The organism is Streptomyces sp. NPDC007983 (assembly GCF_042958345.1).
GTDB lineage: Bacteria > Actinomycetota > Actinomycetes > Streptomycetales > Streptomycetaceae > Streptomyces.
Window position 1 is genome coordinate 718467 of sequence record NZ_JBIBJI010000001.1, and the last position, 57671, is coordinate 776137.

Sequence of the window (57671 nt, forward strand, 5' to 3'; positions counted from 1 at the left end):
ACGCACACCCCGATCACGATGGTGCACGCCACGCTGGCGCCGGGCGCCGGGATAACCCTGCCCTGGCGTGAGGACTTCAACGGCCTCGCGTACGTGCTCGCGGGCCGCGGCACGGTCGGTGCCGAGCGCCGCCCGATACACCTCGGCCAGACCGCGGTGTTCGGCGCCGGCTCCTCGCTGACCGTGCGCGCGGACGAGAAGCAGGACTCCCACACGCCGGACCTGGAGGTCGTCCTCCTCGGCGGCCGGCCGATCCGTGAGCCCATGGCGCACTACGGCCCCTTCGTGATGAACACCCGCGCGGAGCTGCAGCAGGCGTTCGAGGACTTCCAGAAGGGCCGGCTCGGCACGATCCCGGCGGTGCACGGGATGTCCGAGGGCGGGATATAAGGCTCGTCGGGACCAGCCGCGAACGAGCCCCGTCCGGGTACGGACGGGGCTCGTCGGCGCTTACGGGCGGATCACCCGTCTTTCCGTGGTGTCTCAGTGCTGCCCGGCGCGACGCTTCCGGGTCACGAATGCGGCTGCCGCGCCCGCACCGGCCAGCAGGGCACTGAGGGAGATGATCTTCAGCAGGCCGGACGTGCCTGTGTTGGCCAGCGACCCACCGCCTCCACCACTGCCCGATCCTCCACCGGTCCCCGATTCGCCGCCGGTCCCCGAGCCTCCACCGGTCCCCGATCCTCCGCCGGACTGGGGGCCCGGATGGTTGGGCGGCTCGGACGCGGGCGGCTCATGGGACGGCGGCTCGGACGACGACGGGGTGGGCGTCGGCGTCGGAGTCGGCGGTTTCGCCTTGTGGATGTATACACCGGCGTCGATGGTGTGATCGACCTCTCCCGGCTTGTCCGGCGCCGTGACAGGTGCCTGTCCGTCGCACAGCCGCCCGGTCTTCGGCGGGGTCACATTCGAGTCATGAGCCCGGTTGTCACCGGCCCGCGGGAGCGTGAACCGCAGCTTGGTGGCCGCCGGCTGAGTCGGCACCTCGCTGGTGTCCGCGGTACACACATCGAACTGCACCGTGTACTTCGCACCCGGCTTGAGCTCGTAGGCGGCGCCGACGCCACCGAAGTAGTACTCGCCGGCGGCATCGGTCGTGGTCGTGGCGACCTGCTTGCCGTCGGCGTCGAGCAGGTTGATCGTCGCGTCCGGCAGCGGCACCTCGTTGCGCCCCTCGGGGTCCTGGATCCCATTGTGGTCGCCGTCGAACCAGACCCGGTTGCCGATCTGGATCGGCGCGTTCGCCGCCTCATAGGCGATATCGCCGAGCCCACCGGCCTTGCCGAACCCGCTCTGTTCCCGACTGACGAACTGGTACGCGTTGGCGGCCGGAGCGTTGCCCGGGCCCTGACCGGTCGTGACGTTGTGGTAACCGGTCCCGGAGGTCGCGACGTTGACGGTCGGGTCGAACTCCGTGCTGACGACCCACTGCTGCTGCGGAATGTAGGCCACGGACCCCAGCGCGGTCTCTGCGTGAACTCCGTTGCCGAAGAAGTCGCCCGGGAAGTACTCGGCGACACTTGCGTCCTGGCCGCCACCGGTGGCGGGGGTGGCGTGGTTCGGGCAGTTCCCGGTGCCTTCCCACTCGTATTCACCGGTGGGAGTGGCACAGGCCATGTTGATGTCACCGCCGGCCATGCCGTTTTCCGGGGCGTCGTTGTCCGGCCTCGGGTCCAGTCCACCCCAGCTCACGACGTCCATGAACCGGTCGCGGAAACCGAGGACCATCGAACCGTCGCGGGTGAAGGCGAGGGAGGCGAGCTCCGGCTGCGGATCGATGAAGACGTTGCCCACCTTCCGCTCGTCCCAGGTGGCCAGGGAGGTGTTCCACGGGTTCCAGTGGGTGGCCTGCTCGACGTCGTTGGAACCGAAGACGGAGCCGCGCTTGGCGGTGAGCGGCTGGGTCAGCACGGTGTCGAACCGCTCGCCGTCGTAGGCGTAGACGACGGCTTTCAGGTCTTCGCGCTGCTGTGTGCTCTCTGCGCTGCACACGCCACCGACGTAGAGCTTGTTGTCGTGGACCTGAAGACCGAACGGCCGCCAGTCGCCGGGGTTCGCGCAGCCCGGGTCCGGGATGCGCACCGTCGCTTTCGGCGCGGACGCGGTGGCCCCGGTCGCGTCGAAGCTGACCAGGCGCCGGGTCAGCAGGTTCACCGCGTACAGCGTCGAGCCGTCCTCGGAGAGGGCCATGCCGCCGATGCTCTCCTTGCCCGGTGCGTTGGTGAACCCGGCGTCCTTGATCATGTTGGTGGCGTCGTGCGGCGTCACCGTGGCGCCCGGCACCTTCGCGAAGAGGGTCGGCGCGCTCCCGCCGTCGGTCGGCGTGGTGTAGATCGCGTCACCGCCCTCCGGCCCGTACGGGGTGTACCGCCGGGCGAACGCGCCCTGGAACACCCGCTTCTGGTACTTGTCGTAGGCCAGCGCGAACGTCGTGCCCACCTGGTCCTGGGTGTTGAGCGCGGTCGGGCACGCCGCGTCGCCAGGACACGTACCGCGTTTGTCCGTCCCGAACGCCACCAGTGCCCGGGTGTCCTTCCCGTCGGCAGTGTTCTGGATCGGTACGAAATACCGCGAGTCCGGCAGCGCGTAATCGGCCGGATTCCAGACCCCGGTGATGACCGAGTCGTCCTTGCCATCCGACACGTCCACGAATGTCGTGAAGCTGTCGAAGTGGTTTTTTCCCGTCGCCGCCGGTGCCGCCCGCAGATGCTTGTTGTACGGCGCCGGGATGGTGACGTCGACGCGGTACTGGCCGCCGGTCAGTTCGGTCGACGGCGGCACCAGCACCTTTCCGGTGGCGTCCGTGGTGCCGGTGACCTTGTGTCCGGCCGGGTCGGTCACCTGGACCTTCATGCCCCGCTGCGGCACATCCATGGTCGTGTTGATCAGGCCGGTGCCGAAGAAGTCCCGCAGCACCTCGACGGTCAGTGTGCCGTCGCCGGTCGAAGCGGCGGCCGTCCCGACCGTCGCGGCCGTCGCGCCCATGGCGCTGCCCAGCAGCGCGAGAACGCATAAGCCCGCTCGCGCCGGGATTAGTCTCGTACGCACTCTTCTCGCATCCATCTCGCTCCCCTCATGTGAATCGAACACTCGTTTCCAGCCGCGCATCCGCTTTCCGGTCCCGGGGGCGCGCGGCCATGAAAAAGCGCCCACCGCTGTTTCAGTGGGCTCGGCCGCTCTCGGCCGTCTTGGCGAATGTGGAGAATTCGGGGAGGTGATATGCCCCCCGAAACGATTACGGTCAACGTTTCATGAAAATAGCGCAAGAGTCCGAATAGTCATCCCGAAATACCCCACCAGGCACGATACTGTAGCGGGTGGGCATCAAGATCGGGGGGAATCAGGGGATGAATAGGCGGAACGGGTTAGCGCTGCGCCGCGTGGGGAGCGTGGGACTCAAGGGAATTCTCTCGCGGCGCGCGGGCGGCCGTCGCCGGTGGCCGCGGCCGCTCTGGGTGGCGGTCGTCCTCGGCGGTGCGGCTGTCGCGGTGGCCGCGTTCCTGGTCGCCGACAGGGACTCCGCCCCCACCGGCCCCCGGGCATTGACCTCGGATCAGGCGAACCTTCTGGCGGTCACGCGGTTCCGCAACTACCAGGAGGGCGGGCGTGCCGTGACGATCGATGTCCCGGGCACCGCTGGTGGGCTCGTCGTCACCGGATCCATCGACTTCCGTGGCAAGACCGGTTACGGCGTGGTGCGCGGCACGGGGCGCGACGCGTCCAGCGATGGGCTGATCCAGTGGACGGCCACCAGCGTGCTCGTCCACCCGATGGCGAACGCCCCGGCGAAGGCACCGGCACGGCCGCCGGGGTCGGGCTGGTACAGCCGCCCGCTGCGAACGTCCGGCAGTTCGCTGGACAGTTCGCTGGCCATCGCGCTGAAGCTCGGCAGCGACCGGCCGGACAATGCCGAACTACTGCCCCAGAACGGTGCCGCCTGGGTGGGACGGGAGCGGCTGGACGGCCATCAGGTGGACATCATGACCGGGCCGGGCACCCGTGCCAGGTCCGGTACGGCGGGCACCGTGCGCTACTGGATCGGCTCGGACGGCACCATGTACCGGGTGCGCGTCGGCGTGGCTTCCGCGTCGCGGCCGGTGGTCATCGATTTCGACACCCACAAGTACGTTCCTGTCCGGCCGGTGCCCGGAGTCACCCCGACGCGGTAGCCGCCGCAGCGACGCGCCTCAGGGCGTCTTCACCCGCGCGTGCGCGGCGAGCAGCGACGCCGACGGCAGCCGGATGCCCGCCGTGTCCGGGAGCGCCGGAACGGCCGGAACAGCGGTGGCGCCCGTGGTGGTTGCCTTCGGGAACCGCGGCTGTGGTGCGGGCGCCGCCACCTCGGTGAACGGGATACCGCCGGGTGCGGCAGGCTTCGTCCAGGTGCCGGACGGTGAGGGCGACCGGGCGGGACGCGGGCAGGACGCGGTGGTCGCGAGCCGGGCGGGCACCGTCGTTCGCAGATCGTTGCCGCGCAGGCAGTTGCCCCGTCCCTTGGTGGCGGTGGGGAACGTCCAGCCGACGTCAAGGCTGTTGGCGACGAAGGTGTTGTCCAGGATCCGGTTGCCGTCCGGCCGCAGATCAGCGGTCGCGGTGATCACCAGCCCGGCGTTGCTGTTGCCGGTGATGCGGTTGCGGACGAACCGGTTGCCGCTGCCGCCGTCGACGCCGATGCCGATGCCCCACCCGCCGTCGGCCTGTTCGGGGGTCGCCGCCTGCTGGTTGGCCGCGATCAGGTTGCCCGCGATGACGGCGTCCTTCTGCGGGAGCAACTTCTCCTGGTGGTCGGAGTTGGTGGTGAGCCCGACCCGGTTACCGGCGAAGCGGTTGCCGACCACGTACATCTCGCCGCCGGCGTTGGTGCCTTCGTAACCGACCGCGTTGAGTTCGGCGACGTTGTCCCGGACGGCGATGTGACAGGGCCTGCACTGTCCGACGTAGATTCCCGAATCGGCCGAGCCCGACGCGTACGAGTGCTCGATGACACCGTTTTGCGCGGAGAACGCGTAGATGCCGTACAGCCCGTTGCGGGTCGCGGTCACGTGGGAGACCAGGAATGACTTCAGGAAGGTGACGGGTTCGTCGCCGGTGTCGTAGCCGCCGGACTGCCCCGGCGATCCGGCGGCGGCCTTCGCCGAACCGGTGACCAGGACCCCGTTCTGGGTGTTGTTCTTCACGGTCAGGTTCTCCACGGCCACCCCGGGAGCGGTGACGACGACACCGTTCGGCTGCCTCAACCGCCCGTCGATGACGACCTTGTCCCGAAGCGCGCCGCGAAGAGTGATGCGAGCCTTGGAGATCTTCACCGACTCGTGGTAGACGCCCGGCGCGACCAGCACGAGATCGCCGGGCCGGGCCAGGGACACCGCGGCCGAGATCGTCGGGGCGTCGGCCGGCACCTTGATCGTCACATGCTCACCGGGCGGCCGCCGCCCGTCGCTCGATCCACCGTCGTCGGCGTCACAGCCGACCAATAAGGGTGCCAGTGTGCCGAGCACCGCGGCCATCAGGCGAAGCCGGAGACGAGGCATGGCCTCATCCTGGCACGGACACCGTCCCGGCCGGAGGCGCCGGAACGGATATGGCACAGTTCACATTGTGCGCCAAGCCGACTTCAATCCGTCACGTCGCTTATTTCTCGGTGCCACCGGTACGGCGGCGGCCGCCGGCCTCACCGCCGGGTGCCAAGCGCGTCCCGCCCGCCCGGACCGGTCCGACGCCCCCGCGCCGACCCCGCCGGTGTCACCAACGGGCCGGTACCAGGCGGGCATCGCGCGCCCGCAGCCGGCCCAGCCGAACCTGCTGGCCCTGGTCGCCGACCTCGTCGACGCCGCGCCCGTCCGGCCGTTGCTGGCCGAACTCGGCCAGGCCATCCGCACGCTCACCACGGGGTCCGACGCACGGCTGATGGGCCTGCCGCCCGGCGATCTCACCGTGACGATCGGGGTGGGCCCCCGGCTGGTGCGCGCGGTCGATCCCGCCCTCCCCGGCGCGAAGGACCTCCCACGGTTCTCCCGCGAGCGGATCGCCCCCGAGGCACGCGGCGGCGACCTGCTGATACAGATCTGCGCCGGCGACCCCATGGTCGTCACCGTCGTGGCCGCCGCGCTTCTGGAGCAGGCCGGTGACCGGATACGGGAACGCTGGCGGCAGTCCGGGCGCCGCGGTTCGAACGTGCCGGTGCGTCAGGGCCTCGCCGCGCCACGGAACCTGTTCGGTTTCGTCGACGGCATCGTGGGCCCCCACACGAGGGCCGAACAACAACGCCACCTGTGGCTGGCCGGACCGGCTCCGGTCGCCGGCGGCACCCTTGCCGTCCTGCGGCGCATGGAACTCGACCTGCCGCGGTTCGCCAGGCTGCCGGTCGCCGAACAGGAAGCGGTCTTCGGCCGGCACCGGGCCACCGGCGTGCCCCTCTCCGGCGGCACCATCGCCTCGGGCCCGGACCTCGGCGCCAAGACACCGGACGGACGCTATCTCGTCCCGGCGGACGCCCATGCCCGCAGAGCGCACGCCAACGTGGTCGGCGTCGGCCTCATGCTCCGTCGCTCCTACAGCATCGACGGACCCGCCCCCGGCCTGCTCTTCATGAGCTTCCAGAACGACATACGAACGTTCACCAGCACCCTCACCAGCATGGACAACTCCGACGCCCTGCTGGGATTCACGACCACGACGGCCAGCGCGACCTTCCTGATGCTTCCCGGTTTCGACGGACAACGCCCGCTCGGTGACCGGCTCTTCCGCTGAACAGGCCGGCCGCCTCGGCACCGGCCCGGCGGGCTAGCCCGCCGCCTCCCGTGGGCGCTCGTGGAGTTCGTACCAGATGCACTTGCCGTCGCCCCGGGGGTCGACTCCCCAGGCGTCGGCCAGCATTTCCATCAGCAGCAGCCCTCGCCCCGAGGAGGCGAGTTCGCCGGGGCGGCGGCGGTGCGGCAGCTCGTCGCTGCCGTCCGCGACGTCCAGCCGCAGCCGCCTCGACCCGCGCCGCCCGCTGACCTCGGCGACCAGCAGGGCGTCCCCGTCGGTGTGCACCAGGACGTTGGTGACCATCTCGGAGAGCAGCAGCACCGCCGACTCCACCTGGTCCGGGTCCGCCCAGTCGTGCAGCATGTCGCGCAGCTGGTGGCGGGCGCCCGCTATCCGCTCCGGCTCGGCCTGCGCGAGCGTGATCGCGGTACGCCGCACCGGCGCCGAACCGGGTCCGACCAGGCACACCTCCGCGTCCCGGCGGATCAGCAGCAGTGCTATGTCGTCCTCGCGGCGGTCGGCGAGAGGGCCGGTGGTGTGGTGCGAGGGCGGCCCGTGCACGGCCTGCACCAGGGCCTCGGCGAGCGCTTCCAGGTCGTGGGGGCCGTCGGTCGCGGTGGCCGGGTGCTCGAAGACCGACCGGATCCGGTCCCAGCCGGTCTCCAGGTCGTGGCCGCCGGTCTCGATCAGCCCGTCGGTGCACATCAGCAGCGTCTCGCCGGGCTCCAGCACCACCCGGGTGGTGGGGTAGTCGCCCTCCGGGTCGACGCCCAGCGGCAGCCCGCCCGCGGTGGGGCGGATCATCAACGTGCCGTCGGCCAGCCGGACCGCCGGGTCCGGATGGCCCGCGCGGGCGATGTCCAGGGTGCCCGCGACCGGGTCCACCTCCATGTACAGGCAGGTCGCGAACCGCGGATCGTTGGCCCCGTCCCCGCCGGGGTCCGCCAGCCCGCACAGGAAGCGGGAGGCGCGGGCGAGCACCGCGTCCGGGTGGTGGCCCTCCGAGGCGTACGCCCGGACCGCGATCCGCAGCTGCCCCATGATCCCGGCGGCCCGGACGTCATGCCCCTGGACGTCGCCGATCACCAGGGCGGTGCGTCCCGAGGGCAGCGCGATCACGTCGTACCAGTCGCCGCCGACCTGGAGCCCGCCGCCGGTCGGCACATAGCGCGCGGCCACCGTGAGCCCGGGGATGTCGGGTTTGGCGGCGGGCAGCATCGAGCGCTGGAGGCCGTCCGACAGCTCGCGCTCGGTCTCCTGGAGCGCGGCCCGGGACAGCGCCTGGGCCAGCATCCGCGCGATCGTGGTGAGCACCGAGCGCTCGTCGGGCGAGAACGCCACCGGATGCGCGAAACCGGCCATCCACGCGCCGATGGTGCGGCCCGCGACGATCAGCGGCAGAAAGGCCCAGGAGTGGCGCTTGCGGGGCCGTATCCGGTGCCAGGCGGCCGGGAACCGGCCGCGGTACTCGTCCGGCGAGGGCAGATAGACGGCCCGGCCGGTGCGGACCACCTCGGCCGCCGGATAGTCGGTGTCCACCGGCATCTCGGCGAAGGGGTGCTCGGTGTCGGCCCGGGGCCCGTGGTGGCCGATGAGCGAGATCCGGTCACCCTTGACGCCGAAGACCGTGAGCCCGTCCGGCGAGAAGCCGGGCATGGACAGCCCCGCGGCCACCCGCAGCACCTCGGCGGTGGACATCGCCTCGGCCAGCGCCCGCCCCGCGTCCAGCAGGAACGCCTCGCGGTTGCGCCGCCAGTCGCCGGTCACCGGGGTGCCGCCCGCGCTGGTGCCGGGCAGCGGCTCGGCGACCTCCTGGAGCGTGCCGAGCAGATGGAAGCCGTCGCGGCCGTCGGTGTGGGGGACGGGCCGGGACCGGGTGCGCACGGTGCGCAGGACCGTGCCCTTGTCGTCCACGATGCGCAGCCGGGTCTCGGCTAGGGTGCCCTCGGCCACCGCCAGCTCCACGATGGCCTTGACCTCCAGCCAGTCCGCCGGGTGGAAGCAGGCCCGGGCGGCGGCCTCGGGGAGCGTGACCGCCTCGGCGGGCAGGCCCACCAGACGGGCCGCTTCGGCGTCGTAGGAGACGGCGCCCGAGACGCTGTCCCACCGCCACAGGCCGGTCGCTATGGCGGCCAGCAGGTCCTCGGTGCGCATTGCGCTACCTTATGGGCATTTTCCGCGCGCTTACCAGTGAGGGTCACGGCGCCGGTAGGCTTGGCCGGAAGCTTCACGAGGGTACGCAAGCCTCCCGACCAGACGACTTGGATGAATGATGCATCGGTACCGGTCCCACACCTGTGGCGAGCTCCGCGCCGCTGACGTCGACACCGACGTACGGCTCTCCGGCTGGCTGCACAACCGACGGAACCTGGGCGGCATCCTCTTCATCGATCTGCGCGACCACTACGGCCTGGTGCAGCTCGTCGTCCGGCCCGACACCGCCGCCAACGAGAAGCTCAGCTCGATCACCAAGGAGAGCGTCGTCCGCGTCGACGGCCGGGTGATCGCCCGCGGCGCCGACAACGTCAACCCCGAGCTGCCGACCGGCGAGATCGAGGTCGAGGTCGCGGACGTCGAGGTGCTCGGCGCGGCCGACCCGCTGCCCTTCACCGTCTACCCGGAGGACGGGGTCGGCGAGGAGCGGCGTCTTGAGCACCGCTTCCTGGACCTGCGCCGGGAGCGGATGCACCGCAACATCATGCTGCGCTCCGCCGTGATCTCCGCGATCCGGCAGAAGATGACCGCGCAGGGCTTCAACGAGATGGCGACCCCGATCCTGTCCGCCACCTCGCCCGAGGGCGCGCGCGACTTCCTGGTCCCGTCCCGGCTGCACGCGGGCCGCTTCTACGCCCTGCCGCAGGCCCCGCAGCAGTTCAAGCAGCTGCTGATGATCGCGGGCTTCGACCGCTACTTCCAGATCGCGCCCTGCTTCCGCGACGAGGACGCCCGCGCCGACCGCTCGCCGGGCGAGTTCTACCAGCTCGACGTCGAGATGAGCTTCGTCGAGCAGGAGGACGTCTTCGAGGTCATCGAGAAGGTGATGACCGAGCTGTTCGAGGAGTTCGGCGGCGGCCGCCACGTCACCTCGCCGTTCCCGCGGATCCCGTTCCGCGAGGCCATGATGAAGTACGGCTCCGACAAGCCGGACCTGCGGGCCAAGCTCGAACTGGTCGACGTCAGCCACGTCTTCGCGGGCTCCGGCTTCAAGGCGTTCGCCGACAAGCACGTGCGCGCGCTGGCCGTGCCGGACACCGCCGAGCAGCCGCGGAAGTTCTTCGACCAGCTCGGCGAGTTCGCGGTGGAGCAGGGCGCCAAGGGGCTGGCCTGGGTCCGGATCGGCGAGGACTCCAAGCTGACCGGGCCGATCGCCAAGTTCCTCACCGACGAGGACGTCGAGAAGCTGATCGCCGAGGTCGAGGGCAAGCCCGGCACGTCGGTCTTCTTCGGCGCGGGCGACTTCGACGAGGTCTCCAAGATCATGGGCGCGGTGCGGGTCGAGGCCGCCAAGCGGACCGGCCACTTCGAGGAGAACGTCTTCCGCTTCTGCTGGATCGTCGACTTCCCGATGTTCGAGCGGAACGAGGACACCGGCGAGATCGAGTTCTCCCACAACCCGTTCTCCATGCCGCAGGGCGGCCTGGACGCGCTGGAGAACCAGGACCCGCTGGACATCCTGGCGTGGCAGTACGACATCGTCTGCAACGGCACCGAGCTGTCGTCCGGCGCCATCCGGAACCACGAGCCGGACGTGATGTTCAAGGCGTTCGAGATCGCCGGATACTCCCGTGAGGACGTCGAGCGGGAATTCGGCGGCATGCTGCGGGCGTTCCACTTCGGGGCGCCGCCGCACGGCGGTATCGCCCCCGGCGTCGACCGCATCGTCATGCTGCTCGCCGACGAGCCGAACATCCGCGAGACCATCGCGTTCCCGCTCAACGGCAACGCGCAGGACCTGCTGATGGGCGCGCCCAGCGAGGTGGACGAGGCCCGGCTGCGGGAGCTGCACCTGTCGGTGCGCAAGCCGCAGATCAAGCAGGCGGCGGAGAAGGCCGGGAAGGCCGAGACGGCTGAGAAGCCGGTTGAGGGGAAGAACGCCGAGTAGCGGCGCGGAAACGAGAGGAGCCCGTGCCCGGTGCGTTCCCAGGGGCGGAGGACACAGTGAGGGTACGGATTCCGGCCGTGGCCACGGCCTTGGCCATCGCGGTGCTCGCGGGCTGCGCGGGGCCCGGGGACGGGTCCCGTAAGCACGCCACGGACACCAGGGGCACCGCGGACGCCAAGGGCGCCGCGGGCCGGTCCGGCGCGGCGGGCGCGCCCTCGGGCACGCAGAGCCCCGCCGGGCGGCCCGCCCCCGCCGAGCGGGCGGACGACCTGCCCGGGCTCGGGCCGCGCACCCGCGCCGAGGTGCCCCGGGACGCCGAGCAGGTCGTCGTCGTCACCGGCAGCGGCCGGGACGCGTCCCGGTCCACCGTCGTGCTCTACGAGCGTTCCGCGGCGGACGAGAAGGCCGGCGACCGGGAGGGCGACACCGGCGGCGGCACCGCCTGGCGGGCGGGGCCCTCGTGGACGGCGCACAACGCCGCCCGCGGCTGGACCGAGCACCACGAGCAGGGCGACCTCCGCTCCCCGATCGGCGTCTTCGGCCTGACCGACGCGGGCGGCAAGCTGCCCGATCCGGGCACCCGGCTCACCTACGACCACGCCGTCCAGGGCTTCACCATCAGCGGCACCGGCGCCGAGGGCGAGCCGCTGGCCGGGGCCTTCGACTACGTCGTGGCGATCAACTACAACCGGAAGGCCGGGACCTCCCCGCGCGACTGGACCCGGCCGCTGGGCGCGGACCGGGGCGGCGGCATCTGGTTCCACGTCGACCACGACGGGCCCACCCAGGGCTGCGTCAGCCTCTCCAAGGCGCATATGCGGACGCTGCTGCGCACCCTCGACCCCGAGCGCCACCCGGTCGTGGTGATGGGCGACGCGGGCTCCCTGGCCCGTTGAGATTGGCGCATTGACGCCGTTCGCACAGGCATTCACAGCAAGCACCCAGGCGCTTGCCAGGTTGCGGTCCTAGCGTCCCCTGCCATGACCGAACCCCAGAAGAACACCCCCGTCACAGGGCGGGACATGACGAGGCGCCGGGTCGTCGTGGCGGGCGGCGCCGCGGTCGCGGCAGCCGGTTTGGGCACCGTCGCCGCCACCGCCGCCTCCGCCGACGGCTCGTCCTCCGCCGCGTCCCCCGCGGCGTCGGCCTCCTCCCCGTCCCAGGAGGTCTGCTACCGGCTCACCTCGGAGACCACCGAGGGCCCGTACTACATCGACGCCGACAAGATCAGAAAGAACATCACGGAGGGCAAGGAGGGCATCCCGATGACCCTCCGGCTCAAGCTCATCGACTCCGAGACCTGTAAACCGCTGGCGAAGGCGGCCGTCGACATCTGGCACTGCGACGCGCTCGGGCTGTACTCCGGCTACGAGGACTCCAGCACCGGCGGCGGCACCCCGCCCACCGGCACCCCGCCCACCGGCACCCCGCCCACGGGCACGCCCACCGGAAGGCCGCCCGGTGGCGGAGGCGGCCACCAGGACCCGACCGACGACAAGCGCTACCTGCGCGGCACCCAGCTCACCGACCGGCACGGGTTCGTCGAGTTCACCACCATCTTCCCCGGCTGGTACCGGGGCCGGTGCGTGCACATCCACACCAAGGTGCACGTGGGCGGCAAGATGACCGACTCCGGTTACGAGGGCGGCCACGCCTGCCACACCGGACAGCTCTTCTTCGCCGAGGAGGCCGTGCTCGCCTCCGCCGAGGTGGCGCCGTACAGCACCAGCACCACCCCGCGCACCACCCTCGACGAGGACGGCATCTACCCGGGCAACGGGGCCGAGGGCGGTCTGCTGCGGCTCCAGTACCGCAAGGGGAAGATCGCCAAGGGGGTCGTCGGCTCGCTGACCCTCGGGGTCGACCCCGACGCGACGAACGACGGCACCGGCAGGTGACGGCGGCCTCCGGGGAGCTCGTGGGGGGCTCTCCGGGGGCTTCCGCTTTTCCGCCGGGGCCGCTCAGCCTCCGGTGGGCCGCTCAGCGCGGGAACAGGTCGGTCAGCCGCCGGTCCACGCCGCACGGCTCGCCCCGCTGGGCGCGGGCGGCCCGGTGCACCGCGCGCAGCAGCCGCCGGGGCGTGGTGCGGTGCTGCCACAGCACCGCCCGCACCCCGTACTCCATCACCGTCAGCAGCTCCGTTTCGCGCAGCTCGCCCGCGACCAGCACCACCCGCTGCCGCCCGCCCCGCACCAGGCGGCGCAGCTCGGCCCCGGCGCGGGCGTCGAGGCGTTCGGCGAGCATGACGGCCACCGTGCCGGTCGGGCGCGTCAGCTCGACGCTGGGCTGCTGATCCAGATGCCGGACGACCCCGGCCCGCGCGAGCGGATCGGGGCCGTGGACCGACACCGTGACACATGGGTCCGGCACTGGGCTTTCCTCGACTTCCCGGTGGATGGTGCTCCACAGGGTCATCGAGCGGGCTAAACATACGGTTGCCGAACGATCGACGCGATCGCCCGGCCCGTTTCCCCTACTTCGCCTTGGGCTCCGTGGGCTCCTGGGCCGCCACCGGCTCCTCCGTGCCGCCGAAGCGCTCCCGGTAGGACTCCAGGTCCTCCTCGGTGATCTTCGCGAAGAGCACCGGCGGCACCGTGAAGCCTGTGCCCGCCGGGACCGAGGCCAGCGTCCTGGCCTCCTCCTGGCCGACCCACCGCGCGGTGTCCCCCTCCAGCGCGAACGCCGACCGCATGGCCGCCGCCGACGCCGGGATGAACGGCTCCGAGACGATCGCGTACAGGTGGATCAGGTTCATCGCCGTACGGAGCGTGAGCGCCGCCGCCTCCGGGTCGGCCTTGATCTCCAGCCAGGGGGCCTTCTCCTCCAGGTAGGAGTTGCCCGCGCTCCACAGCGCGCGCAGCGCCGCCGCCGCCTTGCGGAACTGGAGCGTGTCCATGTGCTCCTCGTACTCCGCCAGCAGCCGCGCGATCTCCTCGCCGAGGCGCTCCTCCGCCTCCCCCGCGGCCTTACCCGCGGGGACCTCGTCGCCGAACCGCTTGCGGGAGAACGACAGCACCCGGTTGACGAAGTTGCCGAGGGTGTCCGCCAGGTCCTTGTTGACCGTGGCGGTGAAGTGCTCCCAGGTGAACGACGTGTCGTCGGACTCGGGCGCGTTCGCCATCAGGAAGTAGCGCCAGTAGTCGGCGGGCAGCACCTCCAACGCGGCGTCCGTGAACACCCCGCGCTTCTGCGACGTGGAGAACTTCCCGCCGTAGTACGTCAGCCAGTTGAACGCCTTGACGAAGTCGACCTTCTTCCAGACGTCCCGGGTGCCGAGCAGCGTGGCCGGGAACATCACCGTGTGGAACGGGACGTTGTCCTTCGCCATGAACTCGGTGTAGCGGACGCTCGTGTCCACGTCGTACCACCACGACTTCCAGTCGCGGTTCTCCGGGTCCTGGTCCGCCCATTCCTTCGTCGCGCCGATGTACTCGATGGGGGCGTCGAACCACACGTAGAAGACCTTGCCCTCGGCCGCCAGCTCCGGCCAGGTGTCCGCCGGGACCGGAACGCCCCAGTCCAGGTCGCGGGTGATCGCGCGGTCCTGGAGCCCCTCCGTCAGCCACTTGCGGGCGATCGACGAGGCGAGCGTCGGCCAGTGCTTCCCGTGCTCCTCGACCCAGGCCCCGACCTCCTCGGCCAGCTTCGACTGCAGCAGGAACAGGTGCTTGGTCTCCCGGATCTCCAGATCGCTGCTGCCGCTGATCGCGGAGCGGGCGTCGATCAGATCGGTCGGGTCCAGCACCCGGGTGCAGTTCTCGCACTGGTCGCCGCGGGCCTTGTCGTAACCGCAGTGCGGGCAGGTGCCCTCGATGTAGCGGTCGGGGAGGAACCGGCCGTCGGCGTTGGAGTACACCTGCCGGATCGACCGCTCCTCGATGAAGCCGTGTCCCTTCAGCTCGCGCGCGATCCGCTGGGTGATCTCGACGTTCTGCGCGGAGGAGCTGCGGCCGAAGTAGTCGAAGGCCAGGCCGAAGCCGTCGTAGATCGCCTTCTGCGCGTCGTGCTGCTGCGCGCAGAACACGTCCACCGGCAGCCCCGCCTCCTTGGCGGCCAGCTCGGCCGGGGTGCCGTGCTCGTCCGTGGCGCAGATGTACAGCACGTCGTGGCCGCGCTGCCGCATATAGCGGGAATAGACGTCGGCCGGGAGCATGGACCCCACCATGTTGCCCAGGTGCTTGATCCCGTTGATGTAGGGAAGGGCGCTGGTGATGAGGTGTCGAGCCATTGCAGGCTGCTCCCAAGTCGGTACGGTGGGTGACTTTTCGCCCGCTGGGCGGGTGGCAGCCGCCGTACGAGCCGCCCATATCGTATCCGAGCGGCGAGGGCCACCCGCCCGGCGTTTCGCCGTACGGATGGCCCTCCCTGGTTACTGGTGCCCTACGCGAGGACGCCCGCGGCCCGAGCCTGCTCCAGCCACCCCGGGAACGCCTTCAGCAGCTCCTCGTACACCTCCGCGTCGGAGAGCGACCGGGGGTCGAGACCGGCGTGGAAGAACGCCGCGTTGTCCAGCGCCCGCTTCTCCGGCACGGCGAGGGCCGGGGAGGTGCCGAGCTTACGGAGGAAGTCGAACCCCTTCGCCTCCGGATCGCCGAACCCGACGAACTGCCAGAACAACGGCAGCCCCGCCGCCTCGCACAGCGCCTTCTCCGCCGCCGCCTTGCCCGTCGGCGCGCCGTCCGTCTGGAACAGCACGAGTGCCGGGGCGGTCGCGCCGGACGCCTTGTAGTGCTCGATCACCGCTTCGATCGCCCGGTGGTAGTTCGTCCGCCCCATGTGCCCGAGCGAGGCGTGCAGCTCCTCGACCCGGCCCTGGTAGTCGCCCAGGCCGATCTCGGCGGTGCCGTCGATGTCCGTCGAGAAGAACACGATGGGCAGGGTGCCGCTGTCGTCAACGCTCGCGGAGAGGGCGAGCGCCTGCTCGGCGAAGTGCTGGACGGTGCCGTCCTTGTAGTAGTTCCGCATCGAGCCGGAGCGGTCGAGCACGAGGTAGACGACGGCGCGGGTGCCGGTGAGCTTGTGCCCCGCGAGCACGTCGCCCGCGGCCGCCCCCATCCCGGCCAGCTCGCCGAGCCCCGCGCTCGCCGCCACGGGCTCGTCACCGGCCTCGGCCTTCGCGGCCACGGCCGCCTCCGGCGCGGGCTTCGAGGCGTCGGCCTCGGCCTCGGTCATGGTGACGGCCACCGGGGCCTCGGCGGTGTCCGCGCTCGCGGTGGCGGGGGCCGTGGGCTCGGGCTCGGGCTCGGGCTCGGCGGTGGTCTCGTCCGCGGCGGCGGGCGTCTCGCCCTGCTCGGGCTGGGCGTCTTCTGCCGCGGGCTTGTCGTCGGCCTCGGCCTTCGCCGCCGGGGCGGGCTTGTCGTCGGCGGCCGCGGCCGCCTCCGGCGCGGGCTTCGAGGCGTCGGCCTCGGCCTCGGTCATGGTGACGGCCACCGGGGCCTCGGCGGCCGTCGGCTCCGGAGCGGTGTCGGTCGCGGTGTCGGTCGTGACGTCGGTCGTGACGTCGGCCGGGGTGGCGGATTCGGCCTCGGCGGCCACGGCCGCCTCCGGCTCGGGCGCGGCTTCCAGGGCGGCGCCGGTCGGCTCCGGCTTCGCCTCCGCCGCGGCGGTCTCGGCCGTCGGCTCGGCCTGCGCGGGCTCGTCTTCGGCCTTCGCCGCAGGGGTCTCGGCCGTCGGCTCGGCCGTCGCGGGCTCCTCTTCGGCCTTCGCCACCGGCTCGCTCTCGGCTACCGCCTCGGCCGTGGCGTCGTCCGCCGGGACGTCCTCGGCGGACGGCTCCGGCGCGGCCTCCGCCGCATGGGCGGGCTCGGCCTCGGCGGCCGAGGCCGCCTCCGGCTCCGGCGCGGCCTCTGCGGCGGCTTCCGCTGCCGGGGTGGCCGTGTCCGCGTCCGTCGGTGCGGCGGCCTCGGCGGTGGGTTCCGGCGTGGTGTCGGTCGTGACGTCGGCCGGGGTGGCGGTCTGGTCGCCGACGGGCGTGACCACCTCCGGCTCGGGCGCGGCTTCGTCCTTCGCCGCCGCCCCGGCCCGAGCGTCGTCCTCGGCGGCGGACGTCTCCGCCCGATCCGCGTGCTCCGGCTCGGCGTCCGCCGCCCGGGCGGGCTTGTCCTTCGTGGTGGCGGTCGGTTCGGCGGGGGTGCCCAGGATCTCGTCCAGGGTCTTCAGGGGCTCGCCCAGCGCCGGGTCGTGCCGGGGTTCTCCGGGTGCCGGGGCCGGGGCCGGGGCGGGGTCGGGCTTCGGGTCGGGAGCCGACTCAGCCGGGTCGGGGGCCGACTCGGGCTGGGGGGTCGGGACAACTGCCGCCTCCGGCGCAGCGGAATCGTCCACCCGGGTTGTTCGGGAGCGTCCGAATACTTTGCGCAGTAGGTCCCGTATGCCCATGGGAGATACCTCTCACGTGTTCGAGTGCGGTGCATGTCGTCGCATGACCGTGGTGCCGAAAGGCTAGCGGGCCGACCGGCTGGTTCCGGCCGTCGATTCCGGTCGCCGGTCGTTCACCCCCGGTTCACGACGTGGTCGTCGCCATGCGGTTCTACACGCCTAGCTTCGCGGCCAATGGATTCCGACGTCATGTCGGCGGGGGCTGCCCGGATGTGACGTCCTACGGAGGGGAAGTCGTGCCCAAGCTCCTGCCGCTCATCAGCTCGCATCCGGGCGGTCGTTCCGCGCTGACCTGCCGGTACCGCTGTGGCGACGCGTGTCTCCATGAGACTCCGAACACGAGTGGAAACGCCTACGTGGGGGACGTGATCGCGGGCGCCGTGTCGCGCCGTTCCCTGCTGCGGGCGAGCGCCGTGGTGACCGTGGCGGCCGCCACCGGGACGGCGGCCGCGGTGGGCCAGGCGCCTCCGGCCGCCGCTGCCGCGTCGGGTGACGCGGCCAAGGCGGGCAAGCCCGCCCGTGGGCTGCGGTTTTCGCCGGTCGCGCCGAACACGAAGGACGCGGTGGTCGTCCCCGAGGGGCATGACCAGAACCTTGTCATCCGCTGGGGCGACCCGATCCTGCGCGGCGCGCCCGCCTTCGACCCGGACAACCAGTCGGCGAAGGCGCAGGCGGGCCAGTTCGGTTACAACAACGACTACATGGCCGTGCTGGACGTACCGCACGAGCGCGACCGGCAGCTGCTGGTGGTCAACCACGAGTACACCGACGAGGTGCTGATGTTCGCGGGTTACGACGCGGACAACCCCACCCGCGAGCAGGCCGAGATCGGCTGGGCGGCGCACGGGCTGTCGGTGGTCGTGGCGGAGGAGCACCGGGGGCTCGGCAAGCTGACGGCCGTATCCAGGCACCGCCTCAACCGGCGGATCACGGGCACGACGCCGTTCGAGGTGACGGGCCCGGCGGCGGGCAGCAAGCTGCTGCGGACGTCGGCGGACCCGTCCGGCAAGCGCATCCTGGGCACGCTGAACAACTGCGGCGGCGGCATCACCCCGTGGGGCACGGTGCTGTCGGGCGAGGAGAACGTCAACCAGTACTTCGCCAACGGCGGCTCGGTGACCGACCCGACGGCCGCCGCCCGCCTCAAGCGGTACGGGATCACCGGTGCGGCGTCCGAGCGCAAGTGGGAGCGTTTCGACGACCGTTTCGACGTGGCGAAGGAGCCCAACGAGCCCAACCGGTTCGGCTGGGTGATCGAGGTGGACCCGTTCGACCCGGAGTCCACCCCGCGCAAGCTGACCGCGCTGGGCCGCTTCAAGCACGAGGCCGCCGAGCCGCGGCTGACGACCGACGGCCGCCCGGTCCTGTACATGGGCGACGACGAGAAGTTCGACTACTTCTACAAGTTCGTGTCGTCCAAGCGCATGATGAAGGGCGGCAGCCGCACCGCCCGCGAGCACAACCGCACGCTGCTGGACGAGGGCACGCTGTACGTCGCCAAGTTCACCGGCGACAGCCCGGCCTCGCAGATCGACGGCTCCGGGAAGCTGCCGGACGACGGTGAGTTCGACGGCTCCGGCGAGTGGATCCCGCTGGCGACCGGCGACACCTCGCATGTGGAGGGGATGACGGCCGAGGAGGTGTACGTCTTCACGCGGCTCGCCGCCGACAAGGTCGGCGCGACGAAGATGGACCGCCCCGAGGACGTCGAGCCGAGCCCGCGCACCGGCCGGGTCTACATCGCGCTGACCAACAACACCGACCGCGGCAAGGACGGCAAGGCCCCGGTCGACGAGGCCAATCCCCGCAACGGCAACAAGCACGGCCAGATCCTGGAGCTGACCGAGCGCCGGAACAACCCGGGCTCCACCCGCTTCAACTGGCGGCTGTTCCTGGTGTGCGGCGACCCGGAGGACCCGAGCACCTACTTCGGCGGCTTCCCGAAGGAGCAGGTCAGCCCGATCTCCTGCCCGGACAACCTCACCTTCGACGCGTTCGGCAACCTGTGGATCTCCACCGACGGCAACGCCCTGGGCAACCACGACGGGCTGTTCGGGGTGGCGACGGCGGGTGGCCGGCGCGGTGAGGTGCGGCAGTTCCTGACCGTCCCGAACGGCGCCGAGACCTGCGGGCCGATCGTGCAGGACCGGCGGGTGCTGGTGGCGGTGCAGCATCCGGGCGAGCTGGACGGGGCGAGCGTGGAGAAGCCCGCGTCGACGTGGCCGGAGGGCCCGGGCACGCTGGTCCGCCCGGCGGTGGTCAGCGTCTGGCGGCGCGACGGCGGCGACATCGGCGCGTAACGGCCCACCACACGTTCAGAGCCGCGTCAGCCGCCGCCGCGCGGTGCGCAGCGAACGACCCCTGGTGTCCGCGTGGGCCCAGGGGTCGTCCCGTAGCCGCTCCTCGAAGGTGCGCAGCGTCCAGCGGTCCGGGGCCAGCGCGGGGTCGTCCAGTTCCGTGGCGTCGATCGGCGCGGCGACGGGGGCGCCGGGGCGGGCGCGCACGGCGTACGGGGCGACCGCGGTCTGCGCGTAGGCGTTGCGCTGGATGTCGAGGTAGAGCCGGCCGCCGCGCTGGTCCTTGCGCATCTCGGTGGTGAGCCGGTCGGGATGGCGGGCGGCGAGCGTGTCGGCGGCGTCGCGGGCGAAGGCCCGTACGGTGTCGAAGTCGGCGCGCCGGTCCAGCGGGACGACGACGTGCAGCCCGCGCGAACCGGTGGTCATCAGCAGCCCGGGCAGCCCCAGCTCACCGAGCAGCCCGCACATCTGCCGGGCCGCCCACCGCACTTCCTCGAAGCCGGAGCCGTTCCCGTCAGGCGGGTCGAGGTCGAAGACGAGCCGGTCGGGGTGGTCGGGCCGGTCGGCGCGGGACAGCCAGCGGTGCGGGGTGACGCAGGCCTGCCCGGCGAGGTAGACGAGGGTGGCGGTGTCGTCGCACACCGGGTGGGTGACCTTGCCGCCCTCCTTGGGGAGAACGGCCCGGCGCACCCATTCCGGAAAGTAGTCGGGGGCATTCTTCTGCATGAGCGGCTTGCCGCCGATTCCGTCCGGGTGGCGTTCCATCATCAGCGGGCGGTCGCGCAACTGCGGGACCATGAGCCGGGAGACCGCACGATAGTGATCGACGAGATCCGATTTGGTGATTCCGTCGTCGGGGAAGAGCATCTTTTCCGGGCGGCTGATCTCGACGGTGTGCCGTCCGGCCCTGACCTTCCGTGCATCGGTGCGTATCTCGCTCATATCCGCCCGGGTTACCAGGGGGTGGCTGCGTAAACTCGGGACCCCTTGGCGGGAAGCGAGGGAAACGGGGAAACGGGGAGGAAAAGAATCATGACGAGGTCCGGACTGCTGGACAGTCCGCTCGCGCTCATGGACACCACCATGGACCAGCTCCGCACGCTGGTCGTGGTCCATGAGACGGGTACGGCGCTGGGCGCCGCCCGTGCGCTCGGGCGGGAACAGGCCAGTGTGCAAAAGCAGCTCGACACCATGAACCGCAACTTCTCCGAGCTGTGCGGCGAGCCGCTGGTGCTCAAGCAGGGGCGCGGCAAGGATGTGCTGTTCACCGGCACCGGGTCGACCCTTGTCGAATTGGCCCGGGGAACGCTCGGCGACTGGCTGGACGGCATCCACAGCTCCCGCCGGCGCCTCGGCCGAAGCCTGTTGGTCGGCACCACGCGCTTTACGCTCGGTTATCTCGCGAGCGCCCGGGAGCGGGTCGCCGAGGAATTCCGGGAACGCGGGATCGACCTCAAGGTCGGCCATGTGCGGACCCGGGACGTGCTGGCCAAACTCCGCGCCAAGGAAATCGATCTGGTGTGCGGAAGTGTGGTGACGGAATCCGGCGGGGATACCTCCCGCGAACTCGACGCCTTCGACGTGATGGAGTGGCGGCGCAGCGCGGTGTCGCTGGTGACCAATCTGCCCGTGGACGAACTGCCCGGCCCGGCCGTCGAGCGCGGCGAACTGGCCTCGCTTCCGCTGGTGGTCTCGGCCAGCGGGGTGATGGCCGGGGTGCTGCACACCTGGTTCGGCCCCGGTTACCGCGACAGCCTGCGCATCGCCGCCGAGATCGACAACGTCAACTACGGCCTGGAGCTGCTGCGTTCCGGGGTGGTGCGCGGCTGCATGCTGGTCACCGAGGGCGTCGCGGACGCGGCGGGCGACCCGCAGGCGGCGTACGCGCGCGGGCTGCGCGCCGTCGGACTGGTCCATGACACCGGGCCGAAGCTGGAAGTGCTGCTGGGCGCCTTCACCCGCCGGGGCGAGCGCGCGGGGTACGCCGCCGACCATCCGCTCAACCTGCTGTGGAACGCGCTGGAGCGGGAGAAGGAGCGGTGGCGGCGCGAGCGGCACGGCCCCGGCGAGGGCCCGGCCCAGGACCCGTTCGAGCTGGCCACCGCGCAGGACCCGGACGAGGGTCTGCGTTAGCCCGCGTGCAGGTCGAGGTCGACCAGCAGCGCCCGGTGGTCGGTGTCGCCCAGGTCCAGGAAACGGGCGGTGCGCGGCCGCAGCGCGTCGCTGACCAGCACGTGGTCGATCTGCGCGCCCAGCACCGGGGCCGTCGTGCTCGGCCAGCTCGGCGTCCGGGGCACCCCGGCGGCCCGTGCGCTGTCCCGCATGCCGGTGTCCAGCAGGGCGCGGAACGCGGCGTGGTCCTGGGTCGCGTTGAAGTCGCCCGCGATCAGCGTGGGCTGGCCGCCGCGCCCGGCCGCGTACGCACGCAGCCGCCCCAGTTCGGTGCGCCAGACGCCCAGCTGCCCCGGCATCGGCGGCATCGGGTGCGCGACCTGGAGCCGTAGCGTCGCGCCCCCGATCCGCGCGACCGCGCCCGGCATCGACAGCTCGCCGTCCACGCCCCGCTCCTCCGTCAGCGGATGGGTGCTGAGGATCGCGGAGCCCTCGGCAGGGCTGCCGGTGACGATGTCCCGGTACGGGTACGCCCTGCGGACGGCCGGCGAGCGAAGCGCGTCCGCGCAGTGGACGTCGCACTCCTGGACGGACACCACGTCCGGCCGCTCCCGGCGCAGCGCTGCCAGCAGCCCGTCCGTGGCCCGGCCGAACTCCAGGTTCGCGGTCAGCACCCGCAGCCGGGCCACCACCGGGCCGTGCGGCGCGGGCGCCGGGCCGGGGTCGTACGGCTGGATGAACCAGCCGGTCACCGCGGCGGCCAGCAGCGCCCAGCCGCAGCCCAGCGGCCAGCGCGCGGCCACGCTGAGCAGCAGCCCCAGCAGGGCGGGGACCAGCAGCCAGGGCAGGAAGGCCAGCAGCTGCGGTACGGGCGTGATGCCGTCGGTGTCCACGGCCCGGCAGCCCAGGACGACGCTCACCACGGCCAGCGTCACCAGCGCGCACCACGCCGCCCCCCGGCGAGCCCGGCCCCCGCCGGGCAGCCGCACGAGGCGGCGGGCGGCCGCGGGGACGGCGCGGTCCGTCGCGACTGTGGTCTCCACGCGGGGCCTCTCGGTCGGGGCGGGCCGCTCATTGTCCCTCGCCGCGCCGCCCCCGGCACCTGGGATCACGCGGTTGCTTTGCCGAGCGCGACCATCCAAGGCCGGGCCTCGTGACGCCGAACCACGGCGATCTCAGCAGGCTGGCCCCGAGCTGACCGATGCCGATGATCGCGGTGCCCGAGCTGGCCGCGTACCGCCAAGCCGAACGGGCCCTCGCCGCGGAGCGCGCCGCCCTCTACCCGCCCGCCGCGGACACGCGTCCGGACGTGGCCGGCGGACGCGGCGGACACTGTCCGGCCCGCCCCGCGGCCCACCAACCCTTCCATAGCGCCGATCCGACGCACACGGCCATCGGCCGACGGCTGCCGGGGGCCGCGTGCATGCCCGCACGGTCCCGCGCTCGCTAAGCGGAACCGGAGCGTCGGCCGCACGAGCCTGCGGCACGTCAAACGGGAAGTGCTCCGGTGCGAGCGGCGAACTCGCGCAGCCCTGGCACATGGGCAGGTCCGAACAGCAAACCTGCGGTCAACGCGCGCGTACCCGGCCGTCGCACCTCCTGCGGCACCGCACGCTCTACCGAGAGCAACGCCCGCAAGCACTCCTCCGGGCGCCCCCAGTCGTTGTAGGCCCGGGCTACATCAAGGCCCAGCCGGGCCACACGTTCCAGTGGCAGCCCCCGCGGGTCGACCCGCCGCGCAGCCGCCACGGCTTTGTCAGGAGCGCTGAGCACCTGATGCACGGATACCTCGTGCAAGATCACCTGTCGGGGGTCGAACCACCCGCCAACCGTATGCTCATCAGCACTCCGGCCAGCTACGGCACCCGCCCGCGCCAGCAGTTCCATGGCGCCGCTTCGGTCCGCACCCTTTGCTACGGTATACGCTGCCGTGGCCAGCAATTGGCCGTGAGCTGATGCCCGCGCTTTGTCAGGAACGTTCCGCGCACTCGCGAGTTCCTCAGCAGCCCGGACGGCGACCTGAGCCGCCTGGTCATAACGGCCTGCGCGCCGATACCCGCTTGAAACCATCCGGTGCGCCTCCGCGAGCGCCAGGGCATGGCCGCCGTCGCGCGCAGCCTGAACCGCCCGGTCGGCCGCCACGATCAACAGGTGGTCGTCACCCGCTTTGATCGCCACTCGCGCGGCGATGGCGTACAAGGCGGACAACCCTTCCGTACCGTGCCCTTCGCGGAGTGCGGCGGTTGCGAGCGCAAGCTGCTGAGGGAGGGCCGCATCCAACTCCTGGTAAGCACCGGCCTCCAGAGCTGCGCGTGCGCGCGTGACCGCACCCTGCACGGCAACCGCGGTTGGCGCGGAGTCGCACTGCGGCAACCCCGAAAGCAGCGCGTCCTCCAGCCCGGCCGGGGAGGCGACCAGGCCAGCGGCGACACTGGTTTGCTGGCTGCCAAGAACTGCCGTGGCCCCGATCGCCAGTGCTCCAGTGAACAGGTTCCTACGACGCACCGCATCCTCCTCGTCCGCTGGATGCCCCACCGTATCGACCGGGCCGCAGCCGGGAACAGGAGTCCCCGTCAGCCTGTCGGGTGGGATACCGAGGAACGCCGCGAAGGCTAAGAGTCGGTCATACTCCAGCCGCATACGGCCAGCCTCAATCCGAGAGACGGCCGATGCCGAGTAGCCGACCGCCTTCCCGACCTGAGTCTGTGTGAGCCGCGCACGGCACCGCGCTCCTCGGAGCTCGGCCCCGATGTCGCGCGCGGATCGGATGACGTCCATAGGCGCCTCCTACGGAACGACGGGAGGGAACGACGGTAGCCGCAACTCCGCGGCGTCGGGAGGGCGCACGGAGCACATCGTGTGCGAGCTCCGCACACGATGTGCCGTTCAGCACCGTGAGCCCCCCGGCCGACGTGCCCGGGCGACATGGTGAGTTCACGTCCCGCCGATCGGCCGGGCAGCTCCGGCGGCGCAGGTCAAGACCGGCGCCGTCCTCCTTCCCTCAGGGAGACATCCATGGAACGCGTACTCGTTACCGGCGGAGCCGGCTTCATCGGCTCACACTTCGTGAAGCGAATCATCCGCACGGAGGACGTCGCCACGGTCACCGTCCTTGACGCTCTCACCTACGCCGGCCACATCGAGAACCTGGGGACGGCGTTCCTCAGCCCGAAGTTGACCTTCATCCACGGCAACGTCCTCGATGCCGAGCTCGTGGACGACCTCGTGGCCGAGCACAGCGCTGTTGTGCATTTCGCCGCGGAGTCCCACGTCGACCGTTCTTTCTTCGCCACCGCCGCGTTCCTCGCCACGAACGTGCACGGCACGCACACCCTCCTCGACGCCGCGATGCGGCACGGTGTGCAGAAATTCGTGCACGTCTCGACGGATGAGGTCTACGGGCCACTGCCGGAAGGCACAGCCACCGAGGAGACCCCGCTCCGCCCCTCCGTCCCCTACGCCGCGTCGAAGGCCGCGAGCGACCTCGTCGCCCTGTCGTACTGGCAGACCTTCGACGTGCCGGTGTGCGTGACCCGCTCCTCGAACAACTACGGTCCATACCAACACCCCGAGAAGGTCATCCCCCTGTTCCTCACCCGCCTCCAACGCGGAGAGCCGGTCACCCTCCACGGCCGGGGCGAGCACGTCCGCAACTGGCTCCACGTCGAAGACAACTGCGCCGGCATCGACGCCGTCCTCCGTGGCGGCACTCCCGGCGAGATCTACAACCTCGGCGGCGGCACCGACCCCACCAGCCGGGAGCTGACCGACTACCTCCTCCGCCTCTGCGGCGCGACCGAGGACGCGATCACCTACATCTCCGACCGGGCGGCGAATGACATCCGGTACTCGATCGACTGGACGAAGGCAACCACTCAGCTTGGATACCGGCCCGAGCGGGACCTGGAGGACGGCCTCGCAGAGACTGCCGAGTGGTACCGCCGCAACCCTGACCGGTGGGCGCCGCTGATGCGGAACCCGCAGGCGGCGCGCCCTCCGCGTGCCGTCCCCGCCGCGCCGCATGCCCTTCCGATCGTCCCGGCAGGGTGGTGACCGCCGTGCCGAAGCGCATCCTCGTCACTGGGGTCGGCAGCGCCCCCGGCTTCGACCTCGCCCGGTCCCTCCAGCAGCTCGGTTGCAAGGTCCTCGGCGCTGACGCGGACCCGCACGCGGCCGGGCTCCTCCTCCCGGAGGTCACCGCGCACATCCTCCCCTCGGCGGTGGACGCCGCGTACCGCGCGGCCCTGCTCCGGCCGTGCGCGAAGGCACGCCCGGACGCTGTCCTCTCGACCGTCGAGCGGGAGCTGCCGCGCATGGTCGCGCTCCGCCGACCGCTGGCGGACCTCGGCGTCACCACCTGGCTCCCCGACCGGGACGCGGTCGCGGCGTGCGGCGACAAGGCCCGGTTCGCCGTCGTGCTCGCCGAGCACGGCGTGCCGACGCCGCGCACCGTCCTCCCGGACGAGCTCGACCGCGCGCCGGATGGCCCCCTCGTCGTCAAGCCCAGGCACGGGCAGGGCGCGAAGGGCGTGCATGTGTGCCAGACGCGGAAGCAGGCCCGGGTGTTGTGCGAGCTCATCCCGGCGCCGATCGTGCAGGAGCATGTCCGCGGGCAGGAATTCACCGCGGACTGCCTCGTCGACCGCGCCGGGCGGGCCTCCGTGGTCCTCCGGTACCGACTCCTGGTCAAGGGCGGGCTCGCCGTCGTCTCCCGCACGTTCACCGACCCCGACGCGGAGGAGCACGTCCGCGCCGCCCTCGCCGCGACCGGTGTCACTGGAGCGTGCTGCGTACAGGGCTTCATCCGCGATGACGTCGAGGGCCCCGGCAGGGTCGTCATCACAGAGGCCAACGCCCGGGTGGCTGGCGGATTCCCCGCCTCGGTCGCGGCCGGCGCGGACTACGTCGGACAGTACCTTCGCGGCCTCTTCCGCCAGGACATCGACCACAGCCGGCTCACCTACAAGCCGGACATCACTCTCACGCGATACGTCGAGACGCTGACCAGCAGCGAAGGGACGACCCGATGACCCACACAGCATCCCCGGACATCGCCCGGAACGCGCGCCCGTACCTCTACGGGGGCGAGGAAGCTGCCATCACCAGCGCGCTGAGCGCCGGCCAGTACAACCACGGCGCGGTCACGGACAAGTTCGAGCAGCGCGTCGCCGCTTTCCTCGGCGTGCCGGATGTCGTCGCGGTCTCCTCCGGCGCGGCCGCCCTCCATGTCGGGCTTCTTGCCGCCGGCGTCGGCCCCGGACATGAAGTCCTCGTCCCGTCGTTCACGTTCTGCGCGAGCGTGCAAGCGATCGTCGCAACGGGGGCCCGGCCGCGGTTCATCGAAGTCAACCCCGGCACCGGGTGCGTCGAGCCTGCCGAGGTCTTGGCCGCCCTCACGCCGGACACCCGTGTCGTCATGCCGGTCCTCTACGGGGGCCGGGCCGTCGACCTCGCCCCAGCCCGGCTTTCACTGGACGAGCAGGGCGTGACCGTGGTCGAGGACGCGGCGCAGGCCTTCGGCTCCTGGCAGGGAGAGCGCCGAGTTGGCACCACCGGCGTGGTGACGTGCTTCTCCTTCGGCCCGATCAAGAACCTCACGTGCGGGCTCGGCGGCGCAATCGTGCCCCGCACTCCGCAGGAGGCCGACACCTGTCGGCGCTTGCGCGGCCTCGGCATCGTGGAGTCCTCGGCCCGGCGCGCGGAGATGACGACGTATATGGTCGACGGGTTCGGCATGCGTGTGCAGATGTCGCCGCTCAACGCCGCGGTGGGCCTCGTGCAGCTCGACCACTTCGCGGAGGCGGAGAGCCGGCGCCGTTCTCTCTGGCGCGCCTACGCCACCGCCCTCGACGGAATCGACGGCGTCGCCCTGGTCGACGCCGACGTAGACCGCACGGTTCCGCCAATGTGCGCCGTCCGCGTCCTCGACGGCTGCCGCGACCGGGTGTTCCGAGAGCTCCGGAACCGCGGCATCGGGGTCGGCGTGCACTATCCGCCGAACCACACGCAGCCGGCCTTCTCCACGTGGCACCGGCCGCTGCCGGCCACCGAGCGTTTGGGCCGGGAGATCATGACCCTCCCGTTCCACCAGCACCTCACGCCGACGGACGCCCAGCACGCCGCAGCAGAACTCCGCCGCGCCCTCCTCAGGGCCAGCCGGTGAGCGCCACCGCCCGGCCGCGGCGCCTCCTCGCCGTGTGCCTGGGGAACCACTGCCGCTCACCGCTCGCAGCGCTCATCCTCGCGGGTCTCGGCGGCCCAGCCGTCGAGGTCCGGTCGGCCGGCACCCGGGACAAGTGGGTTGGGCACCGGGACGTCCCCGACCCCTGGGGCAAGGAACCGGAGGCCTTCGCCGACGTCGTCCGCCTCATCGAGGACGGCGCCCCGCAGCACCTCCCGTAGACCCGTCCCCGGCCGGTCAGCCGCCGGACGCGGCGGACAGGAGAACGTCCACGAGCCTGTCCGCCGCGTCCGGCCGTCCGTGTGCCCGAGCCGCGTCCGCCATCTCCGCACGCCGCGCCGGATCGGTGAGGAGCGGCCCGACCGCGTCCTGCAATCGCGCCGTGGTGACTTCCCCGGTGAGCGCGACGGCGGCACCGGCGTCCTCGAGGTGCTTCGCGTTGTGCGCCTGCTCATTTCCCGCTGAGGAGGCGAGCGGCACGAACACGGCCGGTTTGCCGAGGGCGGTGAGCTCCGCGAGGGTGCCGGCCCCACTGCGGGAGACCACGACGTCAGCGAGCGTCAGGACATCGGGCAGCTCCGGGCCGACGAATCCGGTGAGGTAGTACCGCCCCGTGAGGTGCGGAGGGAGCGCCGACGCGCTCGCGCGCAGGGCCTCAACGTTCGCGGGCCCGCACTGGTGCACTACGTTTGCGCGCTCCAGAAGCCACGGGAGCGCGTCCCGGATCGCGTTGTTGATCTGCTGGGCGCCTTGCGCGCCGCCGGTCACGTACAGCGTCGGGAGCCGCCGGTCGAAGCCAACCAGCTCGAGGGCGGCGACCGCCTTCTCAGCGTGCCCGGTCAGGATCTCCGGCCGGACCGGGTTGCCTGTGACGACCGCGGCGGACCGCACAGCCTCCGGGAGGAGCGGGAGCGTCGAGCCCGACGACACAGCGATACGCGCCGCCGACCCGGCCAGCTTCCGGTTCGCCAGCCCGAGCCGCACGGTCTGTTCATGCAGTACCAGCGGGCGCTTGCACATGCGGGCGGCGAGTCCGGCCGGGACGGCGACGTACCCGCCTGTCGCGAGGACGACGTTCGGCCGGAAGTCCGACACGATCTTGCGGGCCTGGGCGACACCGAGCGGCACCCGCACCATGTCCTTGACGTTCGCCGGGGACACCATTTCGAGCGGGTTCGCAGACCTGCGGATCTTGCCCGTCGCGACTGTCTTGAAGGTGATGCCCTCGGCCGGGGCGACGCGGGCCTCCAGCCCGTCGGGCGTGCCGATCCAGAGGACGTCGAGCGTGCGGCGGTCGGCCGCCAGCCGGGCCTGCAACGCCTCATCCGGGCCGGTCACCAGGGCGGCGCCGAGTACCACGCCGTCTCTCGCATGCTGCTACCTCCTCGCCACCCGTGCCAGCTTCGCGGTCGGTGGCCGGGCCGCTCGAAGTCGCCGAGGCCGCTCGCCAACAGGCCCGCGCCGGCCCGCCAAGCCGGATGGCACGACACCGTCGGCCAACCGGACCAAACCGCCTTCGACCGTCAGCGCCTCAATGGGCCGCCCCTAGGCCCGTCGCAGCGCCAGCACCGTTTCGACCGTGTCCGCCTGGTCCGCCGGTTTGTCCTCCCGGTAGCGCAGCACGCGCGCGAAGCGCAGGGTGACCCCGGCCGGGTAGCGGGAGGAGCGCTGCAGGCCGTCGAAGGCCACCTCCACCACCAGCTCGGGCCGTACCCGCACCACCCAGCCGTCGTCGCTGACCGCGATCCCCAGCAGGGCTTCCGTCTGCCACTCCAGCAGCGCGTCGGTCAGCCCCTTGAAGGTCTTGCCGAGCATCAGGAACGTGCCGTCCGGCCGCCGGGCGCCCAGGTGGAGGTTGGACAGCTTGCCCGTGCGGCGGCCGTGTCCCCACTCCGCGGCCAGCACCACCAGGTCGAGCGTGTGCACCGGCTTGACCTTCAGCCAGGACGCCCCGCGCCGCCCCGCGCCGTACGCGGCCTCGAGGCCCTTGACCAGCACGCCCTCGTGACCCCTGGCCAGCACGTCGGCGGCGAAGTCGCGGGCCTCCCGCCGCCGCTCCGGGTCCGCCGGGTCCTCGGCGACCAGCCGCCGCACCCGGCGGGGCACGGGGGCCACCCGGGCCAGCTCGGTGTGGCGCTGACGGGTCGGCAGCGCGAGCAGATCGCGGTCGTCCACGGCGAGCAGGTCGAAGAAGACGGGGGACAGCGGCAGCGCGGCGGACGCCCCGGCGATGTCGAGCCGGGAGCCGACCCGGGCGGAGACCTCCTGGAACGGCCGGGGCCGCCCCGCCTCGTCCAGGGCGATCACCTCGCCGTCGAGGATGGCCCGCTCCACCGCGAGTTCGCGTGCGGCCGTCACGACCTCGGGCAGCCGGTCGGTGATCTCGTCCAGGGTGCGGGTGTAGACGCGTACGTCGTCCCCGTCCCGGTGCACCTGGACCCGGATGCCGTCCAGCTTCTCCTCGATCACGCACGGGCCGAGCCGGTCCATGGCCTCGTCAAGGTCCGCCGCGCTCTGCGCGAGCATCGGCAGCACCGGCCGCCCCACCTCCAGCCGGAAGTCGGCCAGCGCGGCCGGGCCGCGCGCGAGCAGCGCCTCGGCGACCGCGCCCAGCGAACCGCCGAGCATCACCGCCCGGCGCACCTCGGCGGGCGGTGCGCCGACCGCCTGCGCCAGCCCCTCCACGGCCAGCGCCTCCAGCGCGCCCTGGCGCAGCTCGCCGCCGATGAGCCCGAGCAGGAAGCGCTGCTCGTCCTCGGTGGCATCGGCCATCAGCGCGCCCACCAGCCGTTTGCGCTCCGCCCCGGCGCCGGTGCCGGACACGGCGGCGATGCGGCTCAGCGCGCGGTCCACGTCGAGGACGGCGAGCCGCGGCGCGGCGGCGGGCTCGCGCCGCTGCCGCAGGGTGGACCAGCCGACGCCGGTGCGGCGCTGCGGCAGCTTCCCCGCGAGGTAGGTGATCACCACGGGGGCCTCGGCGGGTTCGGTGCGGCGGAACAGCCCGGCCAGGGCGGCGATCTTCTCCGACCGGGCGGAGGTGGCCGCGACCTGCCGGGAGGTGCGTGCGACATCGGCCAGCAGCATGGCTCCAGCCTGCCTCCGCCGCCGCCGTGCCGCACGCGATCCGTGCTAGACCGACGGGTTCATCGATCTCGGTGCCACCGGCGGCCGGGCCGCCGATGACACCACCCTGGTCGTCATCGGTCTTCGGGCCCCGGTCCGCGGCCTTCGGGCCCGGGTCCGCGGCCTTCGTAGCCCGGTCCGCGGCCTTCGTAGCCCGGTCCGCGGCCCTCGTAGCCGGGCCCGCGGCCTTCGGGACCCGGCTCGCGGGCGTCCGGACCGGCTCCGCGGCCTTCGTAGCCCTGTCCGCGGTCTTCGTACCGGGCCTCGCGGCCCGCCCCGCGGCCCATGGAACCCGCGCCGGCCATCCCCGCCTCGTAACCCTGGCCCCCGGTGCACAGGGCCCAGATGATGAACGCGTCGATGAGCAGCAGCGCCACCGCCCACAGCGGGGTGTACGGCAGCCACAGGAAGTTCGCGATCAGGGCGAGCCCCGCGATCACCACGCCCACGGCCCGGGCCCACATCGCGCCGGTGAACGTCGCCAGGCCGGCGATCACCAGGACGATGCCGAGGATCATGTGGATCCAGCCCCACCCGGTGAGGTTGTAACTGAAGATGTAGTTCGGGGTGGACACGAAGACCCTGTCGGTGCGTACGGCCGCGACGCCCTGGGCGAGGGTCATCAGACCGCCGAAAAGCATCATGACGGCCCCGAAGACGAGACGTCCGCTGACTCCGCCGTAGGTGCGGCGAGCCGTTCCCGGGTGGACTCCACCCGCGTGAGTGGCCATGTCGGGCTCCTTCGTCAGGCGCGATCGACGACACGGTGGCCGCCGTTTCGCGGCAATTCGGGTGAATTGCCCTGTTGTCAGGTTTGCACAGTCCGCCGAGCTCGGCACCCCGCGCCCCCGTGGACCCCTCGCCCCGATGTCCCGCACGCAAAGTCACCCCTTCTCTGCGCAAGGTGCTTTTATGGACATGGCGGGCAGAAGGGGCTCGCCTTCCGGGGAATCCCGGTGTAGATGTATCTCTATGGCCCGGTTTATGGGTCGATCGTGGGTTGCCCGCATGTTCCCCGGTCGGCGCCCACGGAGTCGGCGGCGTGAGCGCCCTCAGGAGGCGGGACGGCGCACTCGGCTGTTGCGACACGTCCGCAGCGTCGCCGGCCAGGTCTTCGTCCTCCAGCTGATCATCGTGCTGCTGCTCGGCGCCGCGGCGACCGCCGCCCTGGTGCTCCAGGTGCGGCACGACGTCACCGGCGAGGCCCGGGGCCGGTCGGTCGCCGTCGCCGAGTCCTTCGCCAACGCGCCGGGGATGGTGCGGGCCCTGCACAGCCGCGATCCGACCGCCGTGCTGCAGCCGAAGGCGGAGGCCGTCCGCAAGAAGACCGGGCTCGACTTCGTCGTCGTCATGAAGACCGACGGCATCCGGCTCACCCACCCCAACCCCAAGCGCATCGGACACCACTACATCGGCACCATCGGCCCCGCGCTGCACGGGCACCTCACCACCGGTACCGGCCCGGGCACCATGGGCGAGTCGATGGACGCGGTGGCGCCCATCTTCGACAGCCACCACAAGGTCGTCGGCGCGGTCGGCGCGGGCGTCACGATCCGCACGGTGAGCGGGCTCGCCGACCGCCAGCTGCCGCTGCTCATCGGCGCCGTCACCGTCTCGCTCGCCCTGGCCACCGGCGGCACCGCCCTGGTCACCGGGCGGCTGCGGCGCCAGACCCGGGGCCTGGGCCCGGCCGAGATGACGCGGATGTACGAGCACCACGACGCGGTGCTGCACGCCGTGCGGGAGGGCGTACTGATCGTCGACGGCGACGGGCGCCTGGTGCTCGCCAACGACGAGGCGTCCCGGCTGCTCGGCCTGCCGCCGCGCCCCGAGGGACGCCCGGTCCACCTGCTGGGCCTGGACCCCGGGTTCGCCGGTCTGCTGGTCTCCCGGCGCGTCGTCACCGACGAGGTACTGGTGGCGGGCGACCGGCTGCTGGCGGTGAACAACCGGCCCACCGACCGTGACGGCGGCCCGCCCGGCAGCGTCACCACCCTGCGCGACTCCACCGAGCTGCGCGCCCTCTCGGGCCGCGCCGACGTGGCCCAGAGGCGGCTCAAGCTGCTGTACGACGCCAGCGTGGAGGTCGGGACCACGCTCGACGTGGGGCGCACCGCCGAGGAGCTGGCGCGGGTGGCGGTGCCGCGGTTCGCCGACTTCGTCACGGTCGACCTGGCGGAGCCCGTACCGCGTGGGGAGGAGCCGACCGCGACCGGTGCCGTCCAGATGTGCCGGGCGGCCGTCCACGGCTTCCGGCCCGACCACCCCTTCTACCCCGTCGGCAAGCGGTTCTCGTTCACCGACTCCGCGCCCCAGGCGCGGGGCCTGGGCAGCGGGCGGCCGGTTGTCCAGGACGACCTGACCGGCGCGTCCTGCTGGCACGCCCACGACCCCGGGCAGACGGTCAAGGTCCTCGACTACGGCGTGCGGTCACTGGTCACCGTGCCGCTGCGGGCCCGCGGCGTGCTGCTCGGCCTGGTCAACTTCTGGCGGATGGCGGAGCGCGACACCTTCGAGGAGGAAGAGGTGACGCTCGCCGAGGAGCTGGCCTCCCACGCGGCGGTGTGCATCGACAACGCCCGCCGCTACACCCGCGAGCACACCATGGCGGTGACCCTCCAGCACAGCCTGCTGCCCCGCGCCGTGCCCCCGCAGAGTGCCCTGGACGTGGCCTTCCGCTATCTGCCCGCCGAGTCGGGCGTCGGCGGCGACTGGTTCGACGTCATCCCGCTGCCCGGTGCGCGGGTGGCGCTGGTGGTGGGCGACGTCGTCGGGCACGGGCTGCACGCGGCGGCCACCATGGGGCGGCTGCGGACGGCCGTGCACAACTTCTCCACCCTCGACCTGCCGCCCGACGAGATCCTGACCCATCTGGACGACCTGGTGGCCCGCATCGACCAGGACGAGGTCCCCCTCGGCCAGGACCTCCCCGGCGGCGGGGGCGAGCCGCTCACCGGCGCCACCGGCGCCACCTGCCTGTACGCGATCTACGACCCGGTGACGCGGCGCTGCACCATGGCCCGGGCCGGGCATCCGCCGCCCGCGGTGGTGAGCCCGGACGGCTCGGTGGAGTTCCCGGATCTGCCCGCCGGCCCCCCGCTGGGCCTCGGCGGGCTGCCGTTCGACACGGCCGAGCTGGAGCTGGCCGAGGGCAGCCATCTCGTCCTCTACACCGACGGGCTCATCGAGGACCGCCGCCGGGAGATCGACATCGGGCTGGAGATGCTGCGCGGCGCCCTGTCGCATCCTGGGCGCTCGCCCGACGAGATCTGCACCGAGGTGCTCGACGCGATGCTGCCCACCCAGCCGGCCGACGACATCGCGCTGATCGCCGCCCGGACCCGGGTGCTGGGCCCCGGCCGGGTGGTGTCCTCGGACGTGCCGTCCGACCCCGCCGCGGTGGCCGGTGTGCGCGCAGGGGCGCTGCGGCAGCTGGAGGAGTGGGGCTTGGAGGAGGTGGCGTTCACCGCCGAACTCGTCCTCAGCGAGCTGATCACCAACGCCATCCGGCACGCCACCGGCCCGATCCGGCTGCAGCTGGTCCGCGACCGCGGCCTGATCTGCGAGGTGTCCGACACCAGCAGCACCTCACCGCATCTGCGGTACGCGACGACGACCGACGAGGGCGGCCGCGGGCTGTTCCTGGTCGCCCAGTTCGCCGAGCGCTGGGGGACGCGCTACACGGCGGGCGGCAAGGTCATCTGGGCGGAACTGGCGCTGCCCGAACCGCCGGAGCCGCACGAGGTCCCGCCGGTGGATCGGTCCGCCCGGCCGCCGGTGGTGCCGGAACCGTCCTGACCGGCACCCGCACCATGGGATACGTGACCCCAGATCAGAACCGTTCACCTTTGGCGCGATCGGGCAACATGCCGTCTCCTGCCGTGATACTGACGGTCCGTCATGGTCCATGTGCCGAGCGCGGTCGTTCAAAATTCTCTGAGCAGTACTACCATGTGCCGCCCACGGCTTGATGTCCGCGTGGTCCACCCTCAACCCTCGAACGCGCCCATGAGGACCTGATAGATGTCAGCACATATATCCAGCCATCCCTACAAAGGGCCTGCCGTGACCCGGCAGGCCCTGGCCGTGCCCCTGCTGGCCGCGGTCGTCGCCGGCGGGGCGGGAGCGTGGGTGACGGCAGAGGTGCCCGAATCCCGGCGCGTCCTCGTCGCCGTCTTCTGCGCGCTGGTGGCCGTGGCTCTGGGCGTGGCCCTCGCGGTCGCCGCCCACCGGTCACGGACCATCGGCCGGCTCCAGTCCCGGATCGCGAGTCTGGAGGCCGCGGCCGCGCAGCACGCCGCGGAGGCCGCCCGGCTCGCTGACGAAACGATTCCCGCAGCGGTGAAGGGCCTGCGGGAGGGCGGCTCGGTGGACACCGTGCTGATGCAGGTGACCAAGCCCGGCGACCAGGCGCACGGCCGGGTCCTGCGCAGGGTGGTGCAGGAGATCGGCACCGGTGAGCGCATGCGCGCCTCCGCGATGGCGGCCTGCGCCAACGCCGCGGGCCGGGTCCAGGCCCTGGCCACCAGCATGCTCGCGGACCTGCGCGAGATGGAGAACCGGCACGACGAGTCCGTCCTCGGCGACCTGCTGAAGCTCGACCACACCACCGCCCAGACGGGCCGCATCGCGGACAGCATCGCGGTCCTCACCGGCGCCCGCTCCGGGCGCCGCTGGACCAAGCCCATCGTGATGGAGTCCATCCTGCGCGGCGCGGTCGGCCGGATCAGCGCCTATCAGCGGGTCCGGGTCCACGCGGCCAGCAACGCGGCGGTCGCCGGTTACGCGGCCGAGGGTGTCATGCACGCCCTCGCCGAGCTGATGGACAACGCCACCAGCTTCTCGCCTCCCACCGAGGAGGTGCACGTGTACGTCGAGGAGACGCACACCGGCGTCGTGGTCACCATCGAGGACGGCGGCCTGGTCATGGGCCCCTCCGCGCTGGCCCGCGCCCAGAAGGCGGTCTCCTCGCAGACTCTCGACCTGACGACCCTGTCCGGCACCCGGCTCGGCCTCGCGGTCGTCGGCTGTCTGGCCCGTAAGCACGGGCTGACGGTCTCCTTCCGCCCGTCCGCCCGGGGAGGCACCGGCGTCGTGGTTCTGATCCCACAGCAGCTGATCACGCACATCAACCAGGACGCGGTGCCCGGGGCGCCCGCGCGGAACCGCGCCGAGCCCGCCCGGCCGCGGGCCACCGCCGCTCCGGCGGCGGGGGCTACCGGCTCCCAGGGCTCCCAGGCCGCCGCGAGCGCCGAGCCGGTGGCCGAGGCGTCCGCCCCGGCGGCCCCTCCCGCCCCGGCAGCGGCCGCGCCCGCCGCCCCGGCCCCTTCCACCCCGTCAGCACCCCCCGCCCCGTCGGCCTCTTCCGCCCCGTCGCCCGCGACGGAGCCCTCCGGGCCCTCCGGCACGTCCGGCGGCCCCTCCGCCGACGCCCCCGCGGAGCCGCGCGTCAACGGGCTGCCCCGGCGGCGCCGCGGCGAGACGCTCGCCGCCGCCACGCGGGCCACGCCCCGCCCCGCTCCCGACGCCAAGCCGAAGGCTCCGCGTACCGACGCCGGTGCCCGCTTCGGTGCCTTCCGCGACGCCACGCGCGGCTGCCCCGCCGGTGACACCCCCGGGCGTAACACCACGTCGGAGGCGTCCGCAGAAGCCACCGGGCCCGCGCCGTCCGCAGAGCCCGCAGAGTCCGCTGAGTCCGCAGAGAACGACCAGCCGTGATGATAGGAACGCCGATGAACACCACAGACCGCAGCTTGGACTGGCTGTTGGAGAACCTGCTGGAGAAGACGCCGGGGGCCCGGCACGCGCTGGTGCTGTCGCGGGACGGCCTCAAGCTGTGCCTCACGTCCGGGCTTTCCGTGGACCAGGCCGACCAGCTGGCGGCCATCGCCTCGGGTATCCAGAGCCTCTCCCACGGCGCGTCGATCGAGTTCGGGGACGGCAGCGGCGGCGTCCGGCAGTCCATGACGGAGTTCCACGGGGGAATTCTGTTCATCGTCGAGGCCGGCGAGGGCGCCCATCTGGCGGTCGTGGCGCACGACGAGGCCGACGTCGGCATCATCGGGCACAACATGAACGAGCTGGTCGAGCAGATCGGCGACCATCTGCGGGCGGCGCCCCGTACCTTCGCGAACGGCGGCCATGGCGGCGGGGCGAACGCATGATCCGAGGGCCGCTCGACAGCGAGGACCCTGACCGGCTGTACACCGTCACCGGTGGCCGCAGCCGCGCCGACGAGAGCGTGTTCGACATGGTCACGCTCATCGTCAGCGAATCCGACCCCACCCTCGGCATGCAGTCCGAGCACGTCAAGATCCTGCGGATGTGCCGGCGGCCCATGGCGGTGGTGGAGATCTCCTCGTACCTGGGACTGCCCGTCAGCGTGGTCAAGATCCTGCTCTGCGACCTGCTCGACATGGGCAAGATCACCGCGCGCCATCCGCATGCCGCCCGCCCCGACAACGGAGGGCTGCCGGAGCCCGAAACGCTGAAGAAGGTGCTCGTTGCACTCCAGAACCTCTGACCGTCCCGACGTCCGGGCGCCGCTGCGGGCGAGCGCGAGCGACGGCCTCAAGATCGTGATCGTCGGCGGCTTCGGTGTGGGCAAGACGACGATGGTCCAGTCGGTGAGCGAGATCCGCCCGCTCAGCACCGAGGAGACGATGACCCAGGCGGGCGTCGGGATCGACGACGCCTCGTTCGTCCAGTCGAAGACGACCACCACGGTCGCCTTCGACTTCGGCCGCATCAGCCTGGACGAGCAGATGGTGCTCTATCTGTTCGGCGCGCCCGGGCAGGAACGTTTCTGGTTCCTGTGGGACCGGCTCTTCGCCGGGACCCTGGGCGCGGTCGTCCTGGTGGACACCAACCGGCTCGCCGACTCCTGGTACGCCATCGACCGGCTCGAATACCACGGGACGCCGTTCATCGTGGCCCGCAACAACTTCACCGAACCGCAGCACACCCTGGAGGAGGTCCGGGACGCGCTCGACCTGCCCCCGGACATCCCCGTGATCGACTGCGACGCCCGTGAGCGCGACTCCAGCAAGGCCGTCCTCGTCGCGCTCGCCCGCCACCTCTACTCCCTGTCCACCTCCTCCGCCGCCCGGGAGAGCACCGCGTGACCACCCCGGACCCCATGCTTCCGCCCGAGGACCCCATCGCTCCCGCCGCACCGCTCCAGGGCTGGCCGGAGCAGCCGGGCGCGGTGCGGCTGGACACCCAGCTGCTCCGCGCCGATCCGGACGAGCTGTACCGGAAGCTGCGCCGCGAGCACGGCCCCGTCGTGCCCGTGCTGCTCGAACCGGACATCCCCGTCTGGATGGTGCTCGGCTACCGGGAGCTGCTGCGGGTCACCACGGACCCCAACCTGTTCGCCCGCGACTCCCGCCGCTGGCACTCCTGGGACCGGGTCCCGCCCGACTGGGAGCTGATGACGTTCGTCGCCTACCGGCCGACGATGCTGTTCTCCGAGGGCGCCGACCACGAGCGCCGGTCCGAGGCGATCATCGACAGCATGGAGTCCGTGGAGCCGTTCGAACTGCGGGCGCAGTGCGAGCGGGTCGCGGACCAGCTGATCGACGTCTTCGCGGGCAGCGGCCGCGCCGATCTGATGGCCGAGTACGCCAGCCAGATCCCGCTGCGGGTGCTGAACCGCATGTACGGCCTGGACGACGATCCCGCGCTGACGCAGGAGACGGTCGACCTGGTCAGCGGGAAGGCGGGACCGGCCGCCTTCGACCGGCTGACCAACCGGATGGTGGCGCTGCTGGAGCACGCCCGGTCCAACCCCGCCGCGTCCAACATCGCCTCGGTCCTGGCGTTCCACCCGGCGGGCCTCACCGACGAGGAGATCATCAACGACCTCCTGGGCAACGTCTACGCGGCCCACCAGCCCACCACCGACCTGATCGGCAACGCGCTGCGGCTCATGCTCACCGACGAGCGGTTCGCGGTCACCATGTCCGGCGGACGGCGCAGCGTGGGCCAGGCGCTCAACGAGGTGCTGTGGGAGGCCACCCCGGTCCCCAACTGGGTCGGCCGCTGGGCCTCGGAGGACACCATGTTCGCCGGGCGCCACATCCGGAAGGGCGACTGCCTGATGCTGGGCCTCGCCGCGGCCAACGCCGACCCCGACGTACGCCCGGACTTCCGCGCCGGGGCGTCCGGCAACCAGGCCCACATGGCCTTCAGCCACGGCACCCACGGCTGCCCCCAGGTCGCCCGCGAGCTGGCCGAGAACATCGCCATGGCCGCGATCGAGGTCCTGATCGACCGCCTCCCGGACGTGACCCTCTCGGTCACCCCCGACGAACTGGAGTGGCGCTCGGCGCTGATGATGCGCGGCGTCTCGTCGATCCCGGTCGAATTCACCCCGGCCTTCGCCCGCTGACCGCCCCCGCCCCGGCGGCACACACCGCCGGGGCCGCAAGCGCGCTGGACCTTCCCTCCCCGCGTACGGAAGGTCCAGCACGCCTACTCGATGGCCCGCCCTTAATGCTCATGGGCGCGCGTTAAGCTGGGGGCGTCACCGTATCCGGACGTGGGCACGTCACGCAATGGCGTACCGGCCGGTAGCGGCTTGAAGTAGTGAAGATCTCGTGCGCCCGGGTTTGGGTGGGACATAGGGTCGGCCCGTTACGACCCCCATCCGCGGCACAGGAGACATGGCGGCTCACCTTTTATGAACGCGCGACCACCCCACGGATCGGCGCGCCCCGGCGGGCGTACGGCACGCACCCGTGCCGCCGTGCTGGCCGCCGCCTACGAAGCACTCGACGCCGAGTCGTTCAACGCCCTCACCCTCGACAAGCTCGCCGAGCGCTCCGGGGTGCACGTGTCGACCATCCGGCGGCGCTGGCGGACGGTGGAGGGGGTGGTCCTCGATCTGCTGGCCGAGCGCAGCTCCACGCTGCCCACCCCCGACTCGGGCGACTTCCGGCGGGATCTGCATGAACTCGCCCAGGCCATCGGTGACTTCAACAACGCGCTGCGCAATCGCAACGTCATCCAGGGGCTGCTGGCGGCCGCCGCTCACGATTCGGGGATCGAGGAGATCGTCCGCGGAGCCTTCGTCGGCCGGATCGATGAGGTGACCCGGATCGTGCGGCATGCGATCGACCGGGGCGAACTGCCGGAGGACACCGATGCCATGGACGTCATCGCCGCCCTGGGCGCGCCCTTCTACTACCGGGTGCTCATCCTGCGCAGGCCCATCGACGCCCGGCTGGTGCGTACCAGCGCCGAGGCGGTCTACGAGGCGGCGCGGGCAGGGGTGTTCCGTACCAGGGCGGACGACGAGTGACGCCCCCGGCCCGTCGACCGGGCCGGGGGCGTCAGGTCAGGCGCCGCGCTCCTTCAGCATGTCGGCCATGAGCTGGATCTCCGACTGCTGGGCCCGCACCATCGTCGTGGCCAGCCGCTTCTCGGTCGGGTTGCCGACCAGCTTCTCCGCGCCCTCCGCCATCGCGACACCGCCCTTGTGATGGGCTGTCATCAGCTTCAGGTAGAGCACCTCGGCCGCCTTGCCCTTGGCCTTGCGCAGCTCGTCCAGCTCGGTGTTGGTGGCCATGCCCGGCATGAGCGAGCCGTCGTGCGGCTTGTAGCCGTGGTCCATGCCCTCCATGCCCTCCATGGAGCCGTGCTTCATCCACGTCATCGGCGGGTCCTCGGACGCCCGGTCCAGCCCCCACATGTCCAGCCAGCCCTGCAGGATGCCGCGCTCGGTGGCCTGCGCGGTGAGGATGTCGAACGCCAGCCGCCGCACATCCTCGTTGCCGGTGCGGTCGCGCACGATGAGCGACATCTCCACCGCCTGCTGATGGTGGGTGGACATGTCGCGGGCGAAACCGGCCTCGGCGGAGGTGTCCTTCGGGGTGCCGGTGCCGGTCGTACCCTCCGAGCGGTCGCTCATCAGCCACACCAGCCCGACCGCCACCAGCGTCAGCACCGCGAGGGCGGCGGTGATCCCCGCCACCAGCGGCTGCCGGGTCGCGCGGCCGACGGCGGTGGTCCCGTCGGTCACGAGGACTTCCCGTTGGTGCAGTAGGCGTTCGGCTCGGGGGTCTGCTTGCCCTGGACGAACTTCTTGAAGAACGCGGCCACCCGCGGGTCCGACGCCTTCTGGATGTCCAGCTGGTTGCCCCAGGCGTTGAGGACGATCGGCGCGTCCTGGTCCTGGTAGGGGCTCATCAGCGAGTACTTGGTCTTCTCCACCCGGGCCTTGAGGGCGGCGATGTCCTCCTTCGACGCCTTGTCGCTGTACGTCACCCACACCGCGCCGTGCTCCAGCGAGTGCACCGCGTTTTCCTTGGTCAGCGGCTTGTCGTAGACGTCGCCTTCGCAGTTCTGCCAGACCTGGTTGTGGTTGCCGCCGACCGGCGGCGACATCGCGTACTTCACCGTGCCGCCCACATGGGTGCGGCCCAGGTTCTTCCAGGTCTTCATGCCCTTGAACTCACCGGTCTTCACGACCGAGGAGGAGACCTTCGTGGCCTTCTCCTCCTTCTTGTTGCCCGCGTCGACCAGGAAGAAGCCGCCGACGGCCAGAGCGGCGACGATCACCGTGCAGGAGGTGATGGTGATGATCCGGTACCTGCGCTCGCGTGCCTTCTCCGCGCGGCGCAGCTCTTCTATCTTCGCGCGGCGCTCGGCCGCGCCCTTCGTCTTCGATCCCTTGGAAGCCATGGCTGTCCAGTCCTCGCAGTTCTCGCACTGTCGCACTGAATGAGTGATGTGGTGGCGGAGGCCGGCGATCGGCCTAGGTGCGGAGTACTTGGAGCTGATGGAGGCCGAGGGCGTGGACGATCGTGTCGGGCGGTGCCCGTACGGCGTCCATGCCCCGCGGGGCCTCCGGCGGCCGGAAACCGGCGGGGGCGGGCGGCGGGACGGGGGCGGGAACCAGGGCGGGGTTCCCGCCGCGCGGCCCGGCCACACAGTCGTCGCTGCCGCCGCCCGGGGCTTTCGGGTGGTCCCCGGCGGCCGGGGGCGCGGTGTGGAACTCGGCGATCGGGAGGGCCGGCGCCGGTGGTGGCCATTCGGGCTGCGGCTCGGCCACGAGACGGTGCGGGCAGCCCGCCGACATCGGCGGGTGGTCACCGCCGGAGTGGACGCACAGCGGCGCCACCCAGAGCAGCACGGCGAGGAGGGGGGCGACACGGCGGAGCGCGGAGCGCACGGTGGCTCGCACCGTGCGCTTCCGTATGCCGTCGTCTCCGCCCCGCCCTCTGCCCATCGCGCCAGATCGTAACCAGTGGGCCTGCCGGGGCTGAACGGGTAGCACGGCAATCACGTCAGTCGTGCGGTCGGCGGTGCGGTGAGCGGTGCCGTCAGTCGTGCCGGGGAAGGCCCGACAGCTCGTGGTCGGCGTGGCTCAGCGCCTCGGTGACCAGCCGGGCCAGATGCCCGTCCCGGAGGGCGTAGACGACCCGCCGGCCGTCCTTGCGCGAGGTGACGACCCCGGCCAGCCGCAGCTTGGCCAGGTGCTGGCTGACGGCCGGGCGGGCCGCCCCGCAGACGGCGGTCAGCGCCGTCACATCGGCCTCGCCCGTGGCGAGGGTGTGCAGCAGCGCCAGCCGGGTGCGGTCGGCGAGGAGGCCCAGCACCTCGGCGGCGCGCGCGTACTGCTCGGCGCTCGGGGTGCGCAGATGCGCATCGTGCGCATCTGATAGGTGCATGTGTGCGCTCATACGCACATAATGGGTGGCGGGGACGGACCATGTCCAGTACCGAAGGGAAGGCGGAAGCCATGGACGACCGGCACGGGCATGACCACGGGCACGAGCACGGACACGACCACACCCACGGCCGCGGCGCCCGCCGGCGCCACCGGGCGGGCCATCTGCTGCGCCCCCACTCCCATGACACGGCCGACAAGGTGGACCAGGCCCTGGAGTCCTCCGCACGCGGCCTGCGCGCCCTGTGGACCTCCCTCGCCATCCTCGGCGCGACGGCCGTCGCGCAAGCGGTCGTCGTGGTCGCCTCCGGGTCCGTCGCGCTGCTCGGCGACACCGTCCACAACGCCGCCGACGCCCTGACCGCCCTCCCGCTCGGCCTCGCCTTCCTGCTCGGCCGCCGCGCCGCCACCCGCCGCTTCACCTACGGGTACGGGCGGGCCGAGGACCTGGCCGGGATCGCGATCGTGCTCACCATCGCGGCCTCCGCCGCGTTCGCCGCCTGGACCGCCACGGACCGGCTGCTGCACCCGCGCGACATCGACCAGCTGCCCGCCGTGGCCGCCGCGGCCGTGGTCGGCTTCATCGGCAACGAATGGGTCGCCCGCTACCGCATCCGCGTCGGCCGCGACATCGGCTCGGCCGCCCTCGTGGCCGACGGCCTGCACGCCCGTACCGACGGCTTCACCTCGCTGGCCGTCCTGGTGAGCGCGGCCGGTGCCGCCCTCGGCTGGCGCCTCGCCGACCCCCTCGTCGGCCTCGCCATCACCGCCGCGATCCTGCTGGTGCTGCGTGACGCCGCCCGCGAGGTGTTCCGCCGGGTGATGGACGCCGTCGACCCGGCCCTGACCGACGCCGCCGAGCGGGCCCTGCGCGCCGTACCGGGCGTACGGGACATCGGCGAGCTGCGGCTGCGCTGGATCGGCCACCGGCTGCGCGCGGAGGTCGCGGTCGTGGTCGGCGGCGAGCTGAGCGTACGGGAGGCGCACCGGGTCGCGGTGGACGCCGAACACGCCCTGTTGCACGCGGTCCCCCGGCTGACCGCCGCCCTGATCCACGCCGACCCGGCCCCCACCGACCGGACCCCCGACCCGCACGCCCCGTTGGCCCACCACGCGGCGTGAGCGGGGCGCCGTACCGGCTCAGACCGCGCTGACCGGGGCGATCAGCCCGGCGGTGGAGGCCGGGGGCACGGGGCCGACACGGGCGCTGACCAGGTCGCCGCGCTCCAGGAAGCCCGTACCGCTCAGGTCGACATGGACGCGCAGCCCGTACGTGTCGTCGGGGTCCAGCTCGCCGGGGACCGTGACGCTGAACGGGATGTGGCCCGCCGGGCTCAGCGGCACATCGGTCTGCACCTGCGCCCCCACGACGGAGGCGGCCACATCGGCGCGGGTCACGTTGCGCACCTCCACCACCACCCGCGCCGCCCGGACCGTGGGGGTGTCCGGGGGCAGGGACACGATGCCGCTCAGGACACTGCTCATGCGCGCCATTACATGTCACCCGCGCCCCACGTGTAACGCGGTCCGGGGTCCCGTACGGCCATCCGGGTGGGGATACGGCGGGGGCGCCGCTGGTCCCGATCCGGTCATGATCCGGTCATGATTGCGCTCCCCGGGGTGGCCCGTTCCGCCCGCGCCCGCAGAATCGGGGGCGGAAGCTCACGGACCGCCGGCCGGGCGGAGAGTCGTCATGTCGGGACGACCGCGGCCGTGCGGACGGGGAGCGACCGCCAACGGGAGAACACAGATGAAGAGAATCGGCATCGTCGCCGTGGCCTCGGCCACGGCGCTGCTGGCCACGGGCGGCCTCGCCCACGCCGCGAACAGCGGGGTGGGCTGGAAGCTGGAGAGCGGCAGCCCGTACTACATCGAATCGCTGCGCCACCACTCCACGTACACCCTGTCGTTCGTGACGAAGGCCGCCCGGGACCGGTTCACGCCGTATCTGAGGATTCCGGTCGCCCAGCTGAACGCCATGCCGGAGGTCAAGGCCGCGGGCATCACCTTCAAGGTGTCCACCACGATCGAGGGCGGGACGAACCTCAAGAACAAGAAGTACTGCGCGGGGCCCCGCAACCACATCATGTTCACGCTGGCCCACCGCCCGCTGAACGGGCAGAAGGGCATGTCGCAGGCCAAGCCCTGCTACAACACCACCGACAACAGCGCCTGGGGCGGATACGTCCTGATGGACGACGAGTACTGGAACAGCGCGGGCAAGGAGAACGGCTGGTTCAGCTCGGACAAGGCCAGGAACACGGCCATGACCCGCAACGCGGTCACCCATGAGCTGGGCCACATGATGGGCCTCGACCATCCGGACCCCTCGTCCTTCGACCCGAAGGAGAACAAGCCGGTGATGACCTCGCCCAACGGCGGCTACCTGAATGCCAACGGCGGGAAGTACACGGCAGCGGACCAGCGGGGCGTCAGGAAGCTCGTCTCCAACGGCGGCTGACCGACCCCTCCGGCGCGCCGTACGCGGCCCGGAATCCCGGGCCGCGTACCGCGGCGGTGCGAAAGGCTCAGGCCGAGCAGCGCTCACCGTTCAGCGTGAAGGCGCGGGGCGGGGAGTTCCGGCCGTGCCAGGTGGCGAGGAAGCCCACGGAGAAGGGCTTGTCGGCGTCGACCCGCTGGTTGTAGTCGGCCGGTGTGGTGGTCACCGTGGAACCGCGCTGGGTGAATTCGCCGTTCCACATCTGGGTGACGCGCTGGTCGCCGGGGAAGTCCCAGGAGACCCGCCAGGTGTCGAGCGCACTGCGGGAGGTCAGCGTGACCTCGGCCTTGAAGCCGTCGGGCCATTCGGTGACCAGGTCGTAGCGGGCGGTGCAGGCGGGCTCGCCGGGGGGTTTCCGGGAGGAGCCGTCGGAGGGCTGGTGGCCCTCGCCCGAGCCCTTCGAGGCGGACGGCGAGGCGGGCGGGTCCGTGCGCTTCCCGTCCTTGTCGCCCTTGCCCCCCTTGTCCTCGCCGCGGTCCTCGCGCTCCGGGTCGTCCTTCCCGGCCTTGCCGCCCACGCCGTCGCCACGGCGGGAGGAGGACGGCTCGGCGGACGTACCCGGTTTGCCGGGGGTCCCGGTGCCCACCGGAGTGGTGTCCGAGGGCGTGCCGCCGGGTGCGGTGGTGTCCCGGGTCACGCGGTTGGTGGCCTGCTCCCCGTTCCCGCCGCCGGACACCGCGGCGGTTCTGGTCAACGCGACCGTCGTGGCCAGCGCCACGACGGCCACCACCGCCAGGGCGACCGTCGCCGTACGGGCTCTGCGCACCCCGTGCACGGCTCTTCTGCGCCCCGTCGGGCCGATTCTCTGGCGCAGCAGACGCGGCGCCATCATCAGCGGTCCGCCGACCTTGTCCAGGACCCGGTCCCGTAACGGGATGTGGACGGCGTGCGAGGCCGGCGCGGGCGGCGCGGGAGTGGCGCCCGGGGCCCGCTCGACGGCTCTTCGCCGCCGCGCCACATAGCCGTGCCCGCCCCAGCCCAGCACTCCGCCGGCCAGCGCGTTGGGCAGTCCGCCACCGTGCAGATACAGGCAGGCGGCGGCCTCGCGGCAGTTCCGGCAGCGGGCGAGGTGCTGCCACAGGTCCGCGGGGGAGTGGGCATCCGGCGAACGCGTGGCGGCGTCCAGCAGCTTGGCGTAGCTGCGGCACTCCTCATGCGTGAGGGTGTCCAGATGGTTGCGCTGGCAGCGCTGCCGGAAGGCGGCCCGCACCCGGGCGATCTCCTCGGTGGCGTACGCGATGTCGCCGCCCAGCTGCCACGCCACCGCCTCGACCGGCTGCGACTCCACCTCGACGGACCACAGCAGCGCCCCGTCGTGTTCCCCCATGTCGCGCAGCCCGCGCAGGGCGAGCGGCTGTTCGCGGGGCGGGACGGCGTAGCGGGCGACGCCGGTGGAGGAGAGCCAGACCCGCAGCTCCGGGTCGAGCCGGTCGCCGTCCCGGTGGGTGTGCCAGTCGGCGGCGGTCTTGCGTACGGACGTCAGGAGCAGCGGAAGCCACGGCAGCCGGGGGCCCCAGGAACGGGCCCGGCGGTTGCGGGCGGCCCTGATGCCGCGCCGGAACGCCTCGGTGGCCAGCCGCATGCCGTCTTCGGGGGTGGTGGTGCACAGGTCCGCGTAGTCGGCTACCGCGTCCCAGTAGAGGTTGAGCAGGGCCGTCGGGGAAACGGCGTCGGTGTCCGCTGCGGAGACGGACGGTTGGCCGGGCGACGCGAACGCGCCGTCCCGGGATGCCGAGTGGTCGGGCATGGAGGCACATTCCTCACTCACGAACAGTGGCGCCCCCGCCAGGGGGGCAAGCCTCTCACATGGGGCCGCGGGGTTGGGCAGCCAACAGCACAGATCTGACTCGGAGTTGGGGATTCCCCTTCACGGGTGGGCCGAGCCTTTCACGTCTGTGAGTCGGCTGACAAGAGACGATAGAGGAGTGAGGGAGGTGTTGTGTCCAAGGGGCCCGAACCGTGGTGGTCCGGGCCCCGAGACTGGTATATGACGTAACGTCAGGACTCGTGGTGACGCAACGTCAGGAAGTATGTCTGACGCACACTCAGACCGACAGCTCCACCCCGTACCCGCGCAGCCAGGAGTCCAGGCCCAGGGCCACTTCCATGCCCTGCCGGGACTGGTGTCCCGTCCCCTTCGCCGCCTGCTCGGCGGCCTCCCGGTCGATCAGTGGCCGCGCCGGGGAGGAGGGGTCGGCCGCCAGCGCCCGCACCCGGTCGCGCAGGGCGTCCGCGTAGCGGGTGTCCTGGGTGCTGGGATACGGGCTCTTCACCCGCTGGGCCACCGACTCGGGCAGGACGTCCAGGGCGGCGGCGCGCAGCAGCGACTTCTCCCGGCCGTCGAACGTCTTCAGCGACCACGGTGTGTTGAACACGTACTCCACCAGCCGGTGGTCGCAGAACGGCACCCGCACCTCCAGGCCCACCGCCATGCTGGCGCGGTCCTTGCGGTCCAGCAGGTACTGCACGAAGCGGGTCAGGTGCAGATACGAGACCTCCCGCATCCGGTGCTCCAGGCGCGATTCGCCCGGCAGATGCGGTACTTCGGCCAGCGCCTCGCGGTAGCGGGCGTCCCGGTAGCCCCTGATGTCGATCCGGTCGAGGAGGTCGCGGCGGAGCAGCCCCGTGCGGCTGCCCGATTCCCGGCCCGCGAAGCCGTTCGTGGCGAAAGCGCTGATCCACGGGAAGGTGTCCCCCCACACCGCGTCCTCGTCGTGGAACCAGCGGTAGCCGCCGAACACCTCGTCCGCCGACTCACCGGACAGGGCGACCGTCGAATGCTTGCGGATCTCCTTGAACAGCAGGTAGAGCGAGGTGTCGCTCTCCCCCGAGCCGAACGGAAGATCGCGCGCGAACAGCACCGCGTCGCGGTTTTGGTCGTCCATCAGGGCGGCGGTGTCGAGCACGATGTCCTGGTGGTCCGAGCGCGCGTGCTCGGCCAGCGCGTGGGCGTACGGACCGTCGGGGGTGCCGCGCAGCGCGTCCGCCCGGAAGTTCTCGGTCTGGCCGACGAAGTCCACCGCGAACGACCGCACCGGCCCCTTCCCTGCCGCGCCCAGCCGCCGCGCGGCCAGCGCGGTGATCACCGAGGAGTCCAGCCCGCCGGAGAGCAGGGTGCACAGCGGTACGTCCGCGATCAGCTGCCGTTCCACGATGTCGTCCAGCAGCTCCCGCACCCGGCGCACGGTGGTCTCCTGGTCATCGGTGTGCTCCCGCGCCTCCAGCGCCCAGTACCGCCGCTCGGTCAGCCCCTCCGGCCGTACCCGCACCACATGCCCGGGCCGCACCTCGTACATCCCCCGGTACACGGCGTGGCCGGGCGTCTTCGTGAACGCCAGCAGCTCCGCCAGCCCCTCCCCGTCCACCGCCGGACGCACCGCAGGATGGGCCAGGATCGCCTTGGGCTCGGAACCGAAGATCACCCCGTCGGGTGTGGGGTGGTAGTACAGCGGCTTGATCCCCATGCGGTCGCGGACCAGCAGCAACTGCTGCTCCCGCGGCTCCCACAGCGCGAACGCGTACATCCCGTTCAGCCGCTCGGTGAAGCCCTCGCCCCACTCCAGATACGCGTGCAGCGCCACCTCGGTGTCGCTGCTGGTCCGGAAGGAGTGCCCGCGCGCGGTCAACTGATCGCGCAGCTCACGGTAGTTGTAGATCTCCCCGCTGTACGTGGTCACCAGCACCGTGCGCCCGTCGTGCTCGACCGGCATCGGCTGCTTCCCGCCCTCGATATCGATGACGGCCAGCCGCCGGTGCCCCAGCGCCGCATGGGTGTCCGTCCACATCCCACTCGCGTCCGGACCGCGGCAGCTCATGGTGCGGGTCATCGCGTCGAGCACCTCGCGCTCGGCGGTCAGGTCCTTGTCGTACGCGATCCATCCGGTGATGCCGCACATCGGCGGAACACTCCCTCCGGTCGGCGGGCCCCAGCGCCCCTGGGGCCTCGGTGCACCCCCGTCGACAGGGCCGTCCCCCACCCATCTCCCCGGCGGCGGAGGCCCTTCGCCTCACCGTACGCCCGACTCGTTGCATCGACCACCAGTCGCTTAAGGCAATTACTATTTCCGGCCAGCCGCAGGGGACTCCGGGTTCCAATCACCCCATCACTCCGCGAAACGCGTGGTTCGGGAGTTAAGGTTCACTCCACTCATGCGGATGTAGCCATCACGCATCGCAACACGGGTAGCCGCACGGGAACTTCCGAAGCGGCTGTGCACATAGGGGGGAACCTATGCACGAGATGGTCAAGGGCGGCAATGTCGGACTCGCCGCGCTGAGCGAGGACACCGGCTCGGTGATCCTGAGCCTGGGCTGGAGCACCGCCACCGGGGAGGGGGACGCGGACGTCTCCGTCCTCCTGCTGAACGCCGACGGCAAGGTGCGCGGCGACGCGGACTTCTACTTCTACAACAACCCGGCCGCGGCCGACGGCAGTGTGCAACTGCTCGGCAAGGCGCCGACCGCCGACGGCAGCGAGGACCGCGTCAGCCTCGATCTGACCGCCGCCCCGGCCGACGTCGAGCGCATCGTCGTGGCGGCCAGCCGGTACGGCGGCGCCCGCTTCGGCGACCTCGCGGACCTCCGGATGACGCTCGCCGACCGGGCCGGGGAGACCCTGCTCGGGTTCACCATCGAGGACGCGAGCGTGGAGACCGCGTTCATCTTCGGGGAGCTGTACCGGCGCGGCGAGGAGTGGAAGTTCCGGGCCGTCGGCCAGGGGTACGAGTCCGGGCTGGCCGGGTTGGCGACGGACTTCGGCATCGACATCGACGACGACGCCGACGCCGACGATGCCGATGACGCCGCCGAGGCCGACGGGCGCGCCCCGGAGGCGGCCCAGGCCGTCGCGGTCGAGCAGGAGACGTCCCCCGCGCCGCAGCCGACCGTCCCCGCCCAGGCGGCACCGGCATCGGCGGCGTCCAGGCGGCCCCGTACGGCGAAGAAGAAGGTCACGCTCCCCAAGGTCGCCAAGAAGCCGCTGGCCGAAAACGACTCCTGGCGCCGGGCCCGGCTCTTCCCGGTCTCCTCGCTCAAGAGCGATCGCGAGCGCGAGATGCGGGCCACGTCCGTGCTGCTGTCGGTGATCGCCCAGGTGCCGGAGTTCGGGCGCCGGCTCACCGCCGCGTTCGGTGCGCCGGCGGGCCGTATGGAGACCTTCACGGAGGTCTCGCTGCCGCACGGGGGCAACGCTCCCAAGCGTCCCGACGGTGTGATCCGCGTGGAGCGGGCGGGCAAGCTCTGGACCGCCCTGGTCGAGACCAAGACCAACGGCAACCCGCTCAAGTCCGAGCAGGTACAGGACTACATGGACATAGCGGCCCGGCGCGGCTACGAAGCCGTGATCACCCTGTCCAACGATGTCGCCCTGGACGGCAGCCCGCTGGTCGACGTCAAGATCGACGGACGGCGCAAGCACAAGGTCGCGCTGTGGCATCTGTCCTGGGCCGAGGTGACCCATCACGCCCAGATGCTCATCCGGCACGAGGGCGTCGGCAACCCCGCCCACGCCTGGCTGCTCCAGGAACTGCTGCACTATCTGCAGCACGAGAACTCCGGCTGCCACGGCTTCCAGAACATGGGCCCCGCCTGGGTGCCGGTGCGCAACGGCATCGACGACGAGACCCTGTGCCAGGGCGACCGGCGCGCCGTCGACGTGGTCGAGAGCTGGGAGCGGCTGATCCGCCAGGTGTGTCTGCGGCTCGGTGGCGAGCTGGGCCAGAAGACGCTGCCCGTCCAGCGCGCCAAGCGCGGCACCGACCAGCGCTCCCGCCGCGCCGCCCTCGCCGACCAGCTGTGCCAGGACGGCCGCCTCCACGCCGAGCTGCGTATCGAGGGCACCACCGGGATCCTCGCGATCGTCGCCGATCTGCGCACCGGCAAGCTGCGCACCTCCGTCGAGATCCCGGCTCCCGACCAGGGCTACCCCCTGACCTGGGTCAAGCGGCTGGTGCGCCAGCTCGCGGAGGCCCCGGCCGACCTCCACATCGAAACCCTCGTCGAGGGGGAGGGCGGCGGCCCGCGCGGCACGCTGGAGCGGCTGCGCCCCGAGCCGGGCGATCTGCTTCCCAGGGACGGCGACCGGATCACCGGCTTCCGGCTGTCGCTCTTCAAGAGCATGGGCAGCACCCGCGGCAACGCCGAGTCCGGCTTCATCCGCAGCGTCGACGAGGCCGTGGACCGCTTCCACGCCGGGGTCGTCGCCCAGCTGGAGCGCCGCCCGGTCCGGCGCGCCGCCGAGTAGCCCCGATGGGGAGCGAAGCTCACACCCGGCGGAGGGGGACTGTGCAGGGGACGTAATCGCCCGCGATCGGCGGCTGTGACGCGCTCGCAACCGGGGGTTTTTACGGTGTGCGGCAGTGGGAGACGCCCACCGCGAGCGTGAGAGGAGCCAGGCGTGACGGCATCGGCTCGGTCGGCGGAGCCGGTGCGTATCGGCTCCGCCGCGGTGCGGACGGTGTGCTCGTACTGCGGGGTCGGGTGCGGGATCGTGCTCGACGTCGGGCGGGATGCGCAGGGGCGCCGGACGGCGCTGAAGGCGTCCGGGGACAAGGCGCATCCCGCCAACGCGGGGCGGCTGTGCACCAAGGGGGCGACCAGCGCGGAGATGCTCCGGGCGCCCGGGCGGCTGGAGACGGCGCTGTCGCGGGACGACCGTGGCACGGAGCCGTCGGCGACCGGGGTGGACGAGGCGATCACCGCGACCGCGCGGCGGCTGCGGGCGATCCTCGACGAGCACGGGCCGGACGCGCTCGCCCTCTATGTGTCCGGGCAGATGACGCTGGAGGCGCAGTACCTGGCCAACAAGCTGGCCAAGGGGTTCATCGGCACCAACCAGATCGAGTCCAACTCGCGGCTGTGCATGGCGAGCGCGGGCAGTGGCTACAAGCTGTCGCTGGGGGCGGACGGGCCGCCCGGTTCGTACCGGGACTTCGAGGACGCCGACGCGTTCCTCGTCATCGGCTCCAACATGGCCGACTGCCATCCGATCCTGTATCTGCGGCTGATGGACCGGGTGAAGGCGGGCGCCAAGCTGATCGTGGTCGATCCGCGGCGCACCGCGACCGCCGCCAAGGCGGACCTGTTCCTGCAGATCAAGCCGGGCACGGACCTGGCGCTGCTCAACGGGCTGCTGCGGCTGCTGGTCGAGGGCGGGTACACCGATCAGGAGTTCATCGAGGAGCACACCGAGGGCTGGGAGACCATGCCCGCCTTCCTGGAGGACTATCCGCCCGCGCGGGTCGCGGAGATCACCGGCATCCCGGAGGAGGACATCCGCCAGGCCGCGCGGTGGATCGGGGAGGCCGGGGAGTGGATGAGCTGCTGGACGATGGGGCTCAACCAGTCCACGCACGGCACCTGGAACACCAACGCGCTGATCAACCTGCATCTGGCCACCGGCGCGATCTGCCGCCCCGGCAGCGGCCCGTTCTCGCTCACCGGGCAGCCCAACGCGATGGGCGGCCGGGAGATGGGGTACATGGGGCCGGGGCTGCCCGGGCAGCGGTCGGTGCTGGACGCGGAGGACCGGGCGTTCACCGAGGAGCTGTGGGGGATCGCGCCCGGCACGCTGCGGGCGGACGGGGCCGGGCAGGGCACCGTCGAGATGTTCCGGCGCATGGCGGACGGCGAGATCAAGGCGTGCTGGATCATCTGCACCAACCCCGTCGCCTCGGTCGCCAACCGCCGGACGGTGATCGAGGGCCTGGAGGCGGCCGAGTTCGTCGTCACCCAGGACGCCTTCGCCGAGACCGAGACCAACGCGTACGCGGACGTGGTGCTGCCCGCCGCGATGTGGGCCGAGGCCGACGGCGTGATGATCAACTCCGAGCGCAATCTGACCCTCGCCCGGCAGGCGGTCGACCCGCCCGGCGAGGCGCTGCCGGACTGGCGGATCATCGCCCGGATCGCCTGCGAGATGGGGTACGGGGACGCCTTCGGCTACGAGAGCGCGGAGGAGATCTTCGAGGAGATCAAGCGCACCTCGAACCCGAGGACCGGCTACGACCTGAGCGGGGTGACGTACGGGCGGCTGCGCGAGACCCCGGTGCAGTGGCCCGCGGCGTCAGGTGACGGCGACGACCGCAACCCGGTCCGCTACCTCAACGACGGCGTCAGCCAGACCCTGACCGTACGGGAGGACGGCACCCGTCCCCGGCTGGCGTTCCCCACGCCGAGCGGCCGCGCCGTCTTCCACGCCCGCCCGCACATGGACGCCGCCGAGCTGCCGGACGACGACTTCCCGTTCGTGCTCAACACCGGGCGGCTGCAGCACCAGTGGCACACGCTCACCAAGACCGGCAAGGTCGCCAAGCTGAACAAGCTCAACCCGGGGCCGTTCGTCGAGCTGCACCCGCGGGACGCGGAGCGGCTGGGCGTCGGCGAGGGCGACGCGGTGGAGGTGGCCTCCCGGCGCGGGCGGGCGGTGCTGCCCGCGGTGGTGACCGACCGGGTGCGGCCAGGGAACTGCTTCGCGCCGTTCCACTGGAACGACCTGTTCGGCGAATACCTCGGCGTCAACGCGGTCACCAACGACGCGGTCGATCCGGTGTCCTTCCAGCCGGAATTCAAGGTGTGCGCGGTGTCGCTGGCGAAGGTGGCATCGGCGCCGTCCGAAGCCGACAAGGCCCCCGAGGCCGTGGGCGCCGACGGGCTCGCCGGGACGTTCGGCGTCGGAGATCTGGCCCCGCCGGTCCTGACCGAGGCCGAGCGTCAGTATCTGCGCGGCTTCCTCGCCGGACTGCACGGCACGGTGACGAGCCCGGGCGCCCAGGCGACCACCACCGTTCCCGTCCTGCCCCAGGACGCGCCCTTCTCGCCCGAGCACGCCCTGTGGGTCAACGGCGTCCTGGCCGGGGCCTTTTCGCGCGCCCCCGCCCCCGCCGCCCCCGGCACGGACCCCGCCCCCGCGGCGGCCCCGGACACCGCCGCGTCCGGGACGGCCGTCCGCGAAGTGGTCGTCCTGTGGGCCTCCCAGACCGGCAACGCCGAGGACGTCGCCGGGGCCACCGCCCGCCGCCTCACCGAAACGGGACGGCAGGCCCGGCTGCTGGAGATGGACGGCCTCGCCGCCGCCACCCTCCCCCGCCCCGCCGATCTCCTCGTCATCACCAGCACCTTCGGCGACGGCGACGCCCCCGACAACGGCTCCGGCTTCTGGGAGTCCCTGGCCGCCCCCGACGCGCCCCGCCTGGACGGCACCCGCTACGCCGTCCTCGCCCTCGGCGACTCCAATTACGACGACTTCTGCGGCCACGGCCGCCGCCTGGACCAGCGCCTCGACGAGCTGGGCGCCGTACGACTCGCCCCCCGTACCGACTGCGAACCGGACTACGACGAGCCCGCCCGCGCCTGGCTGGACACCGTCCTCGACGCCCTGGGCACCGCGACGTCCGAGGCCCCCGCGCCGGCTCCGAAAGCCCCGGCCGCCCCGGCTCCGGCCGCCCCCGCCTCGAAGGCCCCCGCCCGCCCCACCAAGGCCGAGCCCTTCACCACCCGCCTCACCGGCAACCGGCTGCTGAGCCTGCCCGGAGCGGCCAAGGAGGTGCGGCAGTTCGCGTTCGACACCGGCGACGGCGCGCTCGCCTACGAGGCCGGGGACGCGCTCGGCGTCTGGCCCGAGAACTGCCCCGATCTGGTCGCCGAATGGCTCGCCGTCACCGGCCTCGACCCGGCCGCCGAGGTGGCCGTCCAAGCCGGCCGGGCCGCCCCCGGTTCCGGCCCGCGCGCGATGCCGCTCGCCGACGCCCTCCAGCACCATCTGGAGATCGCGAAGATCACCCCGGACCTGCTGCGCTTCGTCCTCGACCGGACTCACGACCACGACCTCAAGAGGCTGCTGCGCCCGGACAACAAGGACGGTCTGGCCCAGTGGACCTGGGGCCGCCAGGCCGTGGACATCCTCGCCGAATACCCGGTGCGCGCCTCCGCCCAGGAGTGGACCGACGTCCTCAAACGGCTCCAGCCCCGGCTGTACTCCATATCGTCCAGCCCCCTCGCCCACCCCCACGAGGTGCGGCTGACCGTCTCCGTGGTGCGCTTCGAGAGCCGCGGCGGAACGCTCCGCAAGGGCGTCGCCTCCACCCATCTCGCCGACGCCACCACCGACCGCCCGGTGCCCGTCTTCGTGCAGCGCGCCCCCGCCTTCCGGCCCCCGGCCGACCCCACGACACCGATGGTGATGGTCGGCCCCGGCACCGGCGTCGCCCCGTTCCTCGGCTTCCTTCAGGAGCGCAGGGCACGCGGCGCGACCGCCCCCAACTGGCTGTTCTTCGGCGAGCAGCGCCGCGCCACCGACTTCTACTACGAGGACGAACTCGACCAGCTGCGCCGCCACGGCACCCTCACCCGGCTCGACACCGCCTTCTCCCGCGACCAGCGGTCCAAGGTGTACGTCCAGGACCGGATGCGCGAACACGGCGCCCGGCTGTGGTCCTGGCTCCAGGACGGCGCCCACTTCTACGTGTGCGGGGACGCCACCCGGATGGCCAAGGACGTCGACCGGGCGCTGCGCGACATCGCCGTCGCCCACGGCGGGCTCGACGAGGACGCGGCCGAGCTGTACGTCAAGCAGCTCGCCGCCGACAAGCGCTACGCGCGCGACGTGTACTGAGGCGGACGCGGCTGAAACGCAGCTGCCAGGGTTCGTTGCCCGATCGTTGGGCCGATGCAACCCAATAGATGACCTGTACCTCGCAAACGCGCTCGTATCATGGGCGGATGCACACGTACCGGATCGGAGAGGCGGCGGCCCTCATGGGCGTCAGCGCCGATACCCTGCGCCGCTGGGTCGACAGCGGACGGCTCACCGCCGAGCGGGACGACCAGGGCCGCCGGATCATCCCGGGTCCGGCGCTGGCCGCGTTCGCCCGGGAGCTGAGCCGTGGCACGGACCGGGAGGGCAACGGCGTCTCCTCGGCCCGCAACCGCTTCGCGGGCATCGTCACCGAGGTGATCCTCGGTGATGTGTCCGCGCAGGTGGAGATCCAGGCGGGGCCGTTCCGCGTGGTGTCCATGATCAGCCGGGAATCCGCGGAGGAGCTGGGTCTGGAGCCGGGCGTCCCCGCGGTGGCGGTGATCAAGTCGACCAACGTGGTCGTGGAGAAACCGTGAGCGCGGCCCGCCGCGCACACCGACGAGGGAGAAACCTGTGACGACCCGTTCCGCGATCCGCCGGAGCCGCACCCTGCGCGTGGCGGGCGGCCTCACCGTGGCCGTGCTGGCGCTCGGCGGCTGCTCCTCCAGCGACTCCGACTCGTCCAAGAAGTCGGACGGGGAGAGCGGATCGGCCTCGAAGGACGCGAAGAAGGTGTCCGGCACGGTCACGGTCTTCGCCGCCGCCTCGCTCAAGGAGAGCTTCACCGAGCTGAAGAAGACCTTCGAGAAGGAGAACCCCGGCGCCAAGGTGACGTTCAACTTCGGCGGCAGCGACGGCCTCGCCGCCAGCATCACCTCCGGCGCCCCCGCCGATGTCTTCGCCGCCGCGAGCCCGAAGACCATGAAGACGGTCACCGACGCGGGCGACGCCCAGGGCACCCCGTCGACCTTCGTCCGTAACCAGCTGGAGATCGCGACCCTCCCCGGCAACCCGAAGAAGATCACCAACTTCGAGGACCTCACCAAGGGCGGGCTGAAGGTCGCGCTGTGCGCCAAGGAGGTGCCGTGCGGCGCCGCCGCGCAGAAGGTGCTGGACGCGGAGCACCTGAAGCTCACCCCGGCCAGCTACGAGCAGGACGTCAAGGGCGCGCTCACCAAGGTGGAGCTGAAGGAGGTCGACGCCTCCGTGGTCTACAAGACCGATGTGAAGGCCGCGGGCGGCAAGGTCGAGGGCGTGGAGTTCCCGGAGTCGAAGAAGGCCATCAACGACTACCCGATCGCCCAGGTGAAGAAGGCGCCGAACGCCGAGGGCGCCGCCGCCTTCATCGATCTGGTGAAGTCCCCGCAGGGCCAGAAGGTGCTGACCAAGGCGGGCTTCCTCAAGCCGTGACATCGCCCGTGACATCGCCCGGTACGAAGAGCGCGCCCGAGGCCCTGGAGGGCAAACGGCAGCGGCGGACCCGGTCCGGCCGGTCCGGCGTCCCGCTGCCGCTGCTGCTGCCCGCCCTCGCCGGGTTCGCCTTCCTCGTCCTGCCGCTGTCCGCGCTGCTGATCCGGGCGCCCTGGCGGTCGCTGCCGGATCAGCTGACCAGCGTCGAGGTGTGGCAGGCGCTGCGGCTTTCGCTGATCACCGCGACCGCCGCCACCGCCGTCGCGCTGGTGCTGGGCGTGCCGCTGGCCTGGCTGCTGGCCCGGGCCCGCTTCCCCGGCCGCGGTGTGGTGCGCGCCCTGGTGACGCTGCCGCTGGTGCTGCCGCCGGTGGTGGGCGGTGTGGCGCTGCTGCTGGCGCTGGGCCGTAACGGCATCGTGGGCCGCTGGCTGGACTCCGCCTTCGGCGTCACCCTGCCGTTCACCACGGCGGGGGTCGTGGTGGCGGAGGCGTTCGTGGCGATGCCGTTCCTGGTGATCAGCGTCGAGGGCACGCTACGGGCCGCCGACCCGCGGTACGAGGAGGCCGCCACCAC

Annotated in this window: 45 protein-coding genes (2 of these 45 cut by a window edge); 26 read left to right on the forward strand and 19 right to left on the reverse strand. The window is 72.0% G+C overall.

Annotation, left to right across the window (positions count from 1 at the left end):
- A protein-coding gene (locus ACFZCY_RS03395; RefSeq protein WP_391169003.1) for a pirin family protein crosses the window boundary here: on the forward strand, positions 1-390 show its end. Its footprint begins 582 nt before the window's first position; the window shows 390 of its 972 coding nt (coding positions 583-972); its start codon lies beyond the left edge, outside the window; the stop codon is at positions 388-390.
- 93 nt (positions 391-483) lie between these two features.
- Here ACFZCY_RS03395 and ACFZCY_RS03400 read toward each other — a convergent pair whose 3' ends face one another.
- Positions 484-2985: an SdrD B-like domain-containing protein gene (locus tag ACFZCY_RS03400; RefSeq protein ID WP_391169390.1), complete on the reverse strand. Its 2502-nt coding sequence runs from the start codon at positions 2983-2985 to the stop codon at positions 484-486.
- A 503-nt stretch (positions 2986-3488) separates the two neighbouring features.
- Between ACFZCY_RS03400 and ACFZCY_RS03405 the strand changes: the two genes are divergently transcribed.
- Positions 3489-4169, forward strand: a complete 681-nt coding sequence (locus ACFZCY_RS03405; RefSeq protein ID WP_391169391.1) for a hypothetical protein — start codon at positions 3489-3491, stop codon at positions 4167-4169.
- Between the two features lie 18 nt (positions 4170-4187).
- Here ACFZCY_RS03405 and ACFZCY_RS03410 read toward each other — a convergent pair whose 3' ends face one another.
- Positions 4188-5531: a NosD domain-containing protein gene (locus ACFZCY_RS03410; RefSeq protein WP_391169004.1), complete on the reverse strand. Its 1344-nt coding sequence runs from the start codon at positions 5529-5531 to the stop codon at positions 4188-4190.
- A 67-nt stretch (positions 5532-5598) separates the two neighbouring features.
- Between ACFZCY_RS03410 and ACFZCY_RS03415 the strand changes: the two genes are divergently transcribed.
- Positions 5599-6750, forward strand: a complete 1152-nt coding sequence (locus ACFZCY_RS03415; protein WP_391169006.1) for a Dyp-type peroxidase — start codon at positions 5599-5601, stop codon at positions 6748-6750.
- Positions 6751-6783: 33 nt separating this feature from the next.
- Here the strand turns inward: ACFZCY_RS03415 and ACFZCY_RS03420 are convergent, their stop codons facing one another.
- A complete protein-coding gene (locus ACFZCY_RS03420; RefSeq protein ID WP_391169007.1) occupies positions 6784-8904 on the reverse strand; it encodes a SpoIIE family protein phosphatase in 2121 nt (706 codons plus the stop codon).
- A gap of 118 nt (positions 8905-9022) precedes the next feature.
- Here ACFZCY_RS03420 and aspS point away from each other — a divergent pair, with 118 nt between their 5' ends.
- From aspS to ACFZCY_RS03435, 3 genes are all read left to right on the forward strand, one after another.
- Complete coding sequence (gene aspS / locus ACFZCY_RS03425) at positions 9023-10852, forward strand: aspartate--tRNA ligase (RefSeq protein ID WP_391169393.1); 1830 nt, start codon at positions 9023-9025, stop codon at positions 10850-10852.
- Positions 10853-10920: 68 nt separating this feature from the next.
- Positions 10921-11748, forward strand: a complete 828-nt coding sequence (locus ACFZCY_RS03430; RefSeq protein WP_391169394.1) for a L,D-transpeptidase family protein — start codon at positions 10921-10923, stop codon at positions 11746-11748.
- Between the two features lie 84 nt (positions 11749-11832).
- Positions 11833-12750 (forward strand): intradiol ring-cleavage dioxygenase, encoded by a 918-nt coding sequence (locus tag ACFZCY_RS03435; RefSeq protein WP_391169010.1) that lies wholly within the window; start codon positions 11833-11835, stop codon positions 12748-12750.
- Between the two features lie 82 nt (positions 12751-12832).
- Here ACFZCY_RS03435 and ACFZCY_RS03440 read toward each other — a convergent pair whose 3' ends face one another.
- From ACFZCY_RS03440 to ACFZCY_RS03450, 3 genes are all read right to left on the reverse strand, one after another.
- On the reverse strand, positions 12833-13222 hold the full coding sequence (locus ACFZCY_RS03440) for a DNA-binding response regulator (RefSeq protein ID WP_391169012.1): 390 nt from the start codon (positions 13220-13222) through the stop codon (positions 12833-12835).
- A gap of 103 nt (positions 13223-13325) precedes the next feature.
- On the reverse strand, positions 13326-15080 hold the full coding sequence (gene metG / locus ACFZCY_RS03445; RefSeq protein ID WP_391169014.1) for a methionine--tRNA ligase: 1755 nt from the start codon (positions 15078-15080) through the stop codon (positions 13326-13328).
- Between the two features lie 152 nt (positions 15081-15232).
- Positions 15233-17173, reverse strand: coding sequence for a VWA domain-containing protein (locus ACFZCY_RS03450; protein ID WP_391169016.1), 1941 nt, complete (start codon positions 17171-17173; stop codon positions 15233-15235).
- A 290-nt stretch (positions 17174-17463) separates the two neighbouring features.
- Between ACFZCY_RS03450 and ACFZCY_RS03455 the strand changes: the two genes are divergently transcribed.
- Complete coding sequence (locus ACFZCY_RS03455; protein WP_391169017.1) at positions 17464-19527, forward strand: alkaline phosphatase PhoX; 2064 nt, start codon at positions 17464-17466, stop codon at positions 19525-19527.
- A gap of 15 nt (positions 19528-19542) precedes the next feature.
- On the opposite strand, the gene ligD is transcribed toward ACFZCY_RS03455, so the two are convergent.
- The gene (ligD, locus tag ACFZCY_RS03460; RefSeq protein WP_391169018.1) at positions 19543-20466 is read right to left on the reverse strand and encodes a non-homologous end-joining DNA ligase; all 924 of its coding nucleotides are present in this window, start codon (positions 20464-20466) and stop codon (positions 19543-19545) included.
- A gap of 90 nt (positions 20467-20556) precedes the next feature.
- Between ligD and ACFZCY_RS03465 the strand changes: the two genes are divergently transcribed.
- A complete protein-coding gene (locus tag ACFZCY_RS03465) occupies positions 20557-21657 on the forward strand; it encodes a LysR family transcriptional regulator (protein ID WP_391169020.1) in 1101 nt (366 codons plus the stop codon).
- Here ACFZCY_RS03465 and ACFZCY_RS03470 read toward each other — a convergent pair.
- A complete protein-coding gene (locus ACFZCY_RS03470; RefSeq protein ID WP_391169022.1) occupies positions 21654-22679 on the reverse strand; it encodes an endonuclease/exonuclease/phosphatase family protein in 1026 nt (341 codons plus the stop codon). The genes ACFZCY_RS03465 and ACFZCY_RS03470 overlap by 4 nt on opposite strands.
- Before the next feature lie 445 nt (positions 22680-23124).
- On the reverse strand, positions 23125-24414 hold the full coding sequence (locus ACFZCY_RS03475; protein WP_391169024.1) for a helix-turn-helix domain-containing protein: 1290 nt from the start codon (positions 24412-24414) through the stop codon (positions 23125-23127).
- A gap of 237 nt (positions 24415-24651) precedes the next feature.
- On the opposite strand from ACFZCY_RS03475, the gene rfbB reads away from it, so the two are divergent.
- Genes rfbB through ACFZCY_RS03495 form a run of 4 tightly spaced genes read left to right on the forward strand, consistent with a single transcriptional unit; the run spans position 24652 to position 28038 of the window.
- The gene (rfbB, locus tag ACFZCY_RS03480) at positions 24652-25689 is read left to right on the forward strand and encodes a dTDP-glucose 4,6-dehydratase (protein WP_391169025.1); all 1038 of its coding nucleotides are present in this window, start codon (positions 24652-24654) and stop codon (positions 25687-25689) included.
- A gap of 5 nt (positions 25690-25694) precedes the next feature.
- Positions 25695-26666, forward strand: coding sequence for an ATP-grasp domain-containing protein (locus tag ACFZCY_RS03485; protein WP_391169026.1), 972 nt, complete (start codon positions 25695-25697; stop codon positions 26664-26666).
- Positions 26663-27799, forward strand: coding sequence for an aminotransferase class I/II-fold pyridoxal phosphate-dependent enzyme (locus tag ACFZCY_RS03490; protein ID WP_391169028.1), 1137 nt, complete (start codon positions 26663-26665; stop codon positions 27797-27799). Before ACFZCY_RS03485 ends, ACFZCY_RS03490 begins: the two co-directional genes overlap by 4 nt.
- On the forward strand, positions 27796-28038 hold the full coding sequence (locus ACFZCY_RS03495) for a low molecular weight phosphatase family protein (RefSeq protein ID WP_391169030.1): 243 nt from the start codon (positions 27796-27798) through the stop codon (positions 28036-28038). Before ACFZCY_RS03490 ends, ACFZCY_RS03495 begins: the two co-directional genes overlap by 4 nt.
- A gap of 16 nt (positions 28039-28054) precedes the next feature.
- On the opposite strand, the gene ACFZCY_RS03500 is transcribed toward ACFZCY_RS03495, so the two are convergent.
- The 3 genes from ACFZCY_RS03500 to ACFZCY_RS03510 all read right to left on the reverse strand — a co-directional run bounded on the left by ACFZCY_RS03500 (position 28055) and on the right by ACFZCY_RS03510 (position 31671).
- Positions 28055-29176, reverse strand: coding sequence for a glycosyltransferase (locus ACFZCY_RS03500; RefSeq protein ID WP_391169032.1), 1122 nt, complete (start codon positions 29174-29176; stop codon positions 28055-28057).
- Between the two features lie 186 nt (positions 29177-29362).
- A complete protein-coding gene (locus ACFZCY_RS03505) occupies positions 29363-30901 on the reverse strand; it encodes an ATP-dependent DNA ligase (RefSeq protein ID WP_391169034.1) in 1539 nt (512 codons plus the stop codon).
- Between the two features lie 113 nt (positions 30902-31014).
- Positions 31015-31671, reverse strand: a complete 657-nt coding sequence (locus ACFZCY_RS03510) for a hypothetical protein (protein WP_391169036.1) — start codon at positions 31669-31671, stop codon at positions 31015-31017.
- 241 nt (positions 31672-31912) lie between these two features.
- Between ACFZCY_RS03510 and ACFZCY_RS03515 the strand changes: the two genes are divergently transcribed.
- From ACFZCY_RS03515 to ACFZCY_RS03545, 7 genes are all read left to right on the forward strand, one after another.
- The gene (locus ACFZCY_RS03515; protein ID WP_391169038.1) at positions 31913-34738 is read left to right on the forward strand and encodes a SpoIIE family protein phosphatase; all 2826 of its coding nucleotides are present in this window, start codon (positions 31913-31915) and stop codon (positions 34736-34738) included.
- 267 nt (positions 34739-35005) lie between these two features.
- Positions 35006-36658, forward strand: coding sequence for an ATP-binding protein (locus ACFZCY_RS03520; protein ID WP_391169040.1), 1653 nt, complete (start codon positions 35006-35008; stop codon positions 36656-36658).
- A gap of 14 nt (positions 36659-36672) precedes the next feature.
- Positions 36673-37104, forward strand: coding sequence for a roadblock/LC7 domain-containing protein (locus tag ACFZCY_RS03525; protein WP_391169042.1), 432 nt, complete (start codon positions 36673-36675; stop codon positions 37102-37104).
- Entirely contained in the window at positions 37101-37463 is a 363-nt protein-coding gene (locus ACFZCY_RS03530; protein WP_361487125.1) for a DUF742 domain-containing protein, read from the forward strand. Before ACFZCY_RS03525 ends, ACFZCY_RS03530 begins: the two co-directional genes overlap by 4 nt.
- Positions 37444-38064, forward strand: coding sequence for an ATP/GTP-binding protein (locus tag ACFZCY_RS03535; protein WP_391169044.1), 621 nt, complete (start codon positions 37444-37446; stop codon positions 38062-38064). The genes ACFZCY_RS03530 and ACFZCY_RS03535 overlap by 20 nt, the downstream gene beginning before the upstream one ends.
- On the forward strand, positions 38061-39332 hold the full coding sequence (locus ACFZCY_RS03540) for a cytochrome P450 (RefSeq protein ID WP_391169046.1): 1272 nt from the start codon (positions 38061-38063) through the stop codon (positions 39330-39332). Before ACFZCY_RS03535 ends, ACFZCY_RS03540 begins: the two co-directional genes overlap by 4 nt.
- Positions 39333-39623: 291 nt before the next feature.
- Positions 39624-40244, forward strand: coding sequence for a TetR/AcrR family transcriptional regulator C-terminal ligand-binding domain-containing protein (locus tag ACFZCY_RS03545; protein ID WP_391169047.1), 621 nt, complete (start codon positions 39624-39626; stop codon positions 40242-40244).
- Positions 40245-40280: 36 nt separating this feature from the next.
- Here ACFZCY_RS03545 and ACFZCY_RS03550 read toward each other — a convergent pair whose 3' ends face one another.
- From ACFZCY_RS03550 to ACFZCY_RS03565, 4 genes are all read right to left on the reverse strand, one after another.
- On the reverse strand, positions 40281-40964 hold the full coding sequence (locus ACFZCY_RS03550; protein WP_391169048.1) for a DUF305 domain-containing protein: 684 nt from the start codon (positions 40962-40964) through the stop codon (positions 40281-40283).
- On the reverse strand, positions 40961-41626 hold the full coding sequence (locus tag ACFZCY_RS03555) for a DUF3105 domain-containing protein (protein WP_391169049.1): 666 nt from the start codon (positions 41624-41626) through the stop codon (positions 40961-40963). The genes ACFZCY_RS03550 and ACFZCY_RS03555 overlap by 4 nt, the downstream gene beginning before the upstream one ends.
- A 73-nt stretch (positions 41627-41699) precedes the next feature.
- A complete protein-coding gene (locus ACFZCY_RS03560) occupies positions 41700-42173 on the reverse strand; it encodes a hypothetical protein (protein ID WP_391169051.1) in 474 nt (157 codons plus the stop codon).
- Positions 42174-42267: 94 nt separating this feature from the next.
- Positions 42268-42615, reverse strand: coding sequence for a metalloregulator ArsR/SmtB family transcription factor (locus ACFZCY_RS03565; protein ID WP_391169053.1), 348 nt, complete (start codon positions 42613-42615; stop codon positions 42268-42270).
- A 71-nt stretch (positions 42616-42686) separates the two neighbouring features.
- Here ACFZCY_RS03565 and ACFZCY_RS03570 point away from each other — a divergent pair, with 71 nt between their 5' ends.
- On the forward strand, positions 42687-43736 hold the full coding sequence (locus tag ACFZCY_RS03570) for a cation diffusion facilitator family transporter (protein ID WP_391169395.1): 1050 nt from the start codon (positions 42687-42689) through the stop codon (positions 43734-43736).
- An 18-nt stretch (positions 43737-43754) separates the two neighbouring features.
- Here the strand turns inward: ACFZCY_RS03570 and ACFZCY_RS03575 are convergent, their stop codons facing one another.
- A complete protein-coding gene (locus ACFZCY_RS03575; RefSeq protein WP_391169055.1) occupies positions 43755-44099 on the reverse strand; it encodes a hypothetical protein in 345 nt (114 codons plus the stop codon).
- A 265-nt stretch (positions 44100-44364) separates the two neighbouring features.
- Here ACFZCY_RS03575 and ACFZCY_RS03580 point away from each other — a divergent pair, with 265 nt between their 5' ends.
- The gene (locus tag ACFZCY_RS03580; RefSeq protein ID WP_391169056.1) at positions 44365-45075 is read left to right on the forward strand and encodes a hypothetical protein; all 711 of its coding nucleotides are present in this window, start codon (positions 44365-44367) and stop codon (positions 45073-45075) included.
- Between the two features lie 67 nt (positions 45076-45142).
- Here the strand turns inward: ACFZCY_RS03580 and ACFZCY_RS03585 are convergent, their stop codons facing one another.
- Together ACFZCY_RS03585 and asnB are read right to left on the reverse strand one after the other, a co-directional pair.
- Positions 45143-46861 carry a cellulose binding domain-containing protein gene (locus ACFZCY_RS03585; protein WP_391169057.1) on the reverse strand — a complete coding sequence of 573 codons (1719 nt, stop codon included), beginning with the start codon at positions 46859-46861 and terminating at the stop codon, positions 45143-45145.
- 298 nt (positions 46862-47159) lie between these two features.
- On the reverse strand, positions 47160-49010 hold the full coding sequence (gene asnB / locus ACFZCY_RS03590) for an asparagine synthase (glutamine-hydrolyzing) (RefSeq protein ID WP_391169058.1): 1851 nt from the start codon (positions 49008-49010) through the stop codon (positions 47160-47162).
- A gap of 335 nt (positions 49011-49345) precedes the next feature.
- Here asnB and ACFZCY_RS03595 point away from each other — a divergent pair, with 335 nt between their 5' ends.
- The 5 genes from ACFZCY_RS03595 to ACFZCY_RS03615 all read left to right on the forward strand — a co-directional run.
- Positions 49346-51355, forward strand: a complete 2010-nt coding sequence (locus ACFZCY_RS03595) for a TerD family protein (RefSeq protein ID WP_391169060.1) — start codon at positions 49346-49348, stop codon at positions 51353-51355.
- A 153-nt stretch (positions 51356-51508) separates the two neighbouring features.
- Positions 51509-55723: a molybdopterin-dependent oxidoreductase gene (locus ACFZCY_RS03600; RefSeq protein ID WP_391169062.1), complete on the forward strand. Its 4215-nt coding sequence runs from the start codon at positions 51509-51511 to the stop codon at positions 55721-55723.
- Positions 55724-55830: 107 nt separating this feature from the next.
- Positions 55831-56223, forward strand: a complete 393-nt coding sequence (locus tag ACFZCY_RS03605) for a molybdopterin-binding protein (protein WP_199830837.1) — start codon at positions 55831-55833, stop codon at positions 56221-56223.
- Between the two features lie 37 nt (positions 56224-56260).
- Positions 56261-57097 carry a molybdate ABC transporter substrate-binding protein gene (gene modA, locus ACFZCY_RS03610; protein ID WP_391169064.1) on the forward strand — a complete coding sequence of 279 codons (837 nt, stop codon included), beginning with the start codon at positions 56261-56263 and terminating at the stop codon, positions 57095-57097.
- A 44-nt stretch (positions 57098-57141) separates the two neighbouring features.
- A protein-coding gene (locus tag ACFZCY_RS03615; RefSeq protein WP_391169397.1) for an ABC transporter permease crosses the window boundary here: on the forward strand, positions 57142-57671 show its 5' portion. 289 nt of this gene lie beyond the right edge of the window; the window shows 530 of its 819 coding nt (coding positions 1-530); the start codon lies at positions 57142-57144; its stop codon lies beyond the right edge, outside the window.

What these genes read in the sequence shown, in the direction of transcription:
- ACFZCY_RS03400 (WP_391169390.1), bottom strand. Translation starts at nt 2,985, where the DNA reads ATGGGCGCGACGGCCGCGACGGTCGGGACGGCCGCCGCTTCGACCGGC.
- ACFZCY_RS03410 (WP_391169004.1), bottom strand. Translation starts at nt 5,531, where the DNA reads ATGCCTCGTCTCCGGCTTCGCCTGATGGCCGCGGTGCTCGGCACACTG.
- ACFZCY_RS03420 (WP_391169007.1), bottom strand. Translation starts at nt 8,904, where the DNA reads ATGCGCACCGAGGACCTGCTGGCCGCCATAGCGACCGGCCTGTGGCGG.
- aspS (WP_391169393.1), top strand. Translation starts at nt 9,023, where the DNA reads ATGCATCGGTACCGGTCCCACACCTGTGGCGAGCTCCGCGCCGCTGAC.
- ACFZCY_RS03435 (WP_391169010.1), top strand. Translation starts at nt 11,833, where the DNA reads ATGACCGAACCCCAGAAGAACACCCCCGTCACAGGGCGGGACATGACG.
- metG (WP_391169014.1), bottom strand. Translation starts at nt 15,080, where the DNA reads ATGGCTCGACACCTCATCACCAGCGCCCTTCCCTACATCAACGGGATC.
- ligD (WP_391169018.1), bottom strand. Translation starts at nt 20,466, where the DNA reads ATGAGCGAGATACGCACCGATGCACGGAAGGTCAGGGCCGGACGGCAC.
- ACFZCY_RS03465 (WP_391169020.1), top strand. Translation starts at nt 20,557, where the DNA reads ATGACGAGGTCCGGACTGCTGGACAGTCCGCTCGCGCTCATGGACACC.
- ACFZCY_RS03475 (WP_391169024.1), bottom strand. Translation starts at nt 24,414, where the DNA reads ATGGACGTCATCCGATCCGCGCGCGACATCGGGGCCGAGCTCCGAGGA.
- rfbB (WP_391169025.1), top strand. Translation starts at nt 24,652, where the DNA reads ATGGAACGCGTACTCGTTACCGGCGGAGCCGGCTTCATCGGCTCACAC.
- ACFZCY_RS03490 (WP_391169028.1), top strand. Translation starts at nt 26,663, where the DNA reads ATGACCCACACAGCATCCCCGGACATCGCCCGGAACGCGCGCCCGTAC.
- ACFZCY_RS03505 (WP_391169034.1), bottom strand. Translation starts at nt 30,901, where the DNA reads ATGCTGCTGGCCGATGTCGCACGCACCTCCCGGCAGGTCGCGGCCACC.
- ACFZCY_RS03510 (WP_391169036.1), bottom strand. Translation starts at nt 31,671, where the DNA reads ATGGCCACTCACGCGGGTGGAGTCCACCCGGGAACGGCTCGCCGCACC.
- ACFZCY_RS03515 (WP_391169038.1), top strand. Translation starts at nt 31,913, where the DNA reads ATGGCCCGGTTTATGGGTCGATCGTGGGTTGCCCGCATGTTCCCCGGT.
- ACFZCY_RS03525 (WP_391169042.1), top strand. Translation starts at nt 36,673, where the DNA reads ATGAACACCACAGACCGCAGCTTGGACTGGCTGTTGGAGAACCTGCTG.
- ACFZCY_RS03530 (WP_361487125.1), top strand. Translation starts at nt 37,101, where the DNA reads ATGATCCGAGGGCCGCTCGACAGCGAGGACCCTGACCGGCTGTACACC.
- ACFZCY_RS03545 (WP_391169047.1), top strand. Translation starts at nt 39,624, where the DNA reads ATGAACGCGCGACCACCCCACGGATCGGCGCGCCCCGGCGGGCGTACG.
- ACFZCY_RS03555 (WP_391169049.1), bottom strand. Translation starts at nt 41,626, where the DNA reads ATGGCTTCCAAGGGATCGAAGACGAAGGGCGCGGCCGAGCGCCGCGCG.
- ACFZCY_RS03560 (WP_391169051.1), bottom strand. Translation starts at nt 42,173, where the DNA reads ATGGGCAGAGGGCGGGGCGGAGACGACGGCATACGGAAGCGCACGGTG.
- ACFZCY_RS03565 (WP_391169053.1), bottom strand. Translation starts at nt 42,615, where the DNA reads ATGCACCTATCAGATGCGCACGATGCGCATCTGCGCACCCCGAGCGCC.
- ACFZCY_RS03570 (WP_391169395.1), top strand. Translation starts at nt 42,687, where the DNA reads ATGGACGACCGGCACGGGCATGACCACGGGCACGAGCACGGACACGAC.
- ACFZCY_RS03575 (WP_391169055.1), bottom strand. Translation starts at nt 44,099, where the DNA reads ATGAGCAGTGTCCTGAGCGGCATCGTGTCCCTGCCCCCGGACACCCCC.
- ACFZCY_RS03580 (WP_391169056.1), top strand. Translation starts at nt 44,365, where the DNA reads ATGAAGAGAATCGGCATCGTCGCCGTGGCCTCGGCCACGGCGCTGCTG.
- ACFZCY_RS03585 (WP_391169057.1), bottom strand. Translation starts at nt 46,861, where the DNA reads ATGCCCGACCACTCGGCATCCCGGGACGGCGCGTTCGCGTCGCCCGGC.
- asnB (WP_391169058.1), bottom strand. Translation starts at nt 49,010, where the DNA reads ATGTGCGGCATCACCGGATGGATCGCGTACGACAAGGACCTGACCGCC.
- ACFZCY_RS03595 (WP_391169060.1), top strand. Translation starts at nt 49,346, where the DNA reads ATGCACGAGATGGTCAAGGGCGGCAATGTCGGACTCGCCGCGCTGAGC.
- ACFZCY_RS03605 (WP_199830837.1), top strand. Translation starts at nt 55,831, where the DNA reads ATGCACACGTACCGGATCGGAGAGGCGGCGGCCCTCATGGGCGTCAGC.